The organism is Rhodococcus sp. S3, from assembly GCF_058211795.1.
Map to the genome: position 1 here is coordinate 4131118 of NZ_CM177074.1, position 56517 is coordinate 4187634.

The window sequence follows — 56517 nt, forward strand, 5'->3', positions numbered from 1 at the left end:
TCTTCGCTCCGACCGAATCGGTGATGATTCCCGACGACCCGCAGCAACCTGCCACATAGGGCGTCTCGATGTCGGCGAACCAGTAGGCGAGCGACACGCCGGCCGCGTTCACCTGCCCCGACACGTTCTCGTATCGCTGTTCGAGTTCGGCGACGAACTCCTCACCGCGCTCACGCACGTCGAAGATCGCGGCGAGGTCTCGGATCTCCTTGTACACCGCGCCCATGGTCAGCGGTTCGGTGCGGTTGCCGTCGGCGTTGACGCTGTTGTCGTCCTTGCCGTCGCAATCGGTGGGCGAGAGGTAGGCAGGCACTCCGAGTTGTTCGAACTGTGAAGGTTCGGCGACCCCACCGGCGCCGAGTGTGCCGCCGAAGGACGCCGAGACGAAATCCGGTTCCGTGTCGAGCACGACCTCGAAGGACGGCTTGTTGTCGGCCAGACGCGGAACCTTCGCGTTCTCGTCGGCGAGGTTCTCCCGAACGGGATCGGTCCAGGTCGCGGTGCCGACCATGCGGTCGGCGAGACCGAGCGACAGCAGGATCTCGGTGGATCCCTGATTCAGGGACACCGCCCGCTGTGGTGGCGCGTCGACGGTGAGCGTCCTGCCGCAGTTCTCGATGGTGAGCGGGTACGCCGACGCGGCTGTGTCCGGCTCGGGCGGAGTCGATTGTTCGTCGTTCGACGAGCATCCCGACACGGTCAGCGCCGCCGCCATCAATGCGACGCCGACGCGCACCACCGAATACCGCCTCGTACGGGCGGTGAATATCGAATTGTTCATGTCCATCCTCGTGGGTCCTGCTTCGGCGACGCAGGTGTCCTGGCTCCCGGATCGACGCTCGCCCCCGGCCTTCCAACCCGTGTGGGCCGTGACCATGCTGTTGGGGGATCACTCCTCGGTGACAGTTGCGGGACAGCCACGGATTCGCACCGTTGTTCCCTACGTCGCTACGAACAGTACAAGACCCGGCGTCGGTCCCGGAACCGCGCAACCGGGCGTCCGCCACCCATCGACACCGGATGAGGCACCATGTCCGAATGGCATCCGGCCGAAGAACCCTCGTCGTCGCATGCGCGCCGAGGGCTACCGTTTCGTGACGGTGTCGGAGCTGCTCGACATGCAGTCCTCGTGAACTCCGGAGCGCGAAATGGTCATCGGTACGCGTTGTTACGCGCTCCGATGACCATTTCGCGCTCTGATCCTCAGGTGAACGGGACCCCGCCGGTGACGGCGATGGTCTCCCCGGTGATGTAGCTCGACTCCTGGGAGGCGAGGAAGACGTAGGCCGGGGCGAGTTCGGCGGGTTGGCCGGGGCGACCGAGCGGGGTGTCCTTGCCGAACTGCTCGTACGCGTCCTTCGGCATGGTCGCGGGAATGAGGGGTGTCCAGATCGGGCCGGGTGCAACCGCATTGACGCGGATGCCCTTGCCCGCCACGTCGGAGGCGAGGCCCTTGGTGAAGTCGACGATGCCGGCCTTCGTGGTGGCGTAGTCGAGCAGACCCGGCGACGGGCTCACCGCCTGGATCGAGGTGGTGTTGACGATCGTCGAACCCGGCCCCATCGCGGCGACCGCGTACTTCGACAGCCAGAACAGGGCGTAGAGGTTCGTCTTCATCACGCGGTCGAACTGCTCGGTGGAGATGTCGCCGATGCCGCCGGGCTCGAGGTGCTGATAGGCGGCGTTGTTGACGAGGATGTCGATGCCGCCGAGTTCGGACACCGTCGTGTCGATCAATCGCCGGCAGAACTCCTCCACTCGGAGGTCGCCGGGCATGCGCACCGCGCGGCGTCCCGCCTGTTCGACGAGTTCGGCGGTCCGCTTGCCGTCCTCGTCCTCCTCGTCGAGATAGGCCAGGACGACGTCGGCGCCCTCCCGCGCGAAGGCGACCGCGACCGCCCGTCCGATACCGGAATCACCGCCGGTGATCAGGGCGCGACGACCTTCGAGTCGTCCGCTCCCCCGGTACGTCGCCTCACCGTGGTCCGGGGCGGAGAGCAGATCGGCGGTCGCGCCGGGGTAGGCGATCTCCGGTTGCTCCTCGAGCGGCGGAACCGGGTGCTGTTCTCCCGGGTGCTGCATGCGGTACTGGTCCTGGTCCGGCATTCTCGCCCTCCCTCGATCGGGTTCGAATGGGGCGGTACCCGATGCACCACGGCGCCACACCGGCACCGGTCCCGACGGGTGTGTCGGAGCATAATTGCAGGTGGACGACATGAGCGAGGTCACATCGGCGTCCGGCGCATAATGGCCACCCATGTGTCGGAACGGAGAGGTCGAGGCATGAGCGCGGACGGTACGAGCGCGGACCTGTCGGCCTATCGGAACGACTTCGCCCGGATCGAGAAGAAGGTCGCCGGGGAGTTCGACGCCGGTCGCCGCGGACGGGTCCTGGCGATCTGCGTCGTCGTCCTGACAGTGTGCATGGTGCTTCCGCAGACGTCGTCGGCGTGGTCGTGGACGGTCTTCGGCAGTTGGTTCGGCGACACCGCGCCCGTGGCCGTGCCGCTGCGGATCTTCGCGGTCCTGGCCCTCGTGTTCGGGGTGGTGATCTCGACGCTGGCGTTGTGGCTGCGACGGTGGAAACTGGCGTCGCTCGCGATGCTCGGCTCGGGGTTGTCGTCGTTCTTCGGGCTGTTGGCGTACTGGTCGCAGGCGGGGATGATCACGAACGCACCGCATCACCCGACCGCAGCGTTGATCGCCGAATGGCTGGTGATGATCGTGATGACGTCGCAGTGGTTGCCGATCGTGCTGAGCCGGTCGCCCACGGACGTCCCGCCCCGGCCGCATCCGCTGCGGACCGGTCGCCGGTAGGTCAGCGCTCGACGAGCGAGCCCATCTTCTTCGCCAGGAACTCGATGCTGCGACGCGGCATGAGCCGGGCGAGCAGGTCGAGCATCGTCGCGTCCTTGCCGATGCACACCCGGAAGGTGCCCTTCTCGATCGCGTCGGCGATCCTGCGGGCGGCCTCGGCGGACGAGGTGATCCTGACGGAGGCGTCGGTGTTGCGTCCCGGGATCGCGGCCTCGGAGTTCTCGGCGATGCCGGTGCGGACGGCGCCGGGGAACACCAGCGTCACCGCGACCTTCGTCGTGCGCAGTTCGGCGTACAGGCCCTCGGTGAGCAGCTTGACCGCCGCCTTGCTCGCGCCGTAGATCGACTGGCCCGGCACCGGCACGAAGGCACCCATGCTCGACACGTTGAGCAGGCTCGCCTCGGGACGGCTCAGCAGCTCGGGGAGGAACGCCTTGCACATATGGACGACGCCCCAGTAGTTGACGTCGAGCACCTTGTTCATCTCGTGGTACGGCAGGTCCGCGAAGGGGACGAACTTCTGGATGATGCCGGCGACGTTGGCGACCCCGTCGACCCGCCCGTGTGCTGCGGTCACCTCGCCCACCAGGGCTTCGACGGCGGCGCGATCGGAAACGTCGACCGTGTGGGTGGTCAGACGGTCGTCGTACGCGACCGCCAGGGCACGGGTGCCGTCGAGAGCCTCGGCGCGGAGGTCGACCGCCGCGACCCGCGCCCCACGCACGAGGAGTTCGAGGACGACGTCGCGTCCGATCCCGTTGCCTCCACCGGTGACGACGAAAACCCTGTCACGGATCTGCATGCTGCCTCCTCGTGTCGTTGGGTCCAGTCAATCCGGTCCGGCGACCCGACGCCACCCGAAGTGTGCGCGTGCACGTCTTCGGGTATCCGCCCGGACACGAGTCGGCCCAGCGTACGGAGGTAGAAGTGACGACGTCGAAGAAGAAGGACGACGAGGTGCGCAAGGACCCGCCGGGTCCGGTCGATCACGGTCGTAACGGCGGCATGGCGACCCGGGAGAACGCCCCCGAGGTGGTCGAGCGTTCGGACGACGACGAGAAGTGACCCGATCCGGACGATGTGAACGGCCACGAGGCCACCGATCGGGCCGATAGGTTGAGTACATGCAGTTCGCCGAACCGGCCGAACAGTACAACCGCTTCATGGGCCGCTACGCAGCGACGCTCGCGCCCGCCCTGGCGGACGCGGGCGGAGTGAGCGCCGGGCATCGGGTCTGCGACGTGGGATGCGGACCGGGTGGGCTCACCCGTGAACTGGTCGCCCGGGTCGGCGCAGCGAACGTCGCAGCGATCGACCCCGCTCCCCAGTTCGCGGCGGCGTGCCGGCAGATCGCACCGGAGATCGACGTCCGCGTCGGGGTGGCCGAGAACCTGCCGTGGCCGGACGGAACGTTCGACGTCACCCTGGCATCGTTGGTTCTCGGATTCATGAACGATCCCGAACTGGGTGTGCGGGAGATGGTGCGGGTGACCCGTCCGGGCGGCACCGTCGCCGCGTGCATGTGGGACACCACGGCCGGCGGGATGACGATGCTCCGCGTCTTCTGGACCGCAGTGGGAACGGTCGAGCCCGGCACTCCGGGTGAGAGGACACTGCCCGGTACCAGCGAGGGCGACATCGCCGAGCGGTTTCGGCGGGCGGGTCTGCACGAGGTGGTCGGCGGCGCCCTGTCCGCGCGCGCCGATTACGCCGATTTCTCCGACTTCTGGGAGCCCTTCACGTTCGGTGTGGGACCGGCCGGTCGGCACCTGGTCTCGATGTCCGAAAGGCACCGCGTCGCAGTGCGTGACGCCTGCCGTGCTGCTCTTCCGTCCGGACCGTTCTCGCTCGACGCCCGCGCCTGGTATGCGCGGGGAACGGTTCCGGACGAACGGAACTCACCCTCCCCGCAGTAGATAGGTGTCCATTACCCAGCCGCGGGCCTGCTTGGCCCGGACACGGGCCTCACGGATCGCGGGAAGCACCTCGGCAAGCTTGCCCGCGACGAGTTCTTCGTCGTCGGTTCCCAGATTCGCACCCCACCAGATGCTCCACGTCCCCTCGAGGTCGGCGCAGGCAAGGCCGCCGTCGAGCATCACCACGATGTTCGACGCACCCTCTGCGACGTCCCGAAGCAACCGACGACCGGTCGTCACGGTGATCGGCCCGCCGATGGTGTTGAGCACGAGACGATGTCGGGCCGCGAGCAGTTGCACGCTGCTGATACCGGGAAGGACGTCGTAGTCGAACCGCGCCCTCCCACGTTCGAGGATGCGTTCGACGACGCGGATCGTGCTGTCGTACAGGCTCGGATCCCCCCAGACCAGGAAGCCGACCGCCTCGTCCTCCCGAACCTGTTCGAGCAGAACGGTCTCGTACGCCTCCGCGCGGGCGGCGTGCCAGTCGCGCACCTCGTCTCCGTAGCGCTCCGGGTTCCGGTCGCGGGGCGGGTCGGGCACCACGATCATCCGGTGGGAGCCGGAGGTGTGACGGCGCAGGATCTCTTCGCGGACCGCCACGAGATCGTCCACGCCCCGCTTCTTGTCGGGCACGAGGAAGACGTCGATGCTCTCGAGGGCGCGCACCGCCGCCACCGTGAGATCGTCCGGTCCCCCGGGGCCGATCCCGATGAGCCGAACCCTCACCCCCGGTCCTCGAGATCGCCCTCGACGTCGAGATAGGCCTGCTGCAGTCTGTTCATCGTCTCGGGATCCGGTTCGCCCCACAGCCCGCGATCGGCGGCCTCGGTGAGCCGTTCGACGATCCCGCGCAGCGCCCACGGATTCGCTTCGCGGAGGAACTGCTGGTTCTCCGGGTCGAGCGCATAGCTCTGTGCGAGCGACTCGTACATCCAGTCCTCGACGACACCGGCGGTGGCGTCGTAGCCGAACAGGTAGTCGACGGTCGCGGCGAGTTCGAATGCGCCCTTGTAGCCGTGCCGGCGCATCGCACCGATCCACCGCGGGTTGACGACCCGAGCGCGGAAGACCCGTGCGGTCTCCTCCGCCAGTGAGCGGGTGCGCACCGCATCGGGGGTGGTGGAATCGCCGATGTACGCCTTCGGGTCGGTGCCCGTCAGCGCCCGCACCGTCGCGACCATGCCGCCGTGGTACTGGAAGTAGTCGTCGGAGTCGGCGATGTCGTGTTCGCGGGTGTCGGTGTTCTTCGCCGCCACGGCGATCCGTCGGTAGTTGGCGCGCATGTCGTCGGCAGCAGCAACTCCGTGCACACCGCGCCCGTAGGCGAATCCGCCCCACGCGGTGTAGACCTCGGCGAGATCGGCGTCGGTGCGCCAGTTGCCGGAGTCGATGAGTTGCAGGATGCCGGCTCCGTACGAGCCGGGCTTCGATCCGAAGATGCGCCGCACCGCACGGTCGGCGTCGCCGTGTTCGGCTTCGTCCCGCCGAGCGTGGGCTCGCACGTAGTTCTGCTCGTCGGTTTCGTCGAGGGCGGCGACCATGCGGATCGCGTCGTCGAGCATCCCGATGACGTGTGGGAACGCGTCCCGGAAGAAGCCGGAGATCCGGACGGTGACGTCGATGCGGGGCCGGCCGAGTTCCTCGAGCGGGATCACGGTCAGTTCGCGCACCCGACGCGACTCGGCGTCCCATTCCGGCCGCACACCGATGAGTGAGAGCACTTCGGCGATGTCGTCGCCGGCGGTGCGCATCGCCGAGGTCCCCCACACCGACAGGCCGACCGACTGCGGGTACTCCCCGGTATCGGCGAGATACCGTCCGATCAGATTGTCCGCCAACGCGACACCGGTGTCGTAGGCGAGCCGGCTCGGGACGGCCTTCGGGTCGACGGTGTAGAAGTTGCGCCCGGTCGGCAGCACGTTGACCAGGCCGCGCAAGGGTGAGCCGGACGGACCGGCCGGGACGTATCCACCATCGAGTGCGTGCAGCACCGCGTCGAGTTCGGCCCTCGTGCCCGCGAGGCGGGGAACCACTTCGTCGGCAGCGAAGGTGAGCACCCTCGCGACCTCGGAATCAGGATGGCCGAGCACGGTTTCGACGATGCGTGCAGATGACCCGGCGTTCCAGCCGTCGTCCTCCATGGCCTGCACGAGCGACCGCGCGACGCTCTCGACGGCGTCGACCTCCTTCGACGGAGCATCGGACTTCAGCCCGAGTGCGGTGCGCAGACCCGGGACGGCGTTGCTCCTGCCGCCCCACACCTGCGCGGCCCGCAGTATCGACAACACGAGATTCACTCGCGCCTCGCCGGTCGGCGCGTCGCCGAGGACATGCAGGCCGTCGCGGATCTGCGCGTCCTTGACCTCGCACAACCACCCGTCGACGTGCAGCAGGAAGTCGTCGAACTCGACGTCGTGCGGGCGGTCGTCGAGCCCGAGATCGTGATCGAGTTTCGCCGCCCGGATGAGCGTCCAGATCTGCGCGCGGATCGCGGGCAGTTTCGCCGGATCCATCGCGGCGATATTCGAGTACTCGTCGAGCAGCTGTTCGAGACGAGCGATGTCGCCGTAGGATTCGGCGCGCGCCATGGGCGGGATGAGGTGGTCGACGATCGTCGCGTGCGCGCGACGTTTGGCCTGCGCCCCTTCGCCCGGATCGTTGACGAGGAACGGGTAGATCAGCGGCAGGTTCCCGATCGCGGCGTCGGTCGCGCAGGCGGCGGACAGACCCGCGTTCTTGCCCGGCAGCCACTCCATCGACCCGTGTTTGCCGAGATGCACCACGGCGTCGGCACCGAATCCGTGCTCGACCCACTTGTAGGCGGCGAGATAGTGGTGCGAGGGTGCCATGTCGGGATCGTGGTAGATCGCCACCGGATTCTCGCCGAATCCGCGGGGCGGCTGGATCATCAGCACCACGTTGCCGGCTTGCAGGGTCGCCAGCACGATGGCGTCACCGTCGACGAACAACCGTCCCGGTGCCGGTCCCCACGCTTCGATCATGGCGTCGGTGAGCTCGGCCGGTAGACCGTCGGTCCACCGAAGGTAGTCGGAGGTGGTCACCCGCACCGGATTTCCGGCGAGTTGCTCGGCGGTGAGCCATTCCTCGTCCTGTCCGCCGGCATCGATCAGGGCGTGGATGAGGGCGTTTCCGGCCTCGGTGTCGTCCTCGACGTCCATGCCGGGGAAGCCGTCTCCCAGGTCGTATCCGGCATCGCGCAGCGCGCGCAGCATCCGGATCGCCGACACCGGCGTGTCGAGGCCGACGGCATTGCCGACCCGGGAATGCTTGGTCGGATAGGCGGACAACATGACCGCGATCCGGCGCTGTGCCGGAGGTATATGCCGTAATCGTGCGTGCGCCACCGCGATACCGGCGACGCGTCGACACCGTTCCGGGTCGGTGACGTAGCGGGGCAGGCCGTCGGCATCGAGTTCCTTGAACGAGAACGGCACCGTGATGATGCGTCCGTCGAATTCGGGGACGGCGATCTGCGTGGCCGAATCGAGCGGTGACACACCGTCGTCCGATTCCGCCCAGTCGTCGCGGCTCCACGTCAGGCACAGGGCCTGCAGGATCGGGATGTCGAGCGCGGCGAGCGCTCCGACGTCCCATGCCTCGTCCTCGCCTCCCGCGCTCACGGTGGCAGGTCTGGTGCCCCCGGCAGCCAGCACCGTCACGACCAGCGCGTCGAGGGTGCCGAGTTCGGCGAGCAGGTCGTCGGGCGCACCGCGCAGTGACGCGCAGTGGATCACCACACCACAAGCCGTGCCGGTCGCGTCGATCGCGTCGGCGAGGTCGTGTGCGAACTGGACGTTTCCGCTGGTGTGGTGGGCTCGGTAGAACAACACGCCGACGCGCGGCAACCGCGCACCGCCGGACGGTTCGGGACGGTCGAGCACACCCCATTCGGGCAGCTCGGCGGGCGGTTCGAAACCGTCACCGCCGAGCAACACGGTGTCGTTCAGAAAGGCGTGGAGCTGCCCGAGATTCACCGGGCCGCCGTGTGCGAGATAGCGGTGCGCTTCGGCAGCGATGCCGATCGGCACCGTCGAATGCTCCATGAGCTCGGCGTCCGGAGCCTGTTCGCCGCCGAGGACGATCACCGGGACACCCGCGGCGAGCACGGTGTCGAGCCCCGATCGCCAGCTGCGGGCTGAACCCAGGATCCGCACCACGACCAGGGCGGATCCGTCGAGCAGAGCGGGCAGTTCGGTGGACACGTCGAGGCGCGACGGGTTGCCGAGCACCCAGTCGGCACCGCTCGACCGCGCCGACAGCAGGTCGGTGTCGGACGTCGACAACAAAGTCAGGCGCGTCACGACGCAACCCGAAAACACAGGCGTACAGCCATGTTCAGTCTCCAAAACCCTCGTGGACCTCACGTGCCGTGGCCGGTCTCCTGGCTGACGGGTCGTCGCTGCTCCGCCGACCTTCCCGGATTCCTCCAGTGGCCTCCGAACCGGCGGACCGGTACGGACGAGGGCGAGCAACTATCCGCTCACAGTGGCGAGGGCCGCGCCGGTTTCCCACCGGCTTCCCGAGCACCACGGCAAACCGAGAGTAGCGCACCTGTCCGGAAAGGTGTGCAACCATGTGCGTCCGTGGATGCTCTGCCACCCTCTCGCCCTCCCGATCGGTGCCCCGGAATCCTTCGCCCGCATGTCGCGGCGGACGGCGCGCTGGTGCGGCTTCGCGTGCCCGGAGGGCAGGTACCCGACGGGGCGCTCCGAGCACTGTCGGACGCGGCCATCGCCTACGCCGATGGCGACGTGCACCTCACGTCGCGGGGAAACCTGCAGCTCAGAGGCATCGGACTCGACGAGTGCGGTGCCGTCCCCGCCGGACTGGCCGAAGTCGTCACGGCGGCCGGACTGCTGCCGTCGGCGAGCCACGAACGGGTGCGGAACATCGTCGCCTCGCCGCTGTCGGGTCTCGTGGGCGGACTCGCCGACGTCCGGCCTCTCGTCCGCGAACTCGATACCGGGCTGTGCGCCGATCCGGCCCTCGTCAACCTACCGGGCCGGTTCCTGTTCGGCCTCGACGACGGTCGCGGCGACATCGCCGCCTTGCGGTGCGACCTCACCGCTGTCGCACTCGACGACGGCACCGCACGCATCGTCGTGGGTGGTCTCGACGGGCCGACGGTGCCACTCGCGGAGGCTCCGGAGACGCTCCTGCGACTCGCCCGCCGCTTCGTCGAGATCCGCGGGTCGGTGTGGCACGTGCGCCAACTTCCGCGTGCGGGAGCGGAACTCGACGGTACCGTTTCCGCTCCGCGGCCACGGGCCTTCACCATGCCGTACGGCACGATCGGCGACGCGGTGTCTGTGATGGTGCCGCTGGGGATTCTCACCCCCACCATGGTCGCTGCATTGCCCGATAGCGGTGTGGTCGTCACGCCCTGGCGCGGTCTGATACTTCCGTCCGGATCGAATCTCGTCGCGCTGCGCGAGACCGGCTTCGAGACGACCCCGGATTCACCGTGGCAGCGGGTGACCGCATGCACAGGAGCGCCCGGGTGTAGCCTCGCCGGAGGTGACACCCGAGCGCTGGCTCGCCGGATCGTCGCCGGAGATACCACCGATTCCCGAATTCACGTCGCCGGATGTGAACGCGCCTGCGGCGCACCGCACTCGCCTCACCGCCTCGTTTTCGCCAGGAGCACCCCGTGACCCTTCGACCTCCCCCGCGTCGGTACGACTACGTCACCGACGGCGCCGAGATCTACGTCCGGTCGTTCGCGACGATCCGCGCCGAGTCGGAGCTGTCCGCGATTCCTGCGAGTGCGGAGAAGGTCGCGGTCCGGATGATCCATGCGAGCGGGCAGACCGATCTGGCACGAGATCTCGTGATCCACTCCGATCTTGTTCCGTCCGCCCGCACTGCTCTGAACGCAGGTGCTCCGATCCTCACCGACGCGAACATGGTGGCCGCCGGGGTCACCCGTACGCGCCTGCCCGCGGGCAACGACGTGGTGTGCCTGCTCGCCGACCCACGTGTCCCCGAACTCGCCGAGCGGTGGGGCACGACCCGCTCCGCAGCGGCGGTGTCGCTGTGGGCCGACCGCCTCGAAGGCTCCGTCGTCGCGATCGGCAATGCCCCGACGGCCCTGTTCCACCTGCTCGAGATGCTCGACGATGGTGCCCCGCGACCGGCCGCGATCGTCGGGGTTCCCGTCGGCTTCATCGGAGCCGCGGAGTCGAAGGAGGCCCTGCTCGAGCATCCCCTGCAGATTCCTCATCTGGTGGTGCGGGGACGCCGTGGTGGGTCGGCGATGGCATCGTCCGCGATCAATGCACTTGCCCAGGAGAAGGAATGAGCGACACGGTGTCCGGCAGGTTCTACGGCGTGGGTCTCGGTCCCGGCGATCCCGAACTCATCACACGCAAGGCTGCGCGGCTGATCGCCGAGGCGGACGTGCTGGCGTACTACTCCGGCACGCACGGCCGATCCATCGCCCGGTCGATCGCCGCCGATCTGATCCCGGACGGCGTGGTCGAGGAACTGCTGGTGTACCCGGTGACGACGGGCACCACCGACCACCCGGGTGGTTACGACGGCGCGATCGCCGACTTCTACGACGAGTCCGCCGCGCGGCTGGCCGTCCACCTCGACGCGGGACGCACCGTCGTCGTGCTCTGCGAGGGCGACCCCCTGTTCTACGGCTCGTACATGTACCTGCACGACCGCCTCGCTCCGCGATACCCGACGGAAGTGGTGCCGGGTGTGACGTCGGTGTCCGCCGCCTCTGCTGCGGCCGCCGAACCGATGGTGCGCCGCACCGATGTCCTCACCATCCTGCCCGGCACGTTGCCCGCCCCGGAACTCGCACGGCGACTCGCCGACACCGACGGCGCGGCGATCATGAAGCTGGGCAGGACGTTTCCCGCAGTCCGGGAAGCTCTCGCCCAGTCCGGTCGCCTCGACGACGCCGTCTATGTCGAACGCGCGTCGATGGATCGGCAACGTATCCTGCCGGTCACCGAGGTCGACGCCGACGCGGTGCCGTACTTCTCGGTGATCCTCACGGCCGGTGACCGCTCGCCGAGGAATCGCGCCGTCGCCGACCGATCACGGCCCTCCGTAGCGGCCGAGGTGACACATCCGGAGGCGAACGAACTGTTCGTCGTCGGGTTGGGTCCCGCGGACGAGAAGTGGCTGACCGCCGAGGCCGCCGACGCACTCGCGAAGGTCGATCACGTCGTCGGATACGGACCGTATGTCGACCGCGTCCCGGTACGTCCCGGCCTGCACCGTCATTCGAGTGGCAACACCGTCGAGGTCGACCGCGCGCGATTCGCTCTCGACCTCGCGCTGTCGGGCGAGAAGGTCGCGGTGGTCTCCGGTGGCGACGCCGGGGTGTTCGGGATGGCGTCCGCGGTGTTCGAGGCCGCCCAGGACGAGAAGTACGCGTCGGTGCCGATCCGTGTCCTGCCGGGCGTCTCCGCGGTGCAGGCCGTCGCGGCGCGTGCCGGCGCCCCGATCGGCGGCGACTTCGCGGTGATGAGCCTGTCGGATCGACTCAAGCCGTGGGACGTGATCGAGAAGCGGTTGGCTGCGGTGTCGGAGGCCGATCTCGTCCTGGGCATCTACAACCCGGCGTCCCGGTCTCGGACCACGCAGGTCGCGGATGCGAGAACGGTACTGCTGAAGCATCGTCCGGCCGACACCGTCGTCGTGATCGGGCGCGATGTGGGACGGCCCGGTGAGTCGCTCGAGGTCACGACACTCGAGAAACTGGATCCGGCGAACATCGACATGAAGTGCCTGCTCATCGTCGGCGCTGCGGGCACCTCCGTGACACCGACCGGCGCGGTGTGGACGAAACGGTCGGTGGACGGTCAGAGTGCGGGATCGTCGACGACCGACTGGACGAGCCGGCCGTAGGTCTCGATCAGCGACTCGCTGGGCATCTCGTCGCGCGGCAGCAACTCGAACGTCCTCAGGCTGCCCGCCAGTCCCAGCAGGAGGGTGACGACGATCTGCGAGCGCACCAGCCCTGCCGATTCGTCCCCGATCAGTGCCGCGATGCGGGCGACGACCCGCTCGTTCGTCCGTGCGCGGGCCACAGCCGGATCCGCTGCCTCACGGATCAGGAAGGGTGCCATCGCCCAGAAGTCGTAGTCGTCCGTATCTCGTCGCTCGACGACCGCACGCACCATCCGGTACCCGACCGGCTCGTCGTGACGCGTGGCTTCGGCGAGTCCGGGCGAGTCCGGAGCTGCCGCCTGGAAGAGCTCGGCCTTGCTGCCGGTCAGTTTCATCACGAGAGCCGGTGAGACACCGGCTGCTTCGGCGACGTCCCTGATCGTGGTGCCGTTGAATCCGCGCTCGGCGAACAGCGGTCGTGCGGCGTCGAGGATGACGTCGCGGGTGGTTCGCTCGGTCACCTACGCCTTCGCCTCCACGGATGCGTCCGCAACGCTCGTCGTCGACGGTCGATGCCTCGGAAGGAACATGGCTGCCAGGCCAGCGGAGAACGTCGCGACGCCGGCGATCCCGAACATCGCCACGAAGGCGCTGTGGGCCGGGAAGACCGTCCCGGCGACTTCCATGGTGAGCCCGGCGACCAGTGCCGCGACCACCGCGCTCATGCTCGACGATCCGATCGTCCTCAGCAGGCTGTTGAGTCCGTTGGCCGCTGCGGTCTCCGAGAGCGGGACGGCACCCATGATCAACGCCGGCATGGTCGCGAAGGCCATCGCGTTACCGATGCTGACGAGGACGCTCCCGATGACGATGAGTGCGACGGTGTCGTCGAAGACCATGCGGAATCCGTAGGCCACGGTCATGAGCAGTCCTGCGGCCAACAGAGTGGTGCGGCCGCCGAATCGTGCGGTCATGCGCGCCGACAGCGGAGAGACGACAAGCATGGTGAGTCCACCCGGAACCATGCACAGACCCGCGGTCGCCGCACTGAGACCGAATCCGAAACCGGTGATCTCCGGAAGTTGCAGTTGCTGCGTCGTGGAGAGTGGCACTGGTCAGCGCCACCGCGCTCGCGACCTTCTCGCGGGGCAGCAGGTCGCGCAGCACGGCCATGGCGACCGGGATGAGTGCCGAGGAGAAGCCCTGCAGCGCGCGGCCGACGAGGACGGCGATGTAGCTCCCGCCGAGCGCGGCGATCAACGACCCCACGACCATCATCGCCAGCGACAGCACCATCATCCGGCGCTTGCCGAACATGTCGGCCGACCGGGAGACGATGGGGGTCGCCACCGCTCCGGTCAGCAACGTGATGGTGACCAGCCAGGTCGCGGCGCCGGCCGAGACGTCGAGGATCTCCGGGAAGTCCGGGAGCAGCGGAATGACCAGCGTGGTCTGCAGAGCCGCGACGAGACCCGCCAGGCTCAGCAGCGTCGTGACCGTCGTGCTCGACGCCGATGTCGTTCGTCCCATGTCCCCATCTCCGTTGCCCCCCCTGCGGGGTGAACACCGTTCACCCAATGATCGAGTGAACGGTGTTCACCCCCGGATTGTCAACAGGTTCGCGCGGTGAACCGGGGTTCGCCGCTGCTGCAACCTGGGCAAACCCCGGTTCGGCACGCAAGGAGGGAACTATCCGAGACCGAGGCGCTCGCGAGCGGGGTCGTAGAGGTGCGAGCAGGCGACATCCGGCCGTTCACGCACGCCGAGAGCGTGTCCGACGACGATGACCGCGGTGTGCTTCAGGCCGGCCGCCTCGACACCGTCGGCGATGTCGGCGAGGGTGCCGCGCAGCACGACCTGGTTCGGCCGCGACGCGAACGCGACCACCGCGACGGGACAATCGGCGCCGTATTCGGCAGTGAGTTCTTCGGCCAGGACACGGATGCGGGTGATCGCCAGGTGCAGGACGAGACTCGCCCGGATCCCCGCGACCCGCGTCAGAGCCTCGGTGTCGGGCATCGCCGTCGACCGGGCCTGCGTGCGGGTCAGCACGACCGTCTGCACGAGTTCGGGAACGGTCAACTCGGTGCCGAGTGCCGCGGCCGCCGCGGCGTAGGCGGGCACACCGGGCGTGACGTCCCAGGGCACGCCTGCGGCGTCGAGTCGTCGCGTCTGTTCGGTGAGCGCCGAGTACAGCGACGGGTCGCCGGAGCACAGTCGCACGGCGTCGAGGCCACACCGGTGCGCGTCGACGAGGTGGGCGGTGATCCCGTCGAGGTCCAGGTGTTGTGTGTCGATCAGTTCGGCGTCGTCACGGCAGTGCGAGAGGGTCTCGGCATCGAGATAGGTACCGGCGTACAGCACGACCGGGACCTCGCGCAGCAGGTTCACCGCTCGCAGCGTGAGCAGGTCGGCCGCTCCGGGTCCGGATCCGACGAAATGGACGGTCATCGTTCGCCTTTCACTGCGCTCCACTGCACGACCGGTCGCTGCGCACGCCAGCCGGTGAATGTTCCTATGGGATCTGCGTGTTCGACGGACAGACGGGTGAGTTCACCGCCGTGCGTCTTCCACCACTGCACGAGGCCGGCCTCGGTCTCCAGCGTCACCGCGTGCGCGACGAGCCGACCGCCGGGAGGCAATGCGTCCCAACACGTGTCGAGCACACCCTCACGACTTCCTCCCCCGCCGACGAAGATCGCGTCGGGCACCGGGAGTCCGTCGAGCGCGGCGGGAGCGGCACCACGGACGACGCGCACGGTCGACGGCACTCCCAGAGCGGCGGCATTGCGCTCGATCGCGCCGGCGCGCCTCTCGTCCTTCTCGATCGCGAGAGTACGACAGCGCGGATCGGTTCGCGCCCATTCGATTCCGACGGACCCGGCTCCCGCACCGACGTCCCACAGCAACTCTCCCGGTCGCGGTGCGAGTGCGCACACCGCCGCGACACGCACGGTCCGCTTGCTGAGCTGTCCGTCGTGCTCGAACAGGGAGTCGTCGAGACCGGGCACAGTCGACAGTCCTGCCGGTCCGTCGACCTCGACGCACATCAGACTCAGAGACCGGACGCCCGTATCGGTCAGATGGGCCGCCTTCGCATCGATCCGGGACTCGTCCGCAGCACCGAGATGCGACAACACCGCAACCCGTGAGTTCCCGAAACCGGAAACCACCAGGAGCGTCGCGACATCCGCGACACGTGCACCGTCGACGAGGACGACGAGTTTGCGTCCGCGCGTCAGAACTCTGCGCAGAGCATCGATCTCACGCCCCACGACAGTGACCGTCTCGCACTCCTCTGCCCACCAGCCCATGCGTGCGCGGGCGAGTGCCACCGACGAGACCGCCGGGATCACCTCCACGGCGTCGCGTCCGAGGCGCCGGATCAGTGTGGTGCCGATTCCGGAGACCAGTGGATCGCCGGACGCGAGCGCGACGACGTCCTTGCCGACGTGCCGGTCGAGGAGGTCGTCGAGGCCGGGCAGGAGCGGCGACGGCCACTCCTCACGCACCGCCGCGCCGGCGGGAATCAGGTCGAGGTGGCGCCGGCCACCGAGCAGGACCTCGGCCGCGAGAATCCGCTCCCGGACGGTGGACGGCACACCGGACCATCCGTCCGCCCCGATTCCGACAACGGTGATGCCTGTCGTCTGTCGCATCGGTCCCATGGCGGTGAACCATAACCCAGGCGCGGCGGCTACACTCGGCCGCGGCAAGGCAATCGAAGGTGCCCCTCACGGGGATAATCGGGAAGCCGGTGAGAATCCGGCACAGGCCCGCTGCGGTGACCCGGGAGTCGTCGATCATGCGCATCCGCGCAGCCACTGGACCGTCCGGTCCGGGAAGGCGATCGCACGGCGTCCGACCGGGAAGTCCGAATACCGGCCTTCGAACAGCTTGCCGCGGAGAACATCCCAGCGGGAGCCTGTGGAGGTCGAAATGTACGTGTATCCGTTCGGCGCGGTGGTCGGTTCCGACGACCTCGCGCTGGCCCTGACCCTGTGTGCGGTGTCGCCGACGATCGGCGGTGTGCTGGTGCGTGGCGAGAAGGGCACCGCGAAATCGACGACGGTGCGTGCCCACGCCGCGCTGTTGCCGCCGGTCACCGTCGTGGACGGGTGCCGGTTCTCGTGCGATCCGGACGCGCCCGATCCGTCCTGTCCGGACGGTCCTCATCCGGCCGATACATCCTCGCATGTCCGACCGGTTCGGCTGGTGGAACTACCCGTCGGCGCGGCGGAGGATCGCGTCACCGGAGCGTTGCATCTCGGCAAGGCACTGGCCGACCGCACGGCCGAATACGAACCCGGTCTTCTGGCCCTGGCCCACCGCGGTGTGCTGTACGTCGACGAGGTCAATCTCCTGCACGACCACCTGGTCGACCTGCTGCTCGACGCCGCGGCGATGGGTCGCTCGACCGTCGAACGCGATGGGGTCTCCGTCGAGCACGCCTCCCGATTCGTCCTGGTCGGAACGATGAATCCCGAGGAGGGTGAGCTTCGCCCGCAGTTGCTCGACCGCTTCGGACTCGCCGTGGATGTGGCCGCGCCCCGCGACCCGCACCTGCGCGCCGAGATCGTGCGGCGGCGGATGGCCTTCGACGCCGATCCGGCCGGATTCACCGCGCGGTGGGCGGATCGGGATGCCGAGTGGTCGCGTCGCGTCGTCGCCGCGCGCGAACGCGTCCCGCAGGTCGTACTGAGCGACGACGCGCTGGTCTCGATCGCCGAGGTGTGCGCGGCGTTCGATGTGGACGGCATGCGTGCCGACCTGGTCACCGCCCGCACGGCCATCGCGCACGCGGCCTGGCACGACCGCCTCGAGGTGACACGCGAGGACATCGCGGCAGCGGCCCGACTCGCCCTGCCGCACCGTCGGCGCCGCAACCCCTTCGACGCCCCCAACAGCAGCGACGATCTGCTCGACGAACTTCTCGGTGGAGACGACCCCGATCCCGGCCCCGACGACGATCCCGGTGGTGGCGAGAGCACACCCGACGGCTCGGCGGCGGAGACGTCCTCCGGCTCGGGTGATCGGTCGTCCACCAGCCTGGCGTCGGCGTCGGATCCGTTTCGCGCCAGGGTGTTCTCCGTCGATCGGGTCGGGCGCGGCGCAGCCGGTCGCCGGTCGCGGGCGGTCACCACGATCGGCCGCACCGTGGGCAGTCGCCGCGGCGACTCCGGTCCCGTCCACCTCCCCGCCACGATCCGCGCGACCGCCTTTGCCGATCAGGATCGGCAGGTGCGCCGCAAGATCGTCGAAGGTCGCGAGACCAATCTCGTTCTGCTCTGCGTCGACGCATCCGGGTCGATGGCCGCACGCAACCGGATGGTGCAGGTCAAGACCGCCGTCCTGTCGCTGCTGCTCGACGCGTACCGCCGTCGCGACACCGTCGGCCTCGTGACCTTCCGCGGCGCCGGCGCGACCGTCGCACTCCCGCCGACGAATTCGGTGGACGTGGCCGCCGCACGGCTACGCGAACTCCCCGCCGGTGGGCGGACCCCGCTGGCGGAGGGCCTGATCGAAGCGGCCGAGATCATCCGGCGCCATTCGCTGCGGGATCCGCGACGACGTGCCCTGCTCGTCGTGGTCACGGACGGTCGCGCCACCGCCGGACCGGACGCCGTGCAGCGCTCGCTCGACACCGCGGACGTCATTGCTGCACAGGGAATCTCCTCCGTCGTGGTGGATTCCGAGACGGGACGTTTCCGGATGGGTCTCGCGGCCCGTCTCGCCGAACGCCTCGGCGCCGACTACGTACCCGTCGGCGAGGTCGATGCTGAGGCACTGACCGGAATCGTTCGGGAGAGGGCCGCCTGATGCCGAAGGGACAGCCCACCGTCGTACCCGACGACGGTCTCACGACCCGCCAGCGCCGCAACCGGCCGTTGCTGATGGTCAACACCGGTGACGGAAAAGGAAAGTCCACGGCCGCATTCGGTCTCGCGCTGCGGGGCTGGAACCAGGGCTGGTCGGTCGCCGTCTTCCAGTTCGTCAAGTCCGCCAAGTGGCGGCTCGGCGAGCAGACCGCTTTCGAGATCCTCGCCGACCTGCACGACGAGCGCGGCACCGGTGGGCCGATCGAGTGGCACAAGATGGGTTCCGGCTGGTCGTGGTCGCGCAAGGAGGGCACCGAGGAGGACCACGCCGCCGATGCTCTCGCCGGGTGGCGTGAGATCCGGCGACGCCTCGCCGCGGAGCAGCACGGCCTGTACGTGCTGGACGAGTTCACCTATCCGATCGCGTGGGGATGGGTCGACATCGACGAGGTCGTCGATACGCTGACCTCTCGGCCGGGACGCCAGCACGTCATGATCACGGGGCGGCGGGCGCACCCGAAGCTCGTCGAGGTCGCCGACCTGGTGACGGAGATGACGAAGGTCAAGCATCCGATGGATGCGGGTCAGAAGGGCCAGCGAGGGATCGAGTGGTGAGAGTTCCACGTGTAGTCGTCGCCGCACCGGCATCCGGGCACGGGAAGACCACCGTCGCCACGGGTCTCATGGCGGCGCTGCGCCGCGCCGGGCACGTCGTGTCGGGCCACAAGATCGGTCCCGACTACATCGATCCCGGCTACCACTCGCTCGCCACCGGCCGACCCGGCCGCAACCTCGACCCGCATCTCGTCGGCGAGGACCTCGTCGCTCCCCTCTTCCTGCACGGCGCCGCCGGTGCGGACATCGCCGTGATCGAAGGTGTCATGGGGTTGTACGACGGGATGATCGGCACCGACGGGTACGCGTCCACCGCCCACACCGCGGCCCTGCTGTCCGCACCGGTGATCCTCGTCGTCGACGTCTCGCACGCCTCCCGGTCGATCGCGGCGATCGTGCACGGCATGGCGTCCTACGACCGCGGCACGCGGATCGCGGGCGTGATCCTGAACAAGGCCGGATCGCAGCGGCATTCGGACGAGGTGATCCGCGCACTCGAACCGACCGGCATCCCGGTGATCGGCGTGCTCGGTCGCGACGACGGCATCACCGTTCCGTCGCGCCATCTCGGCCTGGTGCCCGCCGAGGAACGCGACGAGGCGACCGCGCAGGTGGATCGGCTTGCCGCGCAGATCGCCGAACGCATCGACCTCGCCGACATCCTCGGTATCGCCTCGGCAGCACCCGACCTGCCGGCGACGCCGTGGTCACCGGGCACGTCCACCGAGGACGGTCCGGTGATCGCTGTCGCCGGAGGCCGTGCCTTCACCTTCCGCTACACCGAGACCGAGGAACTCCTGCGCGCACACGGATGCCGACCGGTGACCTTCGATCCCCTGCGCGACGAACGACTACCCGCCGGCACCGCAGGTATCTACCTCGGCGGCGGGTTCCCCGAGGTGCACGCCGCCGACCTCGCCGCGAACCTCCCCCTGCGCACGCACCTGCGCGCCGCGATCGCGGCGGGAGTTCCAAGCGTCGCCGAGTGCGCCGGTCTGCTCTATCTGGGGCGCGAGGTCGACGGACACGAGATGGTCGGCGCCCTCGACACGTCGGCACGGATGACCTCGCGCCTGACCCTCGGCTACCGCACCGCGATCGCACCGCAGGACACCCTGCTCGCTCCCGCCGGCACCCGCGTCACCGGTCACGAATTCCACCGCACCGCGATCGACCCCGGCGCCTCTCCCGCGTGGCTGCTCGACGGCCGGCCGGACGGCGTCGCCACCGCGACGGTGCATGCGTCGTACCTGCACACGCACTGGGCCGGACATCCCGATCTCGCACGACGGTTCGCGGACGCCGCGCGGGCGGCGGAACCCGCACCCGAACCCACCTCGGCACCGGCACGTCGTCGAACACACGAACCCGATCTGCATCATCACGGCGACCGCGACGCGACCGAAGGGCTGGTCGACCTCGCCGTCAACGTCTCGCGCCGACCTCGACCGGCTTGGCTCGACGACGCCCTGCGTGCCTCGCTGGACGATCTCGCGCGCTATCCCGACCCGAGCGGTGCACGCGCCGCCCTCGCCGATCGTCACGGCCGCAGCAACGACGAGGTCCTCCCGACGGCCGGGGGTGCCGAGGCGTTCACGTTGCTCGCCCGGGCGCGGGCATGGCGGAAACCGGTGGTGGTGCACCCGCAGTTCACCGAACCCGAGGCCGCACTGCTGGCCGCCGGACATCGTGTCACGCGGGTGGTGTTGCGCCGCGACGACGGGTTCGTCCTCGATCCGGGTGTGATCCCGGAGGACGCCGACCTGGTGATCGTCGGCAACCCGACGAATCCCACCTCGGTCCTGCATCCGGCCGACACGCTCCTGGCACTGACCCGACCGGGACGCGTCGTCGTGGTCGACGAGGCGTTCATGGACGCCGTTCCCGGCGAAGCCGAATCGTTGACGGGACAGTTCGTTCCGGGACTCGTGGTGCTGCGGTCGCTCACCAAGACGTGGGCGATCCCCGGCCTGCGAGCTGGATACGTGGTCGGCGACGCCGCGGTGCTCGCGGATCTCGCCGTGCAGCAACCGCCCTGGTCGGTGTCCACCCCCGCAGCGGCTGCGATGATCGCGTGCGCATCCGACGACGCAGTACGCGAGACCGACGTGATCGCGCACGAGATCGCCGGAGACAGGGAGGTCCTCGTCGACGCCCTCACCGGACTCGGAATCCACGTGGTCTCCCCCGCGACGGCCCCGTTCGTGCTGGCGGAAGTACCCGAAGGAACTCGGGAGAAACTGCGGCAGAAGGGGTTCGCGCTGCGTCGCGGAGACACCTTCCCCGGCCTCGGTGACGACTGGGTGCGGATCGCAGTGCGCGACGCGGCGACCACGACGGTGCTCGTCGAAGCATGGAGGACGATCCTGTGAAGCGCAGCGCACCCGGAAAACAGAGGGCACTCGGACTGGCGCTCGGCTACGCTGCCGACCAACTCGTCGGCGACCCGCAACGGTGGCATCCCGTGAGCGGCTTCGGGAAGCTGGCGCGCGCCGCCGAAGGCCGGCTGTATGGCGACCACCGCGCTGCCGGGGTGGTGTTCACCTCGCTGCTGGTCGGCTCCGCCGGGGCGTTGGGATACGTCGCCGACCGCGCGACCCGCGGTCGTCCGGTGCTGTCGGTCGCGGTCACGGCGCTGGCCACCTGGACCGTGCTCGGTGGCCGCTCCCTCGGATTCGAGGCCCGGACGATCGACGCTCAGCTCCGCGACGGCGACCTCGCCGCGGCGCGGCAACAGGTGACCCACCTGGTGGGCCGCGACCCGTCGCGACTCGACGAGAACGGGATCGCGCGCGCCACGATCGAGTCGGTCGCCGAGAACACCTCCGACGCCGTCGTCGCGCCGCTGTGGTGGGGTGCGCTGCTCGGTCCGGCCGGCCTGCTCGCGTACCGGGCCGCGAACACCCTCGACGCACGCGTCGGCCACCGCACCCCGCGACTCGAACGGTTCGGGTGGGCTTCGGCCCGGTTCGACGACGTGCTCAACCTCGTCCCCGCTCGCCTCACCGCCCTGTTGGCCGTCGCACTCGGTGACGACGGCCGGGGTGCGATCCGGGCGTGGCGTCGGGACGCCCGTAAGCATCCGAGCCCTAATGCCGGTCCGGTCGAGGCGGCGTTCGCCGGCGCTCTCGGTCTCCGGCTCGGCGGCACGAACATGTATCACGGAGTGGTCGAGGATCGCGGCACGCTCGGCGACGGACCCGCGCCGGTCCCGGAGGATATCGGCCGGACCGCGCGACTCGCCTCGAAGGTCGGAACCGGATCCGTGGCGACGGCTGTCGCCGTCTCACTCGCACGTCGTCGATAATCTGCTCGGTATTTCCCCGCCTCGACGGACAATTCCGTTCCGAGGGTGAAATTTCGGGGTGAATCCGTGTTCGTTCTGCCCGAATACGTAACTCCGGTTACTGTTCGTGCGATTCGTAGAGATAGTGCCCCGTGGAGTGGTGGACTTCGGATCGGCTCTGCAGTAGACGTAGTGATCAACGAGTCGTGCTGGATACTATGCTGTTTCGCTCGAGCCGGTCAACGACAACGCCGGTTCGGTAGCGTGCTGTTTGGCGGCGATCACCGCCCGGAGCTCGTCCATGCTCACATCCGAGACATACCGGCGGGTGACCTGCCACTCGTCGTGCTGCTCGATGACCACCGCGGTCGCCAACCGGAGGAATGCCGCCGGGTTCGGAAAAATGTCCACGACGTCGGCTCGACGCTTGATTTCCTTGTTCAACCGCTCAATGGGATTGTTGGACCACACCTTTTGCCAATGAGCCTTGGGGAACGCGGTGAACGCCAGCACATCGTGTTTGGCGGCTTCCATCAACGCCGCGACCTTCGGAAACGACCCGGAGAAGGTGTCGGTGACCTGATCCCACTGCTCCGCGACGGCGTCCGGGTCGGTGTGCGCGAAGATCGTCTTGACCGCCGCCATCACCGGCGGCACATGCTTGGCCGCCACCGCCGCCCGAATGTTGCGCATGAAATGCACCCGGCACCGCTGCCACGAAGAACCCGCGAACTGCTGCATCACAGCAGCTTTGAGGCCACTGTGTGCATCGGAGATCACCAGATGCACCCCCGACAGACCACGGGCCTTGAGGCTGGTGAGGAACTCGCGCCAGAACTCGTAGGATTCGCTGTCCCCGACGGCGGTTCCGAGTACCTCGCGGGTGCCGTCGATCGAGACTCCGGTGGCCACCACCAACGCCTGGGACACCACGTGCGCACCGACCCGGACCTTGCAGAAGGTGGCGTCGAGAAACACGTACGGAAAGCTCGTGTGCGTCAGCGTGCGCTCGCGGAACCGGGCGATCTCGGTGTCCAGACCAGCGCAGATCCGCGACACCTCCGACTTCGAGATCCCGGATCCGACACCCAACGCGCCGACCAGGTCGTCGACGCTGCGGGTCGACACGCCGTGCACGTAGGCTTCCATGACCACTGCGTACAGGGCCTTGTCGATGCGGCGGCGTCGCTCCAGCAAGGAGGGGAAGAACGATCCTGACCGCAGTTCGGGGATCTTGACCTCGACATCGCCGCTGGTGGTGGCCACGGTCTTCGTTCGATGTCCGTTGCGGTGCGTTATCCGGGTGTCGGTGCGTTCGTAGCGGCCGGCGCCGAGCTTGTCGGTGGCCTCGGCTTCGATCAGAGCCTGCAGGCCGGTACGGATCAGTTCGGCGAACACGCTGGCGCTGTCGGCGCCCTCGAGCGCGTGGAGCTGGGTGAGCAGTGCAGAATGATCGTGGGTCATCGCGTAGCTGCTTTCTGTGAGTCACTGTGAGAGGTAACTCGTTGATCACTACGCGATGGCCCACCCTCGGCGAGGGAGCGACACGCCGCGGACCTGGCCGGATGCGCTCAGCCGATTCCCACCACTCCCCGGGACTTACCCGGTGCAATCCGTAGAATTTCGAAGCGCGGTTGCGTTAACACCTCCCCGGATTGATCTTGTTTCGTCCCAATTTTGCTGCCAGCCTCAAGATGACCCCTGCAACTCTCTATGATGTTCAGCACCGGAGTGGTCAAGTGGTCCGTGCCCTGCGTGGTATTCAAGTACCAGACGGGGTTTAACGCATTCTTCATTCCGAAATCCTTGCTGAACACAATCCCAAACGGTTTGAATTGGCGGGACCGTCCCGCAATATCTTGAACCATCGACCAACAGTGCTCCAACGGAGTCTCCGTGAAGCAACAGCATTTCTGGCCTAGGCCCGCAGCCTCGAGAGCGCCAGGGAATTCTTCTGCGAGTTCTTTGGCTAATCCCAGATTGCTACGTGCTTCGATTACGCCACTCGCGAGAATCTGCATCAGAGCATCCCTAGCAGATCCGTTACCTCTGTCCCGGGTAAAGTGCACTAAATATTCACTGAGATCGGACCTTTTGTGCAGCAATTCCGCAATATTTTGTTTCACAGTCGAATAATAGCTGCTTTACAATGCCCGGACCAGATCTTACTGATCTGGCAATGAAGGTAACCGGACCGTCGTCAGGGGTGTAACACGCATCACTACTGCTCTGCACGGGGTCCGTAGGCCCTGTGGCCCTCAGATGGCACCTCGCCCCCATCAGGTCTTCGCTAACTCCTGCCAGCAGCGCATCACCACAACGAAGACGGACAACTTGTTCCCTTGCATTGGAGCGATGGCAGCGGGATGCGCGAAGAAGCCGAGAAATTGATACGACCGTGGAGCAAGCGGAACTGCAGCGGATCCACGCGCAGGTTCAGGAAAACGACATACCCCCGCGACGGATTGATACGCTGATCTCGAACATTCCTTCTTGGAAGTTCACTGAGGCCTACTGTGTCCGGACGGTGGGCTTCTTCTCTTGGCCGGACAACAGCCACGCTCAGCCTCGGTCCAGGTCAGGCTTGCCCTGCCCGTCTCCTACCGAATCCCTCCAGTTGTGCTAGGTTTCCCGCGATGGAGGGGGGCCATTACGGTGCTGTATGCCGACACCGAGCGAATCCATGAGCTTGCAAACACGCTGAATCCCGGCGAGAACACGCGAGAATCCGGAGTTTGCGACCAGGCGATCTCAGGCGCCTCCAGTCTGATTTCATCGTCGGCCACGTCCGCCGTGCTGGCTGTCCTCGGTGGTCTGGCTGACACTGCGCTCAGTGCGTGTCATGACGAGTTCACCGCACTCAGCACCAATACCGAGCACGCGAGCGAGAGCTACCGGACCACTGACGACGAGACCGCCCAACAGCTCTCGGCAATCGAGATACCCGAGTGATCGTGCAGGGATCCCGAGGGCTCCCCAGCAGATCGACGATCGAACATTGGGATGCACTGACTGCTTCTGACACGATCGTCCGCACTCTGGGCTACGAAGCTGAACGACTCGATTCGCACACCCGGTCCGTTGACAGGCAGCGCGCCGCCGTCTCGGGCGAGGACTGGATAGGAACTGCCAACCAGGCAGCAGACGACCGGATCGCCGACGCGTGCGCCCGTAGCCGGAAGCTGTCCACAGGGCTAGTCGAAGTTGCTGGCACCGTCGAGACCGGGCTTTCGGAGCTGCACTACGCCCGCAGAGCGTTGCTTTCGGCGGTCGCGGAGGCAGAGGCCGACGGATGCCGAGTCGCAGACGACTGGACTGTCACGATCATAGGGCCGCCGACCGAGGAGTCCGAGGCCAAGGTCTTCGAATGGGCCGGTTATCTACGCTTCAAGGCTGCGGCTGTCCAGGAGGCCGACTCCCGTGCCGCCCAATCCATTGCAGACGCGGCGGCGGCTCTGACCTTCGGCTCCAACTCTGGAATCCATGGCTTCGTGCCGATCATCGCGCTTGGCGCTGTCGATCTGGCGCTCATGGCAGCCCTCGCCGCCGGTGCGATCTCGGCAGGCGCGATCCTCCTATGGGTCTCTGAACACTTTCCGAGCATCAACCTGCAGCAGGTGCTCGACATCATGCCGTCGACCCTGACCAATGATGGTCCGGGACAGTGGGAGTACCCCAACCGTGGCGGCACCTCCGAACGCGCCGGTGCCTACGAGGAACAAGTCACCGGCAGCCCCGCCGGAGTTGAATATGCGATCCCCAAAGCGGACGGCTCGGGCAACGTCCTGTTCGACGGTTGGGACCCGGACGCCGGAGAGAGCGGCAAGCTCATCGAAGCGAAAGGACCCGGCTACGAATGGATGGTCGGCGACGACGGCCAGTTCAAGCCTAATATGGGCGCAGCCAAATCTCTCCCCGACCAGCTTCGACGGCAATCTGAAGCTGCCGAATCCGCTGGGGCCGAGATCGAGTGGCGTGTCGCCGAAGAGCGAGTAGCTGAAGCCATCGAGGACATGATCGACGAAGCTGGATACGAGAACATTACGGTCAAGTACGTCCCGCCGGAGTAGCAGGCAACCACAGGTAGACAGGGAGGAACACGGTGGTACTGGATTTCATTGGTGGCTGGGGCGGACGGGTCGAGTCGCCTCGCGACGGCGCAGATCGCTTACAGCGCTCGCTACAGGAGATGCCCGACCTGTCCCATCTCTACTCTCCTTGGCTTCTCAACGGTGTCAAAGAAGACGGCACCTTCGTGCATCTCCCGAATGACATCGACGGCATCGAACAGGTAGTAGCCGACTCGATCCTCCGTGGAGACGATGGACTGGCCATGGTCAAGACCGGGTACACACCCGACTTGATCCGGATGTGTGAAGGCAGCTACCGCAAGTACTCAGTACGCGTGGGATTCGACGGGACAGGATTGAAGAACCATGTCCACTTCTCCCTGGACGATCCCGCGGACGATCCTTCCGGTGTAATCGACCCAGCACTCGTTGCCGACCATCTCCATATCCTGGTCCGTGCATGGGAACCCGACTACATCTATGTCGCCCCCAAGAAGCACCGTCGGTCGATCGGCTGCAAACCCGGACAGATCTGCGCCGGCTGGCTCACCTACGTCAAGGACAACGTCCCGCTAGACGAAACAGCACTCCGCGCCCACGCAATCGAGATCACCTCAGGAGACGGCGGTCGCTACATCCAGCTCAACGGAACCCCCACCACCCCCGACCTCGAGCAGGCCACCATTGTCCGACAAGCTTTGGGCTACTGACGGAAACAACCTTCGGACCGCATGCGGCTCCCTGCCGGACGCCCCACGAGCGTCAAATTCAAGTTGCCCGAGGCCTTCAAGCCGGGTGATGCGACGAGGAACGCATCAGGTCATCCGCAGGATGGACAAAGTCCCATGTGCTGTCGTTCGATCCACTAACTTCGGGAAATGACGTTCTCTCGTGAGTTCCTCGCAGACTTTCACGCTGGCGTGCATCCGGACGAACCCCAGCTACTCGCTCGTATCTACGCGGACGAAAACGCTGTCACCTATCTGGAATCCTTGGAGCGCGTGACTGATCCGTTGCGACAGTATGGGCGGTCTCAATTCCCGCAACTGGACTGAACCCAGCGCATGAACTGATCACAAGTTGTCGCCCCGTCTCGATATCCTCAGCGCTGTGAGCAACAGCGGTCAGGGCCATGCCATTTGCGTAGCTGTCGGCTGCACTCTCAAGGTCTCGGTCAAGAAGCACCAGTTGTGCGAGAAGCACTACCAAGCCTTCTGGAAGTACGGAGACCCGAACGGTAGCGGTAAACGCCAGGGTGGCCCATGTTCCGTATCTGACTGCAACCGACCGCGGAGCAGCCGCGAAGGCTACTGCCATATGCACAGACTCCGACTGCTTCGCACGAACTCCCTGGAAAGGCGGACGCCGCTCGACTGCGCGGAGCCAGAGTGCACACGACCCGCGAAGATCAAGGGCGTCTGTCAGCGACATTATGATCTCGCTCGCGGAGCGAAGAGGAACAGCACGCGGATCTGCGCCGTGGACGGATGTAACCAGATCGTGAAGGCGCGAGGTCGGTGTCCACGTCACTACGGGGAGCTTCAGCGATTGGGCATGCTGGCCGCTGCCCCACTGCTGGCTCACGAGCGAACATCTCATGCCCCCCGCGAATGCGCGGAGGCAAACTGCTCGCGACCGACGACCCCTAATGGTCGCTGTGCCATCCACCACGGGCGGGTTAGCTCAGGTCAGAGCATCGAGCGTCGCTGCCGAGGCTGTAACGCGGACCTCACTGGATTGCCGCGCGCCCAACGGTATTGTTCCGATCACTGCAAGCCTCGGTGCTCTGGCCCCAAGTGCGCCCGCATCACGGTGGGTCGAGGCCTCTGTTCGTCTCACTTGAAGCAGCACAACGCAGGAACAACGCTTCGACCGATTGAGACCCGCACCGTGCGGTCCGCCAACGGCCCCCGCAAATGGTGTGGCGATCCTGTTGGGGCGCGCAGTACAAGCAGTTTCTGCACGTTGACCTGCCGCAACCTTGCGCGACGCCACGCAGTGGCTGCCACAACCGGAGAGTGCGCACAGTGTGGCGCGGCCATCGATTACCTTGCACCTGCAAATAACGGAGGAAAGCGACTCACCCCCGTCTCGAAGCGCCTTTGCGACGACTGCCGTCACCGGAGTGCATCGCTCTACATGTCCGCTGAAGACCTGCGAAAACGAGACGGAGGCAACTGCGCGCTGTGCGGACTCCCTGTTCCGACGGATGCGATCAAGCCCCATCCACTGGCACCCGAAGTCGACCATATCCTGCCGATCTCGCGGGGCGGTACACACGAACCCGACAACCTCGCCCTGGTCCATAAGACCTGCAGTGGTCAAGCCCCGATAGGTGGTGTAGGACGGTGATCCTTTCTCCTGTCCTGACTATGCAGCAGGAATCGCGGCGGCAGGCTCTGTAACCACCTCCCCGCAGGACTCCGGCTCCGCACCAACGGCACGACAACGAGCCAGCACCTCGAGCCCGAGATACCGCCGACCCTCCGCCCATTCATCGGTCTGCTCAGCCAGAACAGCACCGACCAGCCTGACGACCGCGTCGCGGTTCGGGAAGATCCCCACCGCATCGGTCCGACGCCGGATTTCTCGATTGAGCCGCTCGGCCGGATTGTTCGACCACACCTGAGTCCACACATCCTTCGGAAAAGCACTGAACGACAACAGATCCGGGCGAGCATTACCCAGGTGCTCAGCCACCGCCGGGAGCCGGTCCTCGGTGTACTCGACGAGACGATCGAACTGAGCATCGACCGCATCGGCCGTCGGCTGGTCGTAGACCGAATGCAACATCGCCTTGACCGCCGGCCACATGCTCTTCGGACACGCACTCATCAGGTTCGCCGCGTAGTGGGTCCGGCACCGCTGCCACGCAGCACCGGGCAGGTTCGCCGCGATCGCATCGACCAGACCACGGTGCGCATCGGAGGTGACCAACCGGACCCCGCTCAGACCTCGAGCGACCAGGTCAGCGAAGAAGGTGTTCCATGCAGGCCCGGTCTCGCTGGTGGCCACATGCAAGCCCAGCACTTCGCGGTGCCCATCGGCGTTGACTCCGGTGGCGACCATCGCGACTGCGTTCACGACCTGCTTGTTCTCGCGGACTTTCATCGTCAATGCGTCGGCGGCGACGAACGTGAACGGGCCCGCGTGATCGAGGCGGCGTTGCCGGAACGCGGCGACCTGCTCGTCGAGGTCCTCGGCCATGCGTGAGACCTGGGATTTCGACAGTGCGTTGATGCCGAGGGTTTTGACCAGCTTGTCCATCCGGCGGGTGGAGACCCCGGCCAGGTAGCAGTCGGCGACCACGGTGATCAATGCCGCCTCGGCGCGTTTACGGCGTTCGAGGAGCCATTCGGGGAAATACGTTCCGGATCGGAGTTTGGGGACCGCGACGTCGATGGTGCCGACGCGGGTGTCGAGGGGACGGTGCCGGTATCCGTTGCGCTGATTGACTCGTTCGGTGGACTGTCGGCCCCATTCGGCGCCGCAGACCGCGTCGGCCTCGGCGGACAGCAGGGCGTTGATCATGGTTTGCAGCAGTTCGCGCATCAGATCGGGCGACGCGTCGGTCAGGGCTTGGTGCAATACGCCTGCAGGGTCGACAATGTGGGGTGCGGTCATCGTGATGACTCCGTTCGAGGATTCTGTGGAAGGTTGACTCGAAGGATCACGCGGTGACCGTTTCACGTCCAGCAGCGACACGCTGCCGGTTGTGTTGCTGGTCACCGGGTTACACCACTCTATGGGGCACTACTCCTGCAGTATCACGAAGAGCAACAAGCCCGCTCGATGGATGCGCGACCCCTCCGCAGTAGCACCATTGCTCGCCGAGTGGGAGGCCCACGGCACTGCGATGACGCGAACCAAATGCTCAGTTGACAACTGCGACCGCCGTGCCGAGTCCCATGGAATGTGCCAGAAACATCGTCGGCGATTCGTGACACATGGTTCGACGGAGTTGCCAACGAAGCCACTCGTCTGCTCAGTAGGTGGGTGCACGAAACTGGTACGAGCGCGCGGACTGTGTCGATCTCACTACGCACGCCACCTCCGCATCGGCACCGTCTGCGCTGAGCCTGGGTGCGAAAGGGAGGCTAATACACGGGGACTCTGCAAACCGCATTACAACCGATGGCTAGGGAATCGCCCCGTCCAGGCATGACGGCTAGCCAAGACCGCTCAGCCGGATAAGTTATCGGTCACGTAGCGTCAAAGATAACTTATTCAGCGAATGACAACTCGACTAGGCCCGGCACAGAGGTACGAGTTGAGGTACGTGCGGAAGCCCGTCATGGCCGTTCTTATCATGCCTTAGTCGGTCTTGTTCTTACCCAGCTGACCTGGGCCGATGCCATTCGTTCAGCTTCCCAAGCTGAATACGCGGGTTCGATTCCCGTCATCGGCTCAGACGAAAAGCCCCGGCCGGATTATCTTCCGGTCCGGGGCTTTCGCGATTCTCGGTACTGCGGTTCCGGGTGCCGATGTCGTCCTCGGAACGCGCGAGAGATGTATCAGAATTCGAACACCACTCGAGCGGGAACAGATCCGCTGAGCACATCGCTGATCGACTGGTTCACCGATTCCAACGGTCGGGTTTCGGAGATGACCTGGGTGCGTCCCGCTGCGTGCAGGGCGAAGACGTCGGCCAGGTCGTTGCGCGTCCCCACGATCGATCCGATCACGGACTTGCCGCCGAGCACCGTGTCGAAGATCGGCACCGGCAACGACGCATCACCGGCCGGCAGCGCTACACAGACGAGTCGCCCGCCGCGACGCAGCGAGGCGTAAGCCTGCTGGAAGGACGCAGCCGAGGCCACGAGCGCGAGAGCCACATCCGCTCCCCCGAGGCGGGCGATCGCCTCCACCGGGTCCTCCTTCTTGGCGTTGACAACATGGTCTGCGCCGAGACGCCGCGCCATTTCGAGCTTCTCGTCTTCGACGTCGACAGCGACCACGAAGCCGCCTGCGATCCGCGCATACTGCACTGCGAGGTGTCCGAGTCCGCCGATACCGAAGACGGCGACGGTCTGCGCGGGACGCACCTTCGCCACCAGTACCGCCTTGTAGGTCGTCACGCCGGCGCACGTCAGTGGCCCCGCGTCCACGGACGAAACACCGTCGGGGACAGGGGTTGCGAAAGCAGAGGGGAGCACCGCGTACTCACCGAAGCTGCCGTTGACGGAGTAACCGGAATTGCGCTGGTTCTCGCACAGAGTCTCCCAGCCGGAGATGCAATACCGGCACGCACCACACGCATATCCCAGCCAGGCGATGGCGACCCGCTCACCCACCGGTCGGTCGGTGACGTCCGATCCGATCGCCTCGACACGTCCGATGCCCTCGTGCCCGGGTATGAACGGCGGAGACGGCTTGACCGGCCAATCACCGTGTGCCGCGTGGATATCGGTGTGGCAGAGCCCGGTCACTTCCATCTTCACCAGTACGTCGGTCGGTCCGGGCTCGGGAACAGGCAGATCTTGGATCTCGAGGGGTGCTGTGAAGTCGGTGACGACTGCTGCTTTCATCGCGAATCTCCTGTGGTGGGCGGGCCCGCACATCCACGAGCCGTACGACCCCGAGAGCCCCGTGCCCCCGAACCCGAAGACCGTCCATCCTTCTCCCGGCGTCGTGTCCCCATCCTCGACCACGAGGTGCCGGGATATCAGGGTTCTCGGTCACGAATCGGTATGCAGTTGGTACCTGCTTCCTTCGCGAGGATGTGCCGCTCCACGCCAACTGTGCATCGCTTCCGCAGCGACGAACCGGCCGACTAGTTGTACTGACCGGGGACGTTGGTCAATCGTGAGAAGGGCGGCTGGTTCCCGCAGGCCGTGTGGGGCCGGTGGTGGTTGTAGTAGTGCAGCCAGCCCTCCAGCTCGCCCCGGCGTTCCGTTTCGGAGGTGTAGCAGCGGGCGTAGGCCCAGCCGTCGGCCAGGGTGCGGTGGAACCGCTCGATCTTGCCGTTGGTCTGCGGCCGATACGGCCGCGTGCGCTTGTGCCTGACTCCGAGCTCTGCGCAGGTGTCTCGCCATAGGTGTGAGCGGTAGGCGCCGCCGTTGTCGGACAGGACGCGTTCGACGGTGACGCCGCGGGCGTTGAACCACTCGACGGCCCTCACCAGCACTGCGGTGGCGGTGATCGCGGTTTCGTTGTCGTGGATCTCGGCGTAGGCGACACGGGAGTGGTCGTCGATGACGGTGTGGACGTAGGCCTTGCCCATCAACGGGTCATAGTGCTTATTCCTGGGCTTGTCGGGGGTGGCTGCTCGGTTCTTCTCGCCTTGTCGTCGGCCGACGTAGCGCCAGCCTCCGCCGTCGGGGATATTGCCGAGCTTCTTCACATCGACGTGGAGCATCGCGCCAGGATGGTCGTGTTCGTAGCGACGGACGGGTTCGCCGGTAGCGCGGTCGACGTGGGAGAGCCGGTTGAGATGGGCATCCGTGAGGATGCGGTGGACCGTCGACGGCGCGATCCCGAGCCGATACGAGAGCTGCACCGGTCCTTCGCGGAGACGTAGCCGGAGCTGGATGCAGCGGCGGGTGACCCGCGCGCTGGTTTTGCTGGGCGAGTGGTGCGGGCGCGAGGAGCGGTCCTGCATGAGCTCGCCGGCGCGGTAGCGGTCGGCCCAGCGCTTCACCGTCGGCCACGACACCTGGAATCGTGCAGCGACCTCACTGACAGGCCAGCCCTCGCCGACGACGAGACGAGCGACGATCAGGCGATGACGCGGCGTCAGGGCCGCATTGGGGTGAGACATTGCGTTCTCCGGAAAGTGCAGTTGAGGGCTAACTGCGGCCGATCTGGATGCGTTTCCATGCCGACGACGTTGCGCACCCGCCGAGCAGACCGACCGCCAGGGGGATGACAAGTGCAACTGCCGGCACAGTCGGATCGCCAGAGGCCCACAGGGTCGGGATCGCCCACGGCACGTAGCGGCCGAGACCGAAGCCGGAGGTCAGGTTGGTGGCCACGAGAACGGCCAGGGTCGCGCCGATCCCGGCCAGGTATCCGCGCCAGTGGGTGGCCACCCAAGCGATGGGAAGCACGCTGCACACCAGGCAGAATCCGCTGATCGTCAGTGTCAACCCGGCATGGAGTGCCCCTGCCGGATCAAGCCCGAGACCGATCCCTGCCATGATCGATGCGACGCTTTGAACCAGAGTGAGGGCCAGGCCCCAGCCGAGGCAGGCGACAAGCTTTGCGCGTGCCACCGCTGCGCGGGACGTGCCGATCGCGAAGAGACCGACGATGGTGCCGTCAGTGAACTCGCGGCCGACTGCCCACGCCGCGACGATTCCGGCTGCCAGCAGCAGGGTGACTCCAAGGCTCAGGGCGGCCAGGCTGACATATCCGCTCCACCCCTGCCCGCTGATCATGGCGGCTGCCTTGCGGCCCATGTCTGTCCCTGGGGCGTGGACGGCTGCTGCGTAGCCACCGGCCGAGGTGGCTGTGGCCATGATGAGAACGGCACAGGCCGCGGTTCTGGCCACGGGGGATGCGTAGAGTTTTCGGGATTCGATGCGCAGGACTGGGGCGTGTGGGGTCATCAGATCTCCTGCAACTGTTGGTCGGCGGCCAGTACGGTGTCGAAGAAGACCTTCTCGAGGTCACGTTCGTCGGGGGTGATGGTGGCGATGACCTGTCCGTGGTGAAGGACGTCGACCGCATCGGAGACACGGGCGAGTTCGTCGAAGTGGTGGCTGGTGATCAGGATCGAGCTGCCCTGGCCTGCCAGGCGACGCAGTTCGTCACGAAACGCCACGACCGCCAGAGGGTCGAGGCCGTTGGTGGGCTCGTCGAGGACGGCCACGCTGGGCTCATGGGCGAGCGCGCTGATCAGGCCCACCTTCTGACGCGTGCCTAGGGAAAGCCGCCGAACGGGCTGGTCAAGATGGGCTTCCATGCCGAGCGCCCGCGAAAGCTGCGCGACGCGTGGCGCGCACCCTGATGGGTCCATGCCGTGAAGCATGATCGCGTTGTCGATGTTGGCGCGCGCTGTCAGCTCGGGATAGGCGGCCGGCGTCTCGACCATGTGACCGACCCGACACCAGGCCTCTGCGGGGCTGGGCCAGATGTCCTGGCCGTGGAGCAGGACATGGCCCGCATCGGGTCGCAGCATGCCCAGCGCCACCCGCAGTGCGGTCGTCTTGCCCGCACCGTTGAGGCCGACGAGCGCACGAATCTGTCCGTGGGACAGCTCAAGGTCCAGTCCACGCAACACCTCGCATCCGCCCAGCCGGACCTGGATCCCCGACAAGGTCAGCGCGGCGGTCATCGGGCCGAGCCCAACAAGCTCTGCAGCCCGCCGGCAAGGGCCATCGCAACATGGCTGGGCTCGGGCTCGGCCGCCCAGCCCAGCAGGATCGCCGTGGCGGCCCCCATCACGGCCCCTGCAGCAGCTCGCGCCTGGTCGGCGGATGCGCCGGAGCTGACCAGGGCCTCGCGAATCGCCTGCTCCGTTGCCGCGCTGGAAGCCCAGACAGCCCCACGCAAAGAGGGCGTGGCCGCGACGAGCTGGATGCGGTCCCGGAACTGGGGAGACGACAACTCGCGCGCCGCTTCGGGCTCGCTCAGCGCGGCCAGGAAGCCGCCCACCACTCGCTCGAGCGGGTGTGCTGACGCTGGCTGGGCGGCGACGGCCAGTGCGATCGCCGGATCGAACATGTCCTCCACCAGGACGGACTCCTTGCTGGAGAAGTGCCGGAAGAAGGTCATCCGTGACACTCCAGCCGCTTCAGCGATCTGGGCCACCGACACGGTGTCGTAGCCAAACTCGCGGAACAGGCGCAGGGCGATGTCATGCAAACGTCGGCGATCAATCGGAACAGTCATGCCCCAATGATACCCAGTCACAGTTACCGAGTAACAGAATCAGTCGATCAACGTGTCCGGTCAGTACAACTAGTGGTGGAACAGCACCGGCTGACCTTCACGCGGAATAGGCGTCTCCAGCCGATCGAGGAAGTCGACCTCCGTCTTGATTTCGGCCAGAAGCGCGGTGGCGAGGTCGTGGCTCAAACCGTTGCGCACGACGATCCGCTGCACCGTGACGTCGGCCAGGTCGTCGGGCATGGGATACGCGGGTACGAGCCATCCCTTCATCCGCAACCTGTCCGACAGGTCGTAGAGGGTCCACTTGTCGGTGTAGCCCTTTTTGAGCATCCACGCGAACACCGGAATGTCGGAGCCGTCGTTCCACAGTTCGAATGCCGGAAGCTTGGCTATCTCCTGCGCAAGGTACTGCGCGACTGCCAGCGACTCCTGTTGGACTCGTTTGTAACCGTTGGACCCCAAGCGCAGGAACATGTAGTACTGCAACAGCACCTGCGCGCCCGGCCGTGAGAAGTTCAGCGCAAAGGTTGGCATGCTGCCGCCGAGGTAACTGACGTAGAAGACCAGTTCGTCCGGTAGCGCCTGCTTGTCACGCCATACCACCCAGCCCACGCCGGGATAGACGAGACCGTACTTGTGACCCGACGTGCTGATCGACGCCACCCGGTCGAGCCGGAAATCCCACACCAGGTCCGGCTGACAGAACGGCGCGATCATCGCTCCGGACGCGCCGTCGACGTGAATCGGGACGTCGACGCCGGTGTCGGCGGCGATGCGGTCCAGTGCCTCACTGATCTCGGCAACAGGTTCGTACGCTCCGGTATACGTCACGCCCATGATGGCGACGACGCCGATGGTGTTCTCGTCCACATACTTGTCGAGTTCGTGCCCGTCGAGGGTTCTGTGCTCCAAGGTGATGGGTACATACCGTGCTTCGACTTCGAAATAGTTGCAGAACTTCTCCCAGCACACCTGAACAGCGCTCGAAAGCACGAGGTTCGGCGCCTCGGTGGACTTTCCTTCGGAGCGCCGGCGCTTCTGCCACCTTCGTTTGAGTGCCAATCCGCCGAGCATGCACGCCTCGGAGGAACCGATCGTGGACGTTCCGATGGCGTTGTCGGGATCGTTGGCGTTCCACAAATCGGCAAGTATTGTCCAGCAACGCGTTTCGATAGCCGCCGTCTGCGGATACTCGTCCTTGTCGATCATGTTCTTGTCGGCGGACTCGGTATAGAGACGAACGGCAAAGTCGTCCATCCACGTGCCGACGAATGTGGCCAGATTCAGCCGCGCGTTGCCGTCCAGCATCGCCTCGTCGTGCACAATCTGGTAGGCGGTCTCGGGGTACGACTCCGACTGCGGCATCCGGTTTTTCGGGAGGTCGGTGGCCTCCCCCGGTCGCTCGAAGACCGGATTGAGCGAAAGCGAGTCGCTGGTGCCGACACCACGTCCACGGAACTCGGTGGGATCGATCGGTTCAGACATTGTTCTCCCTCGGAAAGCGAATCGGACCATAGTCGTGTGTAGACGGCGGATTCGACGTATGCGTCATGATCTGCTCGCATTGCCGGTCCCCGAGCCGGTGGGGCGAGGACCGTCCGGGCCCTCCTTGGTGTAGTCCGTCTGATCAGCCACATCTTCACCTGCGGTGAGCATTACGTGCTCGCCGCGTGCAATCGGCGGGACGAACTTGTTCACCTCGCCGTACCGTTGCCGAATCGGTTCGACAAGGCGCGGGTGGGACCTCTTGTCGTGGAGCGCGTAGATGATGAACGGAATGAGGACCGCGACGATGAATGCGCAGACCAAGATTCCCGTGTATTCCGTATCGTATCTCTTCGCCAAGGTCGAGGGCGTCACAAAGCTGATCGCCAGCGCAAATCCCGACACGATGAACCCGACCACTGCGACGAACAGTTTGACCACAGTTCCGCCCGGAATCTCGTACGCGCGTTCCAGATTCTTCTTCCTCAACACCAGGACCATGTACGCGATGAAGAACAGGAGATAGCCGACGAGATAGATCACCGTGGTCAGGGCGATGGCGGTGAAGAAGCTGACGTTGCCTGCACCGCCGCCGAAGGTGAGCAGAGCGGCCCAACCCGTGACGATCACACCCTGCACGACGATGAAATTGACCGGGACGTCTGCACGGTTCACTTTGCGCATGGACCTGGGCAGGATCCCTTTCTGGGCAGTCACATACATACCCCGGGCCGGGCCGACGACCCAGGCGCTCACTTCGGCCATGACGCCGACCGCGAGCATCACCGCAAGCACCTTCGCCAGCCAGACAAGACTATGACTGAAGTGCTCGAGTAGCCCGGCGAACGTCTGGACCACGCCGGCGCTGAGCGAGAGTTCACTCTCCGGGACGACTGCCGCCACCGACAGGCCGCCCACGGTGTTGAGGACTACTGCCGCGATCACGAGCATCAGCATGGCCAACGGGTAATCCCGTTTGGGATTCACCATTTCGTTGGCATGACTGGCGCTGGCCTCGACACCCATGTACGCCAGGATGAACGACACGAACACGACCAACGTGGAGAGTTCACTGAAGTCGGGCACCAGCGCGGCGGCACTGATCTCGACATCCGACTGTCCACCGGTGGCGAGATACGCGATCGCCAAGACGATGAGGACTATTCCGGGGATGATCACGCCGCCCACAAAACCTGTTTTCGCAATACGGGCGGTGTATTTGGTGCCACCGAGTTGGCTGAACGTGAGTAGCCAGAAGATCACCAGCACCCCGGCGAACTTCATCCACGGAACCTCGTCGAGTTGTCCCAGTTGAAGACGTAGCCCAGGGCACCGAGGATGAAATAGATCATCGTGACGAATCCGACGGTTATCTGCAGCCATTGGAAGAAGATGGCCGCGAAGCCGAATCGTTCGCCCAGAGTCGACCCGACCCATTTGAAGATGCCGCCCTCTTCCCATCCCTTGACCGTTGCCATTTCGGCAGCACACAGAGCCACCGGGATGAACCAGCAGAAGCCGCCGAGAACGAGGAAAAAGACCAGGCTCAGACCGGAAGTCGCGAACGTCGGATACTCGTAGACGGTCATGACCATCGAAGCAGTGATCGCAAAGAACCCGAAGAGGGTCAGTGTCTTCGGCGGAGCCTTCGGAGCAACCATACCCGTTCCTTATTCACTAGGTATCGGTCAACAACACTGTCGCCCGGCGCTTTACTGCGGCACGCAAAGCGTATCGCAGTCCGAAAGCAAGAATCATGAAAGCGACGATCTTGAGATGCCGAACCGGACCGAACTGACAATAGTTGAAGCACCTTCGCATTCCACGCAATATGCGCGCGTCGTCAAAGAACTCTCTCGACGCACCTGTCGCGGCCCACCCGCCAGGAACCGACCCACGGGCAGGCAGGCCACGGCTCGCAGCTACCAGCGGTAGTCCAGGAACTTTCCGTCGAAGGTGACGACCACGCGGTCACCGTCCGGATCGGGCCGCCGCGTGATGTCGACGGTGAAATTGATCGCGCTCATGATTCCGTCACCGAACTCTTCGTGGATGAGCGCTTTGAGCGCCGGTCCGTACACCGAGAGCGCCTCCGAGAAACGGTAGATCGTCGGGTCGCGCATGACCTCGGGTGAGGAACCGCGGTGAGGTTGCAGTGCAAGGCTTTCAGCGATTTCCTCACCCAATCCGAGCCGCTCACATACGCGGCTCGCCTGCTCTGCGCTGAGGGGGTGCTGGCCCAGCAGTGCTGCAGTCGTCCACACCAGCGGCGCGCCGAGGTGCTCGGCGAGGTCCGCCCACGTGAGTCCCTGGCGGATTCTCGCCGCGTCCACAATTGCCGCAGCGTCGGCCTTCGGAAGAATCGGGTTCATGGGTACTGCCTTTCGATGTGGTTGCCGGGTGGACGTGGTTCGGCTGTTGTCGGGGCGGACGCTTGCTCAGGCCGGCGTGAGTTCCGATTCCGTCGTCTCCGTCTCGGCTCTTGCTCCCCGCTTCGGTGCAGTGCGCATGTGGGTCACATAGATCACCGCACCGACGAAAACAATTCCTCCCACGAGATTACCTATCACCGTGGGGATTTCGTTCCACACGAGATAATCGCCCAACGAGAATTCGCCGCCGAGCAACAATCCGGACGGGAAGAGGAACATGTTGACCACGGAGTGCTCGAAGCCCATGTAGAAGAACAGCATGACCGGCATCCACATGACCAGGACCTTGCCGGGAACACTCTTGGACATCAGCGCTGCAACGACAGCGGTGGACACCATCCAGTTGCACAGCACACCACGCAGGAACAGAGTCATCATGCCTGCGGCGCCGTGCTCGGCGTAGCCGACGGTGCGCGCTTCCCCGATGTGCATCAGTTGCTGGGCCACATCGTTCGGCGGGATGGAGTAGCCGTAGGTGAGAATGAAGGTGATCATGACGGCGACAGTGAAAGCACCCGCAAAGTTGCCGAGGAAGACCAGACCCCAATTGCGCAGTACCGCACCGATGGTCACCCCCGGGCGCTTGTCGACGTAGGCGACCGGGGCGAGCGTGAACACCCCGGTGAGCAAGTCGAACCCGAGCAGATAGAGCATGCAGAAGCCGACCGGGAATAGCACCGCGCCGAGCAGTGCGTTGCCGGTCTGCACGGTGACCGTGACGGCGAATGCGGCCGCGAGCGCGAGGATCGCGCCACCCATGTAGGACCGGATGACGGTGTCCCGTGTGGACATGAGGACCTTGCTCTCGCCTGCGTCGACCATCGAACGGGCGAGTTCGGCGGGGGGAACGTAGGACACATCAACCTCCTGGTCGGGTAGGCCAGTGTTTCGGGGTTGCGTGTCCGGCACATTGCCGAGCAGTAAAAGCGGTCGTTACGTTCTCCTCGCACGGGTGCCCGCCACGTTGTGAGGCCGCACGGCGGGTATTCCTGCGGGCTTGTGGCCGGGACTAGGGCCGGTCGTCGCGGCGAGCGCTGTATTCGCGGTGCGGAACGAATTCGAAGGTCAGCATGGCGAACGCCGCAGGTAGGAGGTAACGCAATTTGAAGAGGACGAACCGCCGGTCTGTCCCCGCGTGAAACTTGTCCAGATAGCGATACAGCGACTCGAGCGCGATGATCGAGTCTCCGAGGCGGAGCACCATGCGCACTCCGGAACGCCATCGGCCGGTGCCGTTCGGGCCGAGAAGGTCCGGGAACGGGGCAAATGCCAACGACACCGACGTTCCGCCGATGCTGCGGACGTGGTCGATGACGGCGACGGCCATCCGCTCGTCGGTGCCGTTCGGTGCCCGGGGGCTACGCCATGGCACGTCCAGGCTCCATTCTTCGCCATGATCTGCAAGGCCGTATCGCTGAAACCCGACGGGAACCATGTCCCGGTCGCGTGCGATGACGATCATCATGTCCGGGTACGTCCCGTCGAGCAGATGGTCGAGGATCATCGAAAAGCCCCGGCGCTGATGGCCGGAGCGAGTGTGAGCCACGATGTCGAGCAGTTGACTCCGCACTTCGGGGGACAGATCCCTTTCGGCGACGATCTCGGTGGTGACTCCGGCGTTCTCGGCGCGGTGCACCGCCTGGCGGAGGTTACGGAAACGCCGGCCGACGAGGGTGAAATGCCCGACGTCGACGATGACGTCGCACCCGATGCAGACCGATCTCAGTCGTGGGCGACCCCGACCGCCCGACTGCCACAACCGAACGGTGTTCTCACCGGCCCCGAGGACAGCCACCCGCCACCCCCGGTCGGAGGCGAAGCGCGTGAAGTCCGAAAGCAGGTTGTCGAACGCCGGCGGGTGGCCCACCGGGTCGCCCGACACCACCGCGATACCGGCGCGCGTGCGATACCCGATCGCGGCGGTGCGACCGGAATTGTAGAAGTACGACTTGGTCGAATTCAGCGCAAACGGCGCCAACGGGTCACCGCTGGACTCCCGCACGAGCGAGGCGATGCGTTCTTCCTCCTCGGGTTCCGGCCTGCTCCCGACGGGAAGAACCAACACGGGCCCCGACACCGCGATCGCGACGAACGCGACATGGCTGTGTCCCCAGGCGTAGGCGAAACCTGCCACCAGCAGACACAACAGGGCTGCTACCGCATGCATACGGGTCACGGGACGGCGCAACCACACCCCGCGGGCGACGAACGCGATCGCGACAGCGAGCGCGACGATCAGTTTTGTGTCCCTGCCCGACCGGAATGCCGCGATTTCCAGCACGATCATCGCGAGCAGGTACAAGCGGAGTCCCATTCGCTGCACGCCGGGTGTCGCCGAGGCTGCGGCGGTTTGCAGGGTCGTCATGGCTCACTCTCGATTCTCCGCGGCATCGGGCGCCCTTACGACCGTATGCCCGTTGAATCGCCCACCCTGCGGTTTCTGATGAAGAGCGAGCAGTCAAGGGAACGAACACGATTTATCCGGCATTACGCCGCTCGCACTCGCTCACGATGCGGAGGATAGTGCCCCGTGGAGTGGTGGACTTCGGATCGGCTCTGCAGTAGACGTAGTGATCAACGAGTCGTGCTGGATACTATGCTGTTTCGCTCGAGCCGGTCAACGACAACGCCGGTTCGGTAGCGTGCTGTTTGGCGGCGATCACCGCCCGGAGCTCGTCCATGCTCACATCCGAGACATACCGGCGGGTGACCTGCCACTCGTCGTGCTGCTCGATGACCACCGCGGTCGCCAACCGGAGGAATGCCGCCGGGTTCGGAAAAATCTCCACGACGTCGGCTCGACGCTTGATTTCCTTGTTCAACCGCTCAATGGGATTGTTGGACCACACCTTTTGCCAATGAGCCTTGGGGAACGCGGTGAACGCCAGCACATCGTGTTTGGCGGCTTCCATCAACGCCGCGACCTTCGGAAACGACCCGGAGAAGGTGTCGGTGACCTGATCCCACTGCTCCGCGACGGCGTCCGGGTCGGTGTGCGCGAAGATCGTCTTGACCGCCGCCATCACCGGCGGCACATGCTTGGCCGCCACCGCCGCCCGAATGTTGCGCATGAAATGCACCCGGCACCGCTGCCACGAAGAACCCGCGAACTGCTGCATCACAGCAGCTTTGAGGCCACTGTGTGCATCGGAGATCACCAGATGCACCCCCGACAGACCACGGGCCTTGAGGCTGGTGAGGAACTCGCGCCAGAACTCGTAGGATTCGCTGTCCCCGACGGCGGTTCCGAGTACCTCGCGGGTGCCGTCGATCGAGACTCCGGTGGCCACCACCAACGCCTGGGACACCACGTGCGCACCGACCCGGACCTTGCAGAAGGTGGCGTCGAGAAACACGTACGGAAAGCTCGTGTGCGTCAGCGTGCGCTCGCGGAACCGGGCGATCTCGGTGTCCAGACCAGCGCAGATCCGCGACACCTCCGACTTCGAGATCCCGGATCCGACACCCAACGCGCCGACCAGGTCGTCGACGCTGCGGGTCGACACGCCGTGCACGTAGGCTTCCATGACCACTGCGTACAGGGCCTTGTCGATGCGGCGGCGTCGCTCCAGCAAGGAGGGGAAGAACGATCCTGACCGCAGTTCGGGGATCTTGACCTCGACATCGCCGCTGGTGGTGGCCACGGTCTTCGTTCGATGTCCGTTGCGGTGCGTTATCCGGGTGTCGGTGCGTTCGTAGCGGCCGGCGCCGAGCTTGTCGGTGGCCTCGGCTTCGATCAGAGCCTGCAGGCCGGTACGGATCAGTTCGGCGAACACGCTGGCGCTGTCGGCGCCCTCGAGCGCGTGGAGCTGGGTGAGCAGTGCAGAATGATCGTGGGTCATCGCGTAGCTGCTTTCTGTGAGTCACTGTGAGAGGTAACTCGTTGATCACTACGCGATGACCCACCCTCGGCGAGGGAGCGACACGCCGCGGACCTGGCCGGATGCGCTCAGCCGATTCCCACCACTCCCCGGGACTTACCCGGCGTAGGATCGGAAAAAGAAATACGGAACCGTCGAGCAGGGGGAAGCCGACGTGGAGGTGTCGAGATTTTTCCTTACTGTCGCGGTCGCCTGTTCTCGGAATTGTCCGATGCCCCACGTCTGGTGATCCTTCGCGGCCACCGTTTCTCGGGGAAGACGACACTTCTGCGGACATGGCTCATGACCGATCCCGAACCTTGTCGCGTCATTGCGTACGTCGGTCCGTCCACTGCGGATTCTGCCGCCGACCGTTATTGGACCCGGATATTCGATTCCGTACGCCGTTGCATCGACATCGACGCCTCGCGCACGAGCCGGGGATTCGCCGCCCTCCGAACTGCCCTCTCGACCGCGGACACACCCGTCACCCTCGTCCTCGACGGCACGCGACTCGATGAGGACGTCGCCGAGGGCATCGGCACCCTGCTCGCCGACGAACCGACCCTGCGCATCGTCGTCGCGACCCGCACCACGAGTTCCGCCGGTGCGGGCATGCCCTCCGACACGAGGATCCTCACCTCCGCCGACCTCGCCTTCACCGTCGACGAAACAACCGCATATCTGCGTGATGCCGGTGTTCCGCAGGAGCGGTGGGTCGTGGAGCGGATCGTTCACCGCACCGGAGGGCTACCGGCCGTGATCGGCCGTCTCCCCACAGCCCTGTCCTCCGCACCGATCCCCGGAGCGACGGAGCTCGAGCACCTCGACCGCATCGTGGACGCGGTGATCGACTCGGTGACAGCACGGACGATCAAGAACGAACCGCTCCTCGCACACCTGCTGCGACCGGTTCTGATGTCGGCGATGACCGACTCGCTGACCTGCGCGTCCCTCGCAGAGTCGGGTGTGGATGCCCCGACCTTCGTCACCACCCTCGAGTCCCTCGGCCTGGTCGAATCCGTGCCCGGGAGCCCGGCCCGGGCGTACCCGGACGCCGTCCGCCGGTCATTGTTGCGACGGGCCGTGGCCGACCTGCCGGCCGAACCGACGAGGACCTACCTCGTGGTGCCGGGGGCCGTCGATCGCGGCTCGGACAGCGCTGCGCTGCTCGGGCAGGTCGTCGCCCTGCGGAAGGAGGGACGGTTCGCCGAGGCGGCGTCGATCTGCGACGACCTCGCGTCGAGAGCGGTGTCCTCGTCGGGGACGCCCGAGACGACGGTCGTCTCCGACGCCGCTTTCTGCTTCCAGGCCGGCCTGACCTACTTCTTCGCGGTGCGTCCGCACGAGGCGATGGGCATGCTGCGCCGAGCCCGTTCCGCCGGGGCCGGGACCCCCGTCGGCGAGGACGCCGCTGCCGTACTCGGACTCATGCATGCCCTGCGCGGAGAAGGGCCGGAGGCACGCGCGGCGCTCTCCACCGATCGGTCGCCTCGGCGGCACCACCGCAACAACGCACGACTCGCGCACACAGCCGAGCAGATCGCGGCGGCACTGCTCGCGATCGACCGACTCGAATCCGACGTCGCGCTCGACATCCTCGTCGACATCGAAGCGTCCACGGCTCCGAACGAGCTGTGGGCACTCACCCTCTACGCACAGGGCTCGCTCGCGCTGCTCACCCATACTCCGATGGACGGGCTGCGGCGCATCAAGGCCGAGATCCGGAAGCACCCGGAACTCCACGCCGGGTACAACGCGGTACTCGTGAACGCGATACGCGCCGATCTCGAACTGGCGCTCGGCGATTTCGACCGGGCGCGGAATCTCGTCGCCGACTCCACCCACCTGTTCACCGCACCCGTCCATGCCCGCATGCGTCTGCTGACGGGCGATCCGGCCGGCAGCGAAGCGCTCGTGCACCACTACGGAACCGATCCGAACTGCACGCCCCGCCAGGCGATGGAACTGGCCGTGCTCGGCGCCGCTGCCGCGTGCGCGCTCGGACGCGACACCGAGGCCCGCCCTCATCTCGACCGGGCGATCGCGCTGTCGCAGCAGACGGGGTTGTTACGACCGTTCACCATGGTCTCGCCGCTGATGGCCCGGCATCTCGGCTCGCTGGGAGTCGACCTGCCGACCGCCGCGGAACCGACGGCACTCGACACCGCCACCTATCCGAAGTCGAAACCGGTCGTGCGACTGACGCCGCGCGAACGCGCTGTCCTCGACGGATTGATCGCGGGTCGCTCGGCACGCACCATCGCGAAGGTCGAATTCGTCAGCGTGAACACGGTGAAGACGCAATTGCGGTCGCTGTACCGGAAGCTCGGCGTGAACTCCGGGAAGGACGCGGTGATCGCCGCCCGGCACCTCATGCTCGACTGACGCTCGGGTCCGGCCGTCTCAGAGTGTGTGTTCGACCGTGGTCATGTGGTGGTAGCCGATACGTACCAGCTCCGACAGCACGTCGGTGTCCACGGTCGACAACCTGTCACGGAATGTCCCGCAGGTCCTCGATGCGATGGTCGAACTCGCCCTCGGTGTCGTCGACCGCGTCCTCGAGCCGACCGTTCTCGAGCGGCCGGTACACGAAGACGGTGTTCAGGCCGACCTTGCGTGCGGCCCGCAGATCGTAGGGATGCGACGCGACCATCGCGGCCCGGGACGGATCGACCCCGAGATAGCGGCAGGTGCGTTCGTACAGGAACCGCTCGGGCTTGAAGGCACCGAACAGTTCGGCCGTGAGGATGGCGTCGGCTTCGAGCTGTTGGTCGCGGAAGAGCGTGATCATCGTGGCCATGTCCGTGTTCGACAGCGTCGACACCACCGCCTGCGAACGGAGTTCCTTCAGCCCGGGCCGCACGTCCGGCCACGCCTCGAGGCGCTGCCAGGCCCGCGCCGTCTCGACGCGCACGTCCTCGGGAAGATCGATCCCGAACTGCTCGCACACGTCGCCGAGTCCGTCGACGTAGGAGTCCTGCACGCGATACCACTTCTCCACCGACTGATCGAGACGGAGGACGCGCTCGTAGTAGTCGCTCCTCCAGGCCCGCACCAGGTCGCCCACGGTCGCCGGATCGGCATAGGTACCCAGTGCCTCGGCGACCGCCCGGGTGACCGGGGTGTAGAAGTCCATCAGCGTGCCCTGCACGTCGAAGATGTACGCGTCGTATCGGCTCACGCCTGGAGCATGCCCGCTCGCGCCGTCCTGAAACGGAGTGCAGAATCCGCACGCCGATGTGACCCGCGTCGCATACTGGGACCGAAGCGTCGCCGCGCTCCGGGGGTGCACTATGGACGACCTGGCGGAATTCCGTCACGATCTCGATCGGATCGAACACCGCGTCGCCGGTGAGGTGATCGTCGGCCGCTCGCGGGTCCGGATCCTGGCCGGGTGCGTCGCGTTGCTGGTCGTGGGTCTGCTGCTTCCCCAGGCCACTTCGGTGACGTCGCTGACGACCCTTCTGCGCTGGGACTCCGAGGCCGCCACGCTCCCCCTCCGTGTCTTCGATGTCTTCGTGGTGGTGTTCGGCATCCTCGTACCGCTCGTCGCGTTGCTCCGCAGGCGCTGGGGTGCCGCGACGATCGCGATGCTCGGTTCGGGTGCGGCGTCGATGGTGGGACTGTTCGCCGTCTGGTCGCAGGCCGGGATGGTCGCCCACACCTCTCACGCACCGCACGTCGGCCTGTATCTGTGCTGGGCCGCGGTGATGGCGTCCACGGCGGTGTGGCTACCCGTCGTGCTCTCCACCGCTCCCCTGCGCAGCGCTCCTCCGGTCACCTCCGGGATTCTGACTCCCCGGAACGGTCGCTGACCGCACCGTTCACCGATCGGCAGTGGCGCGCGTCACGCTTGCAGTGCAACACTGTAATCAGTGCAACACGCACAGGTTGATCGGTGCGACACGCACCGGGTCGCGTCCCGAGGAGGACACCATGCGACATTCACACATCCACGGATTCGGACGCCCGGGCGGCTGGCAACAGGCAGACGTCCCCGACGCGAGCGATGCCGCCGAGTGGTTCGCCGGCAGGCTCCCCGACGACTGGTTCACCGGAGCGCCCGACATCGAGATCGACAGAGAGGAAATCTTCGTCGTCGGCCCCCTCGGGGTACCCGACGGCACGAGCGACACCGAGATCGACGGACGCATCGCTCGATTCCGCGAGACCACGCGCGCCGACCGGATGCGCATCGCCGACGAGGCCGAGGCCCGCTACGGCCGCAAGGTGGCCTGGGGCGTGAAGGTCGGCGACCGGACCGACCTGTTCACCCACCTCGCCGTCCCGGTCATGACGCGACTGCGCCAACCCGAACGGAAGGTGCTCGACACCCTCGTCGACGCGGGTGTCGCACGGTCCCGTTCCGACGCACTGAAGTGGACCGTCAGGCTCGTGGGACAGCACTCGGAGCAGTGGTTGCAGGAACTGCGCGAGGCGATGAAGAAGGTCGACGATCTGCGTTCCGAAGGTCCGCAGGTCTGACCTCCGCGACCCGGAGGACCCACTCCCGCGCTGCCGCCACGGACGCCACCGTGGCGACACCGCGGGGTGCGGGCGGGCGACGCACGACGATCACGCGCACGCCCAGTTCGTCGGCGGCATCGAGTTTGCCGCGGGTGAGCGAGCCACCCGAGTCCTTCGTGACGAGTGTGTCGATCCTGTTGTCGAGCAGCAGCTTCCGTTCGCCACTCACGGTGTAGGGGCCGCGTCCCAACAGCACCGACCAGTTCCGTGGCAGTTCGATCGCCGACGGGTCGACGACGCGGACGAGCACGTCGTGCGCGGCGAGTGGCCCGACAAAGCGGTCGAGGGTCTGCCGTCCGGTGCTGAGGAAGATCCTCCGGCCGGTCGCGGCAGCGCGCGCGGCGCTGTCGTGGTCGTCGACCCACGTCCACCGGCCGTGCTCGTCTTGCCAACCGGGTCGTTGCAGGCGCACGAGCAGCACGTTCGCGGCAGCGCATGCCGCGGCGGCGTTCGCGCTGATGCCCGCGGCGAACGGATGGGTCGCGTCGACGACGGCTCGGATACCGCGCTCGGTCAGGTACCGGGCGAGACCGTCCGCGCCGCCGAACCCTCCGATGCGCACCGGGCCGACGGGCAGGCGTGGATTGCGGACCCGGCCTGCCAGAGAGGATTCGAATGCGATATCCGTGTCGTCCAATGCCGCGGCGAGCGAACGGGCTTCCCCCGTCCCACCGAGGATCAGGATCGTCACCCCAGGGTTCCCCTCAGCACGGGCAGGGTTCGCCCGTCGGAGAGCATGGCGAGCAGAGCGTCCATGTCGAGATGTTCGTCGACGAGATCCGCGAGCGCCTCGATGCGGGCCTCGCGTGCGGCCGGGAAACTCACTTCCCCGGTGCGGATCCCGCGACCCACCGCCGCAGCGACCTCGCGCAGCCATGCCCGTCGCAGGGGGTCCCCTTCGAGAGCTCCGTGCCACATCGTGCCGAACACCGATCCCTTGCGGGTGCCGCCGAGGAAGTCGGTGCCGCCGTCGACGGTGACACGCCCGTGGTGGATCTCGTATCCGGAGGCAGCCGCATCCAACGCCGACCCCCTGGGTAGCCGGAGAACCTTCTCGTGTCCGAACTCGGTGCGAACCGGGAGCAATCCGAGACCGGGCGCGCTTGCGCCGGACACACCCTCGACGCCGTGCGGGTCGTCGATGCGCGTGCCGAGCATCTGGAAGCCGCCGCAGATACCGAGGACCGGTCCACCTCGGCGGGCGTGGTCGACGATCGCGGTGTCGAGTCCTCGCGAGCGCAGCCACGCGAGATCCGCGAGCGTCGCGCGTGTTCCGGGCACGATCACCACATCGGCGCCGGCGAGCGCCCGCGGGTCGTCGATGAAGCGGACCCGCACGTCCGGTTCGAGGCACAGTGCGTCGACGTCGGTGAAATTGCTGACGCGCGGCAGCATCACCACGGCGATGCTCAGTGCGCCGTCACCGTCGTGCACGGGGCGGGAGGTGAGGGCGAGCGAATCCTCGGAGTCGAGCCACAGGTCGCGTTGCCACGGCAGCACGCCGAGTACCGGGCGGCCGGTGAGTCGTTCGAGCGAGTCGAGTCCGGATTTCAGGAGCGAGACGTCGCCGCGGAACTTGTTGATCACGAAGCCGCGGATCAACTGCTGATCCGCCGCGTCGAGCAGGGCCAGCGTCCCGTACATCGAGGCGAAGACACCTCCGCGGTCGATGTCGCCGACGACGACGGTCGGCATCGAACCGTGTTGCGCCAGCCCCATGTTCACATAGTCGTGGTCGCGCAGATTGATCTCGGCCGCACTGCCGGCACCTTCGCACACCACCACGTCGAATCTGCGGCAGAGGTCGTCGAAGGCGCCGAACGCCGCGTCGGCGAGATGCTGTCTTCCACCGGCGAACTCACCTGCCTCGAGGGCTCCGGCGGGTTGCCCGAGAACCACGACGTGACTGCGCCGGTCGCTGCCCGGCTTGAGCAGCACCGGGTTCATCGCGGCCTCGGGGGTCGCGTGTGCGGCCACCGCCTGGATCCACTGGGCGCGCCCGATCTCCGCGCCCTCACTCGTCACCATCGAATTGTTCGACATGTTCTGCGCCTTGAACGGCGCGACCTTCAGGCCGCGCCGCGACAAGGATCGGCAGATCCCGGTGACGACCACGGATTTCCCTGCATCCGAGGTCGTTCCGGCGACGAGCAGACTCGAACCCATGTCGTCAGGCCGGGATCGTCACGCGACGGGACGCGCGTTCGGTGAGGTACGCGAAGACCACACCGAGCACCGCCCACAGGGTGAGCTGCACGGTGAACGACGCGACCCGGAACTCCCACAGCAACGACGCGGGGAAGCCCTCCCCGACCTCGTCGATGCTCGGCAAGGCGAGATATCCGAGGCCCACCACGACGAGGAATGCGACCGTCGGGCCTGCGATGCGGAGGGTGTGCAGATCCTGGGCCGCCAACGCCTTCGCCACCGCGACGGCCACGGCGATCGCGACGAGTCCGAGAACGACCGAGGCGAGCCACAGCAGGGTGCGTTGGTCGATCGTGTCGGGATCACCCACGGCCGGCGGATTGGCCGGGTACTTCACGAACGGGACGGCCTCGACGGCGAGCCACGCTCCGGCCGCTCCGAACAATCCGAGCTTCCAGCCCGGCATGTCGGTGAGGCGACGCGCGAAGTGCAGCACCGACGCGTAGAGGGCGCCGAGCGCGAGACCCGCGAGGGTCGTCGCGAGGAACAGTCCGGCCTTCTGACCGGTTCGGCCGACGAGCGCATCGTCGCCGTGACTGTGACCGTGGGATTCCCCGGTGGTCGCAGTGTGGTCGTGCGAATGCGCTTCGCCGGCAGCTTCTTCGAGCGCGATCGCCGATTCGATGTGGGGTTCGCCGACGACGAAGGCGACACCGCCGGCGAGCAGACCCGCGACGAGTCCGGCGAGCAGGCCCCGCAGCAGCAGGTGGAGATAGGTTCCGGGCATCGTGGTCCCCGTTCTCAATGGCACGGAAGACCGAGGAGGTGCCGGCCGTCGTGCATCAACTCGTGCATGAACATGCCGGTGCGCGAGATCGCGCCCTGATCGAATCCGACCAGGTAGAGAACGAGAAACGCCGCGACGATCACTGCGGCGAGAGCGACTGCGAGTGCGGCGGAGCCGAGCGACTCGTCGGGGGTGTGGACAACAGCCATGACAATCCTCCTGGGATTTCGCGTCCCATTCGATTCCGTCATGTGCCGCGGGAGTTTTCTGGCTTCCGGAGATTTCGACGTCTCCGGTTACAGTGGCGCGACCGCTCCGGTTTCCCACCGGATTGCCTACACCTCGACACATCTTTACCGACGCACCTTCGCACCGCGCGGTCTGCGATGTCAAGCGGAGAGGACGTACCTGCCGTGACCCGATTGTTCTTCGTCGCACATGCTTCCACGCACGCGACGGAACAGGCCCGGTTTCCGTGCGACGAACCGATCTCCGAACGAGGCCGGCGCGAACTCGGACGCGTCGCGGTGCCGGTCGTCGACCGGTGGGTGTGTGCACCGGAGCGACGCGCGGTCGACACGGTCCATGCCTTCGGCGTCCTCGCCGAGATCGACCCGGCGCTGCGCGAGCTCGACTACGGCAGATGGTGTGGGGTGGGGTTGGACGAGCTGCCCGAGAGCGACCTGACGATGTGGCTGACCGAGCCGGCGGCGGCACCGCACGGCGGCGAGTCCGTCGAGGACCTCATCGACCGGATCGGCACCTGGCTGGCGACGCAGGACGGCGGCTACGAACGGGTCGGGGTGGTGACGCACCCCGCGGTCGTGCGAGCGGCAACGGTGTGCGCTCTCGATGCTCCGGCGTCGTCGTTCCGGAGGGTCGACGTGGGACCGCTCGACGTCGTCCGGCTCTACGGCGGGCCGGGCCGGTGGACGTTGCGTCCGAACCGGTTGACGCGGTGAGCTACCAGGTGACGTCCTTCTCGCACTGCTTGCCGTCGACCGTCGACTCCACCTGGACGGTGGCGTGCTCGAGTCCGTGCGACGACAGCGCGGTGCGCGCCGAGTCGAGGATCCACTGCGGGTCGTGGTCGCTGACGAGATGCACGGTCGCGACGTCCATGCCGGTGGTCAGCGTCCACACGTGCAGGTCGTGCACGCCGCACACGCCGGGCAGCGCGAGCAGGTCGGTGCGCAGGAGGTCGACGTCGAGATGTGCGGGCGAGGTCTGCGTGAGGATGCGCAGCGACTCGGCGGCCAGTCGCAGGGCGCGCGGCACGACCCACAGGGAGATGAGCACACCGACGACGACGTCGGCCAGGCTCCAGCCGAAGATCATGACGAGTGCGCCCGCGATGAGGACGCCGACGGATCCGACGGCGTCGGCGAGCACCTCCATGTAGGCGCCGCGCACCGCGATGCTGTCCTTCGCGTCCGCCCGCAGCATGAGCATCACGACGATGTTGGCGGCCAGTCCCGCGAGGGCGGTGACGATCATGGGCAGGCCGGGGAGTTCGGGGGCGTCGCCGATGCGGTCGATCGCCTCGTAGAAGACCCAGCCGGCGACGCCGAGCAGCAGCACCGCGTTGACCATCGCGGTGAGGACCTCGGCGCGGTGCCAGCCGAAGGTGCGCGACGCCGCGCTGCTCCCGCGCCGGGCCAGGATGAGGGCGACCATGCCCATGGACACCCCGACGACGTCGGTGAGCATGTGGCCCGCGTCGGCGAGCAGGGCGAGGGAGCCGATCAGGAGACCGACGAGCGCCTCCAGTACGAAGAACGCTCCGAGGATGCCCAGCGCGAAGGCCATGCGCCGGATGACGGCGCGCGTGGGACCGGCGCCCTGACCGTGACCGTGGCCGACGCCGTGTGAGTGCCCGTGACCCGAACCCATCGAACTCCCTCTCCGAACCTCGGGCCATCGTATGCACGAATGCGCATATGTTTCAACGGCTACGTGCCCGGCGGGCTCGGAGGGCTTACTCGTCCGGGTCGTAGGCCGGATGTTCGACGGTGGGGGGAAGGGTCGCGATCGCGGTGATTCGCTTGAGTCCGGCGGTCTGCAGCAGGTCGACGATCAGTGACCTCATCTGCGCGAACACCACCGTGGCCGACACTCCTGCCCCGGCGATGAGTTCGGGATCCATCTTCTTGGCGATGCTGCGCAGCACACGTGCAGCCTCGGCCTGGTCGGGCTGCTCCCCCGGCTCCGCGAGAACCATCTCGCGGAGCACGTCCACCGCATCGGCCAACTCGGCGAACCGCTGCACGAGCCGCGGATCAAGGATCTCGTCGTCGCGGACGAGGGTCAGCGACCGGCGCGCGAGCACGCGAATGTTGCGCATCGCGTGATCGATCGGGTCGGCGGCAGCCGTCAGGACCGCGAGACGCTTGCGGCTGTTCCAGTACAGCGGCGAGATCCGGCTGATCTCCCGACCGCCCTTGAGGTGGGTGCGCATCGAGTCGATCGCGGGCTGGGTGGCCCGCGCCTGCTTGAGGGCGTCCTCGATCGGTTTCGGGTTGTTCTCGACGAGCCCGGCCTCGACCTTCCTCAGGACCTCGCTCGCCGTGGCGAGGATCTCGGCGGCGTTGCGCCGGGCACGCCGCACCGGATGGGTGGGGATCATCGCGACGACCGCGATGCCCGTGAGACCCCCGACCAGGGCGTCGACCATCCGATCGGGCCCACCGGTGCCACCGGGTGGCAGCAGCGTCGCCACGAGCACCGCGGAGTTCCCGGCCTGCATCGCGAAGATCGGGCCGCTGTTCAACGCGACCGCCGTACTCATCGCGATGGTCACGACGAGCGCGATCTGCCACGGTCCGCTGCCGATCAGCGAGACGAGCAGGTCGCCCACGCCGATCCCGACGGTCACACCGCAGACGAGTTCGACGGAACGCCGCAATCGGGCGCCGAGACCGAGCCCGAGGGAGACGACTGCCGCGATGGGGGCGAAGAAGGGCTGTTGGTGCCCGACCAGATCCTTCGCGACCCACCACGCCAGGCCCGCCGCCAGCGCGCACTGCACGATCGGCAGCGCCGATGTGCGCAGCCGTTCGAACGAGTCGGTCAGGCGTTTACGAGCTCCCTGACGGGTGGGTCGACGCCGGGTCGCCGCGGACAGTCTGTTCAACACAGACATGTACGGGCGTCTATTCGACGCCGAGTTCTTCCGCTGCCCGCGGGTCGCAGTCCTCGAGCAGGTCCAGGCAGCGGGCGTGCTCGTCCGACTCACCGATGGTTCGGGCTGCCCGGGCCAGGACGGCGACGCAACGCAGGAAACCGCGGTTGGGTTCGTGGCTGTAGGGCACGGGACCGAAACCCTTCCAGCCGTTGCGGCGCAGCTGGTCGAGACCGCGGTGATATCCGGTGCGTGCGTAGGCGTATGCCTGGATCGTCTCGCCACTGTCGAGTGCGGCCTCGGCGAGGTACGCCCAGGCGATCGAGGCGGTGGGATGGTCGGCTGCGACCTTCGCCGGGTCCTCGTTGTTCAGCAGGGCCGACTCCGCGTCGTCGTCGCCGGGGAGAAGGGTGGGCTGCGGTCCGAGAAGATCACCGAAAGACGTCATGGGGTCATTCTGCCCTTCCGTCGTGAAGGCTCGATAGAGTCCCCGGGTAACCGCAGGCCGTCGAGCGAGGTGCAGCACGTTGTCGGACCCGAAGAACGAAGAGTCACCCGAGCAGACTTCGACGACCCCTCCTGTCGAAACACCGGCCGAGGGTACGGAGAACGAACCCGCCGTCGAGCCGGCGACGGCCGAGGAAGCAGCGTCCGAGAATGCGGCGCCCGAGGAAGCAGCGTCCGAGAAAGCCGAGGAGGCCGACGAGCCGGCGGAGCAGGTCTCCGAGGAACCGGAGAAGCCGACCACCGAGGCGGCGTCCGCTGATGCCGACGCGAGCAGCGACAAAGCAGAGCAGGCCGACGAGCCGAAGCAGGCTACGGACGAGAGCATCACCACGGACGAAACCGTGGCGCTTCCCGTCGTCGAACCGGAGACCACCGAGTCCCGTCCGGCCACCGAACCGGAACCCACGCCCACACCCGAGCCCGAGGCCACCTCCGCCGCCGACGCGCCCACCGTGCAGATCCCGGTCCGCAGCCACGTGCCCAAGGCCCCGCCGCAGCGCATCTCACCGCGCGGTGAGGAACCGCCGGTGCAGCCCGAGCCCGTCCGCGTCGCCGTCCAGCCCACGCCCACGCGCATCCCGCCGGCCCGCGACAAGAGCCGCGGTCGTCGGCTGATCGCTGTCGGAGCAGCGGCCGTGCTGGTGGTCGTGGCGATCGTCGCGGCCGGCGTGATCGTGTTCCTGAAGGACCGCGCCGACAACTCCCCCGAGAGCCGGATCCGCGCGGGCATCGACACCTTCGTCGGAGCACTCGAATCGGGCGACCTGGGGACTCTGCGGGAGTCGACCTGCGGAGCGCTCTCCGACTTCTACGAGACGGTCGATCCGGAGAACTTCCGCGACATCCACCGGCTCGCCGTCGAACAGGGCGAGATCCCGGTGGTGACGAGCGTCGACCGCATCCAGATCACCGACGGCACCGCCATCGCGCAGGTCACCGCACATACGGTGAACAATCCCGCCGATGTCACCGACCGCACCTTCGACCTCACGCTCGACGGTGAGCAGTGGAAGGTCTGCAGCGAATAACGGGACGACAGCAACCACGAGTGTGCAGAAATCGTCGTTCGCCTTCGCGACGATTTCTGCACACCGCAGGGACGACGAAGGGCGCCGACGAGAACGTCGGCGCCCTTCGGGTATCGGTAGGTATTACTTGGCCGAGACCGAGCGTCCCGCCGACTTGAGGTCGTTGCAGGCCTCGATGACACGCTGCGTCATGGACGCCTCGGCCTTCTTGAGGTAGCTGCGCGGGTCGTAGGTCTTCTTGTTGCCGACCTCGCCGTCGATCTTGAGCACACCGTCGTAGTTGCTGAACATGTGTGCCGCGATCGGGCGGGTGAACGCGTACTGCGTGTCGGTGTCGACGTTCATCTTCACGACGCCGTAGCTCAGCGCCTCGTCGATCTCCGACTTCAGCGAGCCCGAGCCGCCGTGGAAGACGAGGTCGAACGGCTTCGACCCCTCGGGCAGACCCAGCTTCTTCGACGCGGCGGCCTGGCCCTCGGCGAGGACGGACGGCTTGAGCTTGACGTTGCCCGGCTTGTAGACGCCGTGGACGTTGCCGAAGGTCGCAGCGAGCAGGTACTGGCCCTTGTCGGCGCCGAGCGCGTCGACGGTCTTCTCGAAGTCCTCGACCGTGGTGTAGAGCTTGTCGTTGATGGCGTTCTCGACGCCGTCCTCTTCACCGCCGACGACGCCGATCTCGATCTCGAGGATGATCTTCGCGGCCTTGGCGGCAGCGAGGAGCTCCTGCGCGATCTCGAGGTTCTCGTCGATCGGGATGGCCGAGCCGTCCCACATGTGCGACTGGAACAGCGGGTTCTGTCCGTTGTTCACGCGCTCCTGCGAGATCGCGATGAGCGGACGGACGAAGCCGTCGAGCTTGTCCTTCGGGCAGTGGTCGGTGTGCAGGGCGATCGTCACGTCGTACTTCTCGGCGACGACGTGAGCGAACTCGGCGAGTGCCACGGCACCGGTGACCATGTCCTTCACACCCAGGCCCGAGCCGAACTCGGCGCCACCGGTCGAGAACTGGATGATGCCGTCGCTGCCGGCGTCCGCAAAGCCCTTGATGGCGGCGTTGATCGTTTCGGACGACGTGCAGTTGATCGCCGGGAACGCGAAGGAGTGCTCCTTGGCGCGGGCGATCATCTCGGCGTAGACCTCGGGAGTTGCGATGGGCACGGCAGGTGACCTCCATGTCGACGTGTCTGTGCGCTCGGCCGATGTGGGCGGCGGCGCGTTGTCCCTGCATTATGGCAACTCCGGACGTCGAACGCTTGAGTGCATCCGCGAAGTCACGTGCGGCTGTGCCCGGCCGAGTGCCACTACGATGGCAGCCGTGATGACGGAGGCCCGCTCGGAGGCGAAACCCGAGGACGACGACCGCACCGCCCAACCGAAGCCGGCCGA

The 56517-nt window shown here is 66.5% G+C and carries 55 protein-coding genes, 1 tRNA gene and 4 riboswitches (2 of these 60 cut by a window edge); of the genes, 22 read left to right on the forward strand and 34 right to left on the reverse strand.

The genetic code is table 11. The features are described from left to right. Both AC0LPE_RS19165 and AC0LPE_RS19170 read right to left on the reverse strand, forming a co-directional pair. On the reverse strand, positions 1 to 715 hold the 5' portion of the coding sequence (locus AC0LPE_RS19165) for an ABC transporter substrate-binding protein (protein ID WP_051032963.1). The gene continues 293 nt to the left of window position 1, outside the view; 715 of the gene's 1008 nt are visible here — the first part of the coding sequence; its start codon is at positions 713 to 715; its stop codon lies off the left edge, out of view. 78 nt (positions 716 to 793) lie between these two features. After that, positions 794 to 975, reverse strand: a riboswitch (cobalamin riboswitch). 228 nt (positions 976 to 1203) lie between these two features. Continuing rightward, a complete protein-coding gene (locus tag AC0LPE_RS19170) occupies positions 1204 to 2106 on the reverse strand; it encodes an SDR family oxidoreductase (protein ID WP_490604997.1) in 903 nt (300 codons plus the stop codon). Positions 2107 to 2283: 177 nt separating this feature from the next. Between AC0LPE_RS19170 and AC0LPE_RS19175 the strand changes: the two genes are divergently transcribed. After that, positions 2284 to 2817: an Rv2732c family membrane protein gene (locus AC0LPE_RS19175; protein WP_088899557.1), complete on the forward strand. Its 534-nt coding sequence runs from the start codon at positions 2284 to 2286 to the stop codon at positions 2815 to 2817. 1 nt (position 2818) lies between these two features. On the opposite strand, the gene AC0LPE_RS19180 is transcribed toward AC0LPE_RS19175, so the two are convergent. Continuing rightward, positions 2819 to 3619, reverse strand: a complete 801-nt coding sequence (locus tag AC0LPE_RS19180) for an SDR family NAD(P)-dependent oxidoreductase (protein WP_490604998.1) — start codon at positions 3617 to 3619, stop codon at positions 2819 to 2821. Between the two features lie 125 nt (positions 3620 to 3744). On the opposite strand from AC0LPE_RS19180, the gene AC0LPE_RS19185 reads away from it, so the two are divergent. Both AC0LPE_RS19185 and AC0LPE_RS19190 read left to right on the forward strand, forming a co-directional pair. After that, entirely contained in the window at positions 3745 to 3882 is a 138-nt protein-coding gene (locus tag AC0LPE_RS19185) for a hypothetical protein (protein WP_016691526.1), read from the forward strand. Between the two features lie 59 nt (positions 3883 to 3941). After that, complete coding sequence (locus AC0LPE_RS19190; RefSeq protein ID WP_490604999.1) at positions 3942 to 4733, forward strand: class I SAM-dependent methyltransferase; 792 nt, start codon at positions 3942 to 3944, stop codon at positions 4731 to 4733. Here AC0LPE_RS19190 and cobF read toward each other — a convergent pair. Together cobF and cobN are read right to left on the reverse strand one after the other, a co-directional pair. Then, the gene (gene cobF / locus AC0LPE_RS19195; RefSeq protein WP_088899553.1) at positions 4716 to 5462 is read right to left on the reverse strand and encodes a precorrin-6A synthase (deacetylating); all 747 of its coding nucleotides are present in this window, start codon (positions 5460 to 5462) and stop codon (positions 4716 to 4718) included. The genes AC0LPE_RS19190 and cobF overlap by 18 nt on opposite strands. Beyond that, positions 5459 to 9058 (reverse strand): cobaltochelatase subunit CobN, encoded by a 3600-nt coding sequence (cobN, locus tag AC0LPE_RS19200; protein ID WP_490605000.1) that lies wholly within the window; start codon positions 9056 to 9058, stop codon positions 5459 to 5461. The genes cobF and cobN overlap by 4 nt, the downstream gene beginning before the upstream one ends. Before the next feature lie 53 nt (positions 9059 to 9111). After that, positions 9112 to 9303, reverse strand: a riboswitch (cobalamin riboswitch). 118 nt (positions 9304 to 9421) lie between these two features. Here cobN and AC0LPE_RS19205 point away from each other — a divergent pair. The 3 genes from AC0LPE_RS19205 to AC0LPE_RS19215 are packed head-to-tail and all read left to right on the forward strand — an operon-like array spanning position 9422 to position 12626. Then, positions 9422 to 10411, forward strand: a complete 990-nt coding sequence (locus AC0LPE_RS19205) for a ferredoxin-like domain-containing protein (RefSeq protein ID WP_490605001.1) — start codon at positions 9422 to 9424, stop codon at positions 10409 to 10411. Continuing rightward, positions 10408 to 11058 carry a precorrin-8X methylmutase gene (locus AC0LPE_RS19210; protein ID WP_490605002.1) on the forward strand — a complete coding sequence of 217 codons (651 nt, stop codon included), beginning with the start codon at positions 10408 to 10410 and terminating at the stop codon, positions 11056 to 11058. Before AC0LPE_RS19205 ends, AC0LPE_RS19210 begins: the two co-directional genes overlap by 4 nt. Beyond that, positions 11055 to 12626: a precorrin-2 C(20)-methyltransferase gene (locus AC0LPE_RS19215; RefSeq protein ID WP_490605003.1), complete on the forward strand. Its 1572-nt coding sequence runs from the start codon at positions 11055 to 11057 to the stop codon at positions 12624 to 12626. The genes AC0LPE_RS19210 and AC0LPE_RS19215 overlap by 4 nt, the downstream gene beginning before the upstream one ends. On the opposite strand, the gene AC0LPE_RS19220 is transcribed toward AC0LPE_RS19215, so the two are convergent. The 5 genes from AC0LPE_RS19220 to cbiE all read right to left on the reverse strand — a co-directional run bounded on the left by AC0LPE_RS19220 (position 12581) and on the right by cbiE (position 16276). Continuing rightward, a complete protein-coding gene (locus AC0LPE_RS19220) occupies positions 12581 to 13129 on the reverse strand; it encodes a TetR/AcrR family transcriptional regulator (protein WP_160876805.1) in 549 nt (182 codons plus the stop codon). The genes AC0LPE_RS19215 and AC0LPE_RS19220 overlap by 46 nt on opposite strands. After that, the gene (locus tag AC0LPE_RS19225; protein ID WP_490605004.1) at positions 13130 to 13507 is read right to left on the reverse strand and encodes a hypothetical protein; all 378 of its coding nucleotides are present in this window, start codon (positions 13505 to 13507) and stop codon (positions 13130 to 13132) included. It abuts the gene before it with no gap. Next, complete coding sequence (locus AC0LPE_RS19230) at positions 13446 to 14138, reverse strand: MFS transporter (RefSeq protein WP_490605005.1); 693 nt, start codon at positions 14136 to 14138, stop codon at positions 13446 to 13448. The genes AC0LPE_RS19225 and AC0LPE_RS19230 overlap by 62 nt, the downstream gene beginning before the upstream one ends. A 159-nt stretch (positions 14139 to 14297) precedes the next feature. Next, on the reverse strand, positions 14298 to 15059 hold the full coding sequence (locus tag AC0LPE_RS19235) for a cobalt-precorrin-4/precorrin-4 C(11)-methyltransferase (protein ID WP_490605006.1): 762 nt from the start codon (positions 15057 to 15059) through the stop codon (positions 14298 to 14300). Next, positions 15056 to 16276 carry a precorrin-6y C5,15-methyltransferase (decarboxylating) subunit CbiE gene (cbiE, locus tag AC0LPE_RS19240; RefSeq protein ID WP_490605007.1) on the reverse strand — a complete coding sequence of 407 codons (1221 nt, stop codon included), beginning with the start codon at positions 16274 to 16276 and terminating at the stop codon, positions 15056 to 15058. Before cbiE ends, AC0LPE_RS19235 begins: the two co-directional genes overlap by 4 nt. A gap of 40 nt (positions 16277 to 16316) precedes the next feature. After that, a riboswitch (cobalamin riboswitch) is annotated at positions 16317 to 16512 on the forward strand. Between the two features lie 35 nt (positions 16513 to 16547). Here cbiE and AC0LPE_RS19245 point away from each other — a divergent pair. The 4 genes from AC0LPE_RS19245 to AC0LPE_RS19260 are packed head-to-tail and all read left to right on the forward strand — an operon-like array spanning position 16548 to position 22349. Further along, positions 16548 to 18428 carry a VWA domain-containing protein gene (locus AC0LPE_RS19245; RefSeq protein WP_490605008.1) on the forward strand — a complete coding sequence of 627 codons (1881 nt, stop codon included), beginning with the start codon at positions 16548 to 16550 and terminating at the stop codon, positions 18426 to 18428. Then, positions 18428 to 19042, forward strand: a complete 615-nt coding sequence (gene cobO / locus AC0LPE_RS19250; protein WP_490605009.1) for a cob(I)yrinic acid a,c-diamide adenosyltransferase — start codon at positions 18428 to 18430, stop codon at positions 19040 to 19042. The genes AC0LPE_RS19245 and cobO overlap by 1 nt, the downstream gene beginning before the upstream one ends. After that, entirely contained in the window at positions 19039 to 21414 is a 2376-nt protein-coding gene (gene cobBC / locus AC0LPE_RS19255; RefSeq protein WP_490605010.1) for a bifunctional hydrogenobyrinic acid a,c-diamide synthase/histidinol phosphate aminotransferase CobBC, read from the forward strand. Before cobO ends, cobBC begins: the two co-directional genes overlap by 4 nt. Continuing rightward, positions 21396 to 22349 carry a cobalamin biosynthesis protein gene (locus tag AC0LPE_RS19260; RefSeq protein WP_059384581.1) on the forward strand — a complete coding sequence of 318 codons (954 nt, stop codon included), beginning with the start codon at positions 21396 to 21398 and terminating at the stop codon, positions 22347 to 22349. Before cobBC ends, AC0LPE_RS19260 begins: the two co-directional genes overlap by 19 nt. Before the next feature lie 195 nt (positions 22350 to 22544). Here the strand turns inward: AC0LPE_RS19260 and AC0LPE_RS19265 are convergent, their stop codons facing one another. Together AC0LPE_RS19265 and AC0LPE_RS19270 are read right to left on the reverse strand one after the other, a co-directional pair. Continuing rightward, positions 22545 to 23792, reverse strand: coding sequence for an IS256 family transposase (locus tag AC0LPE_RS19265; RefSeq protein ID WP_059384854.1), 1248 nt, complete (start codon positions 23790 to 23792; stop codon positions 22545 to 22547). Between the two features lie 107 nt (positions 23793 to 23899). After that, positions 23900 to 24454, reverse strand: a complete 555-nt coding sequence (locus tag AC0LPE_RS19270) for a hypothetical protein (protein ID WP_155739904.1) — start codon at positions 24452 to 24454, stop codon at positions 23900 to 23902. A 529-nt stretch (positions 24455 to 24983) separates the two neighbouring features. Between AC0LPE_RS19270 and AC0LPE_RS19275 the strand changes: the two genes are divergently transcribed. The 5 genes from AC0LPE_RS19275 to AC0LPE_RS19295 all read left to right on the forward strand — a co-directional run bounded on the left by AC0LPE_RS19275 (position 24984) and on the right by AC0LPE_RS19295 (position 28750). Further along, entirely contained in the window at positions 24984 to 25280 is a 297-nt protein-coding gene (locus AC0LPE_RS19275) for a hypothetical protein (RefSeq protein WP_490605011.1), read from the forward strand. Continuing rightward, positions 25277 to 26398, forward strand: a complete 1122-nt coding sequence (locus tag AC0LPE_RS19280; protein WP_231921749.1) for a Tox-REase-5 domain-containing protein — start codon at positions 25277 to 25279, stop codon at positions 26396 to 26398. Before AC0LPE_RS19275 ends, AC0LPE_RS19280 begins: the two co-directional genes overlap by 4 nt. Before the next feature lie 32 nt (positions 26399 to 26430). After that, complete coding sequence (locus AC0LPE_RS19285) at positions 26431 to 27108, forward strand: hypothetical protein (RefSeq protein WP_155418989.1); 678 nt, start codon at positions 26431 to 26433, stop codon at positions 27106 to 27108. A 168-nt stretch (positions 27109 to 27276) separates the two neighbouring features. Further along, a complete protein-coding gene (locus AC0LPE_RS19290) occupies positions 27277 to 27453 on the forward strand; it encodes an RsmA family anti-sigma factor (RefSeq protein WP_490605012.1) in 177 nt (58 codons plus the stop codon). A 1084-nt stretch (positions 27454 to 28537) separates the two neighbouring features. Further along, positions 28538 to 28750: an HNH endonuclease gene (locus AC0LPE_RS19295; RefSeq protein ID WP_490605013.1), complete on the forward strand. Its 213-nt coding sequence runs from the start codon at positions 28538 to 28540 to the stop codon at positions 28748 to 28750. Between the two features lie 18 nt (positions 28751 to 28768). Here the strand turns inward: AC0LPE_RS19295 and AC0LPE_RS19300 are convergent, their stop codons facing one another. Then, complete coding sequence (locus AC0LPE_RS19300; RefSeq protein ID WP_430715646.1) at positions 28769 to 30022, reverse strand: IS256 family transposase; 1254 nt, start codon at positions 30020 to 30022, stop codon at positions 28769 to 28771. A 712-nt stretch (positions 30023 to 30734) separates the two neighbouring features. On the opposite strand from AC0LPE_RS19300, the gene AC0LPE_RS19305 reads away from it, so the two are divergent. Beyond that, positions 30735 to 30803 (forward strand) — tRNA-Gly (locus tag AC0LPE_RS19305). 109 nt (positions 30804 to 30912) lie between these two features. Here the strand turns inward: AC0LPE_RS19305 and AC0LPE_RS19310 are convergent. The 12 genes from AC0LPE_RS19310 to AC0LPE_RS19365 all read right to left on the reverse strand — a co-directional run bounded on the left by AC0LPE_RS19310 (position 30913) and on the right by AC0LPE_RS19365 (position 42992). Then, positions 30913 to 31926: a zinc-dependent alcohol dehydrogenase gene (locus tag AC0LPE_RS19310; protein WP_059384765.1), complete on the reverse strand. Its 1014-nt coding sequence runs from the start codon at positions 31924 to 31926 to the stop codon at positions 30913 to 30915. 245 nt (positions 31927 to 32171) lie between these two features. Further along, positions 32172 to 33158, reverse strand: a complete 987-nt coding sequence (locus AC0LPE_RS19315; RefSeq protein WP_059384760.1) for an IS481 family transposase — start codon at positions 33156 to 33158, stop codon at positions 32172 to 32174. A gap of 28 nt (positions 33159 to 33186) precedes the next feature. After that, positions 33187 to 33858 (reverse strand): ABC transporter permease, encoded by a 672-nt coding sequence (locus AC0LPE_RS19320; protein WP_197700680.1) that lies wholly within the window; start codon positions 33856 to 33858, stop codon positions 33187 to 33189. Between the two features lie 89 nt (positions 33859 to 33947). Further along, positions 33948 to 34676 carry an ABC transporter ATP-binding protein gene (locus tag AC0LPE_RS19325; protein ID WP_059384758.1) on the reverse strand — a complete coding sequence of 243 codons (729 nt, stop codon included), beginning with the start codon at positions 34674 to 34676 and terminating at the stop codon, positions 33948 to 33950. Next, the gene (locus AC0LPE_RS19330) at positions 34673 to 35233 is read right to left on the reverse strand and encodes a TetR/AcrR family transcriptional regulator (protein ID WP_059384764.1); all 561 of its coding nucleotides are present in this window, start codon (positions 35231 to 35233) and stop codon (positions 34673 to 34675) included. The genes AC0LPE_RS19325 and AC0LPE_RS19330 overlap by 4 nt, the downstream gene beginning before the upstream one ends. A 69-nt stretch (positions 35234 to 35302) precedes the next feature. Then, positions 35303 to 36718, reverse strand: a complete 1416-nt coding sequence (gene gad / locus AC0LPE_RS19335) for a glutamate decarboxylase (RefSeq protein ID WP_059384757.1) — start codon at positions 36716 to 36718, stop codon at positions 35303 to 35305. Positions 36719 to 36781: 63 nt separating this feature from the next. After that, positions 36782 to 38002, reverse strand: coding sequence for an amino acid permease (locus AC0LPE_RS19340; protein WP_064059938.1), 1221 nt, complete (start codon positions 38000 to 38002; stop codon positions 36782 to 36784). Continuing rightward, positions 37999 to 38379, reverse strand: a complete 381-nt coding sequence (locus tag AC0LPE_RS19345; RefSeq protein WP_064059939.1) for an amino acid permease — start codon at positions 38377 to 38379, stop codon at positions 37999 to 38001. Before AC0LPE_RS19345 ends, AC0LPE_RS19340 begins: the two co-directional genes overlap by 4 nt. A 261-nt stretch (positions 38380 to 38640) precedes the next feature. Continuing rightward, positions 38641 to 39090, reverse strand: a complete 450-nt coding sequence (gene cynS, locus AC0LPE_RS19350) for a cyanase (protein WP_059384756.1) — start codon at positions 39088 to 39090, stop codon at positions 38641 to 38643. A 66-nt stretch (positions 39091 to 39156) separates the two neighbouring features. Further along, positions 39157 to 40008 (reverse strand): formate/nitrite transporter family protein, encoded by an 852-nt coding sequence (locus tag AC0LPE_RS19355; RefSeq protein WP_059384755.1) that lies wholly within the window; start codon positions 40006 to 40008, stop codon positions 39157 to 39159. A 151-nt stretch (positions 40009 to 40159) separates the two neighbouring features. Continuing rightward, on the reverse strand, positions 40160 to 41515 hold the full coding sequence (locus AC0LPE_RS19360; protein WP_231921750.1) for a bifunctional lysylphosphatidylglycerol flippase/synthetase MprF: 1356 nt from the start codon (positions 41513 to 41515) through the stop codon (positions 40160 to 40162). Positions 41516 to 41744: 229 nt separating this feature from the next. Then, complete coding sequence (locus AC0LPE_RS19365) at positions 41745 to 42992, reverse strand: IS256 family transposase (RefSeq protein ID WP_490605014.1); 1248 nt, start codon at positions 42990 to 42992, stop codon at positions 41745 to 41747. A 321-nt stretch (positions 42993 to 43313) separates the two neighbouring features. Between AC0LPE_RS19365 and AC0LPE_RS19370 the strand changes: the two genes are divergently transcribed. Beyond that, positions 43314 to 45398: a LuxR C-terminal-related transcriptional regulator gene (locus AC0LPE_RS19370; RefSeq protein ID WP_145692352.1), complete on the forward strand. Its 2085-nt coding sequence runs from the start codon at positions 43314 to 43316 to the stop codon at positions 45396 to 45398. Positions 45399 to 45504: 106 nt separating this feature from the next. Here AC0LPE_RS19370 and AC0LPE_RS19375 read toward each other — a convergent pair whose 3' ends face one another. After that, on the reverse strand, positions 45505 to 46194 hold the full coding sequence (locus tag AC0LPE_RS19375; protein WP_490605015.1) for a haloacid dehalogenase type II: 690 nt from the start codon (positions 46192 to 46194) through the stop codon (positions 45505 to 45507). Between the two features lie 112 nt (positions 46195 to 46306). Between AC0LPE_RS19375 and AC0LPE_RS19380 the strand changes: the two genes are divergently transcribed. Beyond that, entirely contained in the window at positions 46307 to 46828 is a 522-nt protein-coding gene (locus AC0LPE_RS19380; protein WP_016691509.1) for an Rv2732c family membrane protein, read from the forward strand. Positions 46829 to 46949: 121 nt separating this feature from the next. Then, positions 46950 to 47498 (forward strand): ATP-binding transcription factor AbmR, encoded by a 549-nt coding sequence (gene abmR, locus AC0LPE_RS19385; protein WP_145692349.1) that lies wholly within the window; start codon positions 46950 to 46952, stop codon positions 47496 to 47498. On the opposite strand, the gene AC0LPE_RS19390 is transcribed toward abmR, so the two are convergent. Genes AC0LPE_RS19390 through AC0LPE_RS19405 form a run of 4 tightly spaced genes read right to left on the reverse strand, consistent with a single transcriptional unit; the run spans position 47401 to position 50684 of the window. Then, positions 47401 to 48231: a cobalt-precorrin-6A reductase gene (locus AC0LPE_RS19390; protein WP_145692348.1), complete on the reverse strand. Its 831-nt coding sequence runs from the start codon at positions 48229 to 48231 to the stop codon at positions 47401 to 47403. The two genes, abmR and AC0LPE_RS19390, sit on opposite strands and share 98 nt — an antisense overlap. Beyond that, positions 48228 to 49706 carry a cobyric acid synthase gene (locus tag AC0LPE_RS19395; protein WP_490605016.1) on the reverse strand — a complete coding sequence of 493 codons (1479 nt, stop codon included), beginning with the start codon at positions 49704 to 49706 and terminating at the stop codon, positions 48228 to 48230. Before AC0LPE_RS19395 ends, AC0LPE_RS19390 begins: the two co-directional genes overlap by 4 nt. Before the next feature lie 4 nt (positions 49707 to 49710). Further along, positions 49711 to 50475: a CbtA family protein gene (locus AC0LPE_RS19400; RefSeq protein WP_145692346.1), complete on the reverse strand. Its 765-nt coding sequence runs from the start codon at positions 50473 to 50475 to the stop codon at positions 49711 to 49713. A 14-nt stretch (positions 50476 to 50489) separates the two neighbouring features. Continuing rightward, the gene (locus AC0LPE_RS19405) at positions 50490 to 50684 is read right to left on the reverse strand and encodes a CbtB domain-containing protein (protein WP_006552982.1); all 195 of its coding nucleotides are present in this window, start codon (positions 50682 to 50684) and stop codon (positions 50490 to 50492) included. A gap of 32 nt (positions 50685 to 50716) precedes the next feature. Further along, positions 50717 to 50835: riboswitch (cobalamin riboswitch) on the reverse strand. Positions 50836 to 50888: 53 nt separating this feature from the next. Between AC0LPE_RS19405 and AC0LPE_RS19410 the strand changes: the two genes are divergently transcribed. After that, a complete protein-coding gene (locus AC0LPE_RS19410) occupies positions 50889 to 51437 on the forward strand; it encodes a histidine phosphatase family protein (protein WP_145692345.1) in 549 nt (182 codons plus the stop codon). Position 51438: 1 nt separating this feature from the next. On the opposite strand, the gene AC0LPE_RS19415 is transcribed toward AC0LPE_RS19410, so the two are convergent. From AC0LPE_RS19415 to AC0LPE_RS19425, 3 genes are all read right to left on the reverse strand, one after another. Continuing rightward, complete coding sequence (locus AC0LPE_RS19415) at positions 51439 to 52368, reverse strand: cation diffusion facilitator family transporter (RefSeq protein WP_016691502.1); 930 nt, start codon at positions 52366 to 52368, stop codon at positions 51439 to 51441. A gap of 85 nt (positions 52369 to 52453) precedes the next feature. Then, a complete protein-coding gene (locus tag AC0LPE_RS19420) occupies positions 52454 to 53617 on the reverse strand; it encodes an FUSC family protein (RefSeq protein ID WP_490605017.1) in 1164 nt (387 codons plus the stop codon). 10 nt (positions 53618 to 53627) lie between these two features. Further along, positions 53628 to 54044, reverse strand: a complete 417-nt coding sequence (locus AC0LPE_RS19425) for a DUF3151 domain-containing protein (protein WP_006552986.1) — start codon at positions 54042 to 54044, stop codon at positions 53628 to 53630. Positions 54045 to 54123: 79 nt separating this feature from the next. Between AC0LPE_RS19425 and AC0LPE_RS19430 the strand changes: the two genes are divergently transcribed. Next, on the forward strand, positions 54124 to 55131 hold the full coding sequence (locus tag AC0LPE_RS19430) for an Rv0361 family membrane protein (protein WP_490605018.1): 1008 nt from the start codon (positions 54124 to 54126) through the stop codon (positions 55129 to 55131). A gap of 123 nt (positions 55132 to 55254) precedes the next feature. Here AC0LPE_RS19430 and fbaA read toward each other — a convergent pair whose 3' ends face one another. Continuing rightward, the gene (gene fbaA, locus AC0LPE_RS19435) at positions 55255 to 56289 is read right to left on the reverse strand and encodes a class II fructose-bisphosphate aldolase (protein ID WP_016691499.1); all 1035 of its coding nucleotides are present in this window, start codon (positions 56287 to 56289) and stop codon (positions 55255 to 55257) included. Between the two features lie 148 nt (positions 56290 to 56437). Between fbaA and AC0LPE_RS19440 the strand changes: the two genes are divergently transcribed. Further along, on the forward strand, positions 56438 to 56517 hold the 5' end (the start) of the coding sequence (locus tag AC0LPE_RS19440) for a DUF368 domain-containing protein (protein ID WP_490605019.1). 928 nt of this gene lie beyond the right edge of the window; only the first 80 of its 1008 coding nucleotides appear in the window; it begins with the start codon at positions 56438 to 56440; the stop codon falls past the right edge of the window.

Bases quoted from the DNA above. Each gene is read 5' to 3' on its own strand.
- AC0LPE_RS19400 (WP_145692346.1), bottom strand. From the start codon at position 50,475: ATGCCCGGAACCTATCTCCACCTGCTGCTGCGGGGCCTGCTCGCCGGA.
- AC0LPE_RS19170 (WP_490604997.1), bottom strand. From the start codon at position 2,106: ATGCCGGACCAGGACCAGTACCGCATGCAGCACCCGGGAGAACAGCAC.
- cynS (WP_059384756.1), bottom strand. From the start codon at position 39,090: ATGAACCCGATTCTTCCGAAGGCCGACGCTGCGGCAATTGTGGACGCG.
- gad (WP_059384757.1), bottom strand. From the start codon at position 36,718: ATGTCTGAACCGATCGATCCCACCGAGTTCCGTGGACGTGGTGTCGGC.
- AC0LPE_RS19325 (WP_059384758.1), bottom strand. From the start codon at position 34,676: ATGACCGCCGCGCTGACCTTGTCGGGGATCCAGGTCCGGCTGGGCGGA.
- AC0LPE_RS19395 (WP_490605016.1), bottom strand. From the start codon at position 49,706: ATGGGTTCGAGTCTGCTCGTCGCCGGAACGACCTCGGATGCAGGGAAA.
- AC0LPE_RS19175 (WP_088899557.1), top strand. From the start codon at position 2,284: ATGAGCGCGGACGGTACGAGCGCGGACCTGTCGGCCTATCGGAACGAC.
- AC0LPE_RS19320 (WP_197700680.1), bottom strand. From the start codon at position 33,858: ATGGCCACAGCCACCTCGGCCGGTGGCTACGCAGCAGCCGTCCACGCC.
- AC0LPE_RS19295 (WP_490605013.1), top strand. From the start codon at position 28,538: ATGTCCGCTGAAGACCTGCGAAAACGAGACGGAGGCAACTGCGCGCTG.
- cobO (WP_490605009.1), top strand. From the start codon at position 18,428: ATGCCGAAGGGACAGCCCACCGTCGTACCCGACGACGGTCTCACGACC.
- AC0LPE_RS19315 (WP_059384760.1), bottom strand. From the start codon at position 33,158: ATGTCTCACCCCAATGCGGCCCTGACGCCGCGTCATCGCCTGATCGTC.
- cbiE (WP_490605007.1), bottom strand. From the start codon at position 16,276: ATGGGACCGATGCGACAGACGACAGGCATCACCGTTGTCGGAATCGGG.
- AC0LPE_RS19310 (WP_059384765.1), bottom strand. From the start codon at position 31,926: ATGAAAGCAGCAGTCGTCACCGACTTCACAGCACCCCTCGAGATCCAA.
- abmR (WP_145692349.1), top strand. From the start codon at position 46,950: ATGCGACATTCACACATCCACGGATTCGGACGCCCGGGCGGCTGGCAA.
- AC0LPE_RS19190 (WP_490604999.1), top strand. From the start codon at position 3,942: ATGCAGTTCGCCGAACCGGCCGAACAGTACAACCGCTTCATGGGCCGC.
- AC0LPE_RS19365 (WP_490605014.1), bottom strand. From the start codon at position 42,992: ATGACCCACGATCATTCTGCACTGCTCACCCAGCTCCACGCGCTCGAG.
- AC0LPE_RS19245 (WP_490605008.1), top strand. From the start codon at position 16,548: ATGTACGTGTATCCGTTCGGCGCGGTGGTCGGTTCCGACGACCTCGCG.
- AC0LPE_RS19330 (WP_059384764.1), bottom strand. From the start codon at position 35,233: ATGACTGTTCCGATTGATCGCCGACGTTTGCATGACATCGCCCTGCGC.
- AC0LPE_RS19265 (WP_059384854.1), bottom strand. From the start codon at position 23,792: ATGACCCACGATCATTCTGCACTGCTCACCCAGCTCCACGCGCTCGAG.
- AC0LPE_RS19345 (WP_064059939.1), bottom strand. From the start codon at position 38,379: ATGGTTGCTCCGAAGGCTCCGCCGAAGACACTGACCCTCTTCGGGTTC.
- AC0LPE_RS19260 (WP_059384581.1), top strand. From the start codon at position 21,396: ATGGAGGACGATCCTGTGAAGCGCAGCGCACCCGGAAAACAGAGGGCA.
- AC0LPE_RS19300 (WP_430715646.1), bottom strand. From the start codon at position 30,022: ATGACCGCACCCCACATTGTCGACCCTGCAGGCGTATTGCACCAAGCC.
- AC0LPE_RS19230 (WP_490605005.1), bottom strand. From the start codon at position 14,138: ATGGGACGAACGACATCGGCGTCGAGCACGACGGTCACGACGCTGCTG.
- AC0LPE_RS19290 (WP_490605012.1), top strand. From the start codon at position 27,277: ATGACGTTCTCTCGTGAGTTCCTCGCAGACTTTCACGCTGGCGTGCAT.
- AC0LPE_RS19420 (WP_490605017.1), bottom strand. From the start codon at position 53,617: ATGTCTGTGTTGAACAGACTGTCCGCGGCGACCCGGCGTCGACCCACC.
- AC0LPE_RS19225 (WP_490605004.1), bottom strand. From the start codon at position 13,507: ATGGTCTTCGACGACACCGTCGCACTCATCGTCATCGGGAGCGTCCTC.
- AC0LPE_RS19370 (WP_145692352.1), top strand. From the start codon at position 43,314: ATGACCGATCCCGAACCTTGTCGCGTCATTGCGTACGTCGGTCCGTCC.
- AC0LPE_RS19415 (WP_016691502.1), bottom strand. From the start codon at position 52,368: ATGGGTTCGGGTCACGGGCACTCACACGGCGTCGGCCACGGTCACGGT.
- AC0LPE_RS19405 (WP_006552982.1), bottom strand. From the start codon at position 50,684: ATGGCTGTTGTCCACACCCCCGACGAGTCGCTCGGCTCCGCCGCACTC.
- AC0LPE_RS19235 (WP_490605006.1), bottom strand. From the start codon at position 15,059: ATGACCGTCCATTTCGTCGGATCCGGACCCGGAGCGGCCGACCTGCTC.
- AC0LPE_RS19215 (WP_490605003.1), top strand. From the start codon at position 11,055: ATGAGCGACACGGTGTCCGGCAGGTTCTACGGCGTGGGTCTCGGTCCC.
- AC0LPE_RS19360 (WP_231921750.1), bottom strand. From the start codon at position 41,515: ATGACGACCCTGCAAACCGCCGCAGCCTCGGCGACACCCGGCGTGCAG.
- AC0LPE_RS19425 (WP_006552986.1), bottom strand. From the start codon at position 54,044: ATGACGTCTTTCGGTGATCTTCTCGGACCGCAGCCCACCCTTCTCCCC.
- AC0LPE_RS19380 (WP_016691509.1), top strand. From the start codon at position 46,307: ATGGACGACCTGGCGGAATTCCGTCACGATCTCGATCGGATCGAACAC.
- AC0LPE_RS19180 (WP_490604998.1), bottom strand. From the start codon at position 3,619: ATGCAGATCCGTGACAGGGTTTTCGTCGTCACCGGTGGAGGCAACGGG.
- AC0LPE_RS19340 (WP_064059938.1), bottom strand. From the start codon at position 38,002: ATGAAGTTCGCCGGGGTGCTGGTGATCTTCTGGCTACTCACGTTCAGC.